The 45,071-nt window shown below is 65.4% G+C and carries 41 protein-coding genes; 22 read left to right on the top strand and 19 right to left on the bottom strand.

Translation table 11 applies throughout. The annotated features are described in order from the left end of the window. Window positions 1-71 precede the first annotated feature (71 nt). The 4 genes from QMX83_RS04560 to QMX83_RS04545 all read right to left on the bottom strand — a co-directional run bounded on the left by QMX83_RS04560 (window position 72) and on the right by QMX83_RS04545 (window position 2,732). Window positions 72-1,328, bottom strand: a complete 1,257-nt coding sequence (locus QMX83_RS04560; protein ID WP_282295473.1) for a sigma-70 family RNA polymerase sigma factor — start codon at window positions 1,326-1,328, stop codon at window positions 72-74. Between the two features lie 17 nt (window positions 1,329-1,345). Further along, window positions 1,346-1,762, bottom strand: coding sequence for a VOC family protein (locus QMX83_RS04555; protein WP_282295472.1), 417 nt, complete (start codon window positions 1,760-1,762; stop codon window positions 1,346-1,348). A 75-nt stretch (window positions 1,763-1,837) separates the two neighbouring features. Next, window positions 1,838-2,266 carry a VOC family protein gene (locus QMX83_RS04550; protein ID WP_282295471.1) on the bottom strand — a complete coding sequence of 143 codons (429 nt, stop codon included), beginning with the start codon at window positions 2,264-2,266 and terminating at the stop codon, window positions 1,838-1,840. A 46-nt stretch (window positions 2,267-2,312) separates the two neighbouring features. Then, complete coding sequence (locus QMX83_RS04545; protein WP_282295470.1) at window positions 2,313-2,732, bottom strand: YciI family protein; 420 nt, start codon at window positions 2,730-2,732, stop codon at window positions 2,313-2,315. Between the two features lie 211 nt (window positions 2,733-2,943). Here QMX83_RS04545 and QMX83_RS04540 point away from each other — a divergent pair, with 211 nt between their 5' ends. After that, window positions 2,944-3,324: a YciI family protein gene (locus QMX83_RS04540; protein ID WP_282295469.1), complete on the top strand. Its 381-nt coding sequence runs from the start codon at window positions 2,944-2,946 to the stop codon at window positions 3,322-3,324. Between the two features lie 19 nt (window positions 3,325-3,343). Here the strand turns inward: QMX83_RS04540 and QMX83_RS04535 are convergent, their stop codons facing one another. Continuing rightward, window positions 3,344-5,431, bottom strand: a complete 2,088-nt coding sequence (locus QMX83_RS04535) for a gluconolaconase (protein ID WP_282295468.1) — start codon at window positions 5,429-5,431, stop codon at window positions 3,344-3,346. A gap of 128 nt (window positions 5,432-5,559) precedes the next feature. Between QMX83_RS04535 and QMX83_RS04530 the strand changes: the two genes are divergently transcribed. Continuing rightward, on the top strand, window positions 5,560-7,077 hold the full coding sequence (locus QMX83_RS04530; RefSeq protein WP_282295467.1) for a hypothetical protein: 1,518 nt from the start codon (window positions 5,560-5,562) through the stop codon (window positions 7,075-7,077). A gap of 9 nt (window positions 7,078-7,086) precedes the next feature. Here QMX83_RS04530 and QMX83_RS04525 read toward each other — a convergent pair whose 3' ends face one another. Then, entirely contained in the window at window positions 7,087-7,860 is a 774-nt protein-coding gene (locus tag QMX83_RS04525) for a lytic transglycosylase domain-containing protein (RefSeq protein WP_282295466.1), read from the bottom strand. A gap of 214 nt (window positions 7,861-8,074) precedes the next feature. Here QMX83_RS04525 and QMX83_RS04520 point away from each other — a divergent pair, with 214 nt between their 5' ends. Together QMX83_RS04520 and QMX83_RS04515 are read left to right on the top strand one after the other, a co-directional pair. After that, entirely contained in the window at window positions 8,075-9,670 is a 1,596-nt protein-coding gene (locus QMX83_RS04520) for an EAL domain-containing protein (protein WP_282295465.1), read from the top strand. A 167-nt stretch (window positions 9,671-9,837) separates the two neighbouring features. Continuing rightward, window positions 9,838-11,469 (top strand): ATP-binding cassette domain-containing protein, encoded by a 1,632-nt coding sequence (locus tag QMX83_RS04515; RefSeq protein WP_282295464.1) that lies wholly within the window; start codon window positions 9,838-9,840, stop codon window positions 11,467-11,469. A gap of 103 nt (window positions 11,470-11,572) precedes the next feature. Here QMX83_RS04515 and QMX83_RS04510 read toward each other — a convergent pair whose 3' ends face one another. After that, window positions 11,573-12,907: a GTP-binding protein gene (locus QMX83_RS04510; protein ID WP_282295463.1), complete on the bottom strand. Its 1,335-nt coding sequence runs from the start codon at window positions 12,905-12,907 to the stop codon at window positions 11,573-11,575. 68 nt (window positions 12,908-12,975) lie between these two features. Here QMX83_RS04510 and QMX83_RS04505 point away from each other — a divergent pair, with 68 nt between their 5' ends. Further along, a complete protein-coding gene (locus QMX83_RS04505) occupies window positions 12,976-13,350 on the top strand; it encodes a MerC domain-containing protein (protein WP_282295462.1) in 375 nt (124 codons plus the stop codon). A 1,214-nt stretch (window positions 13,351-14,564) separates the two neighbouring features. On the opposite strand, the gene QMX83_RS04500 is transcribed toward QMX83_RS04505, so the two are convergent. Next, the gene (locus QMX83_RS04500) at window positions 14,565-14,840 is read right to left on the bottom strand and encodes a metal/formaldehyde-sensitive transcriptional repressor (protein ID WP_282295461.1); all 276 of its coding nucleotides are present in this window, start codon (window positions 14,838-14,840) and stop codon (window positions 14,565-14,567) included. 76 nt (window positions 14,841-14,916) lie between these two features. On the opposite strand from QMX83_RS04500, the gene dmeF reads away from it, so the two are divergent. Further along, window positions 14,917-15,921: a CDF family Co(II)/Ni(II) efflux transporter DmeF gene (gene dmeF / locus QMX83_RS04495; RefSeq protein WP_282295460.1), complete on the top strand. Its 1,005-nt coding sequence runs from the start codon at window positions 14,917-14,919 to the stop codon at window positions 15,919-15,921. An 80-nt stretch (window positions 15,922-16,001) separates the two neighbouring features. On the opposite strand, the gene QMX83_RS04490 is transcribed toward dmeF, so the two are convergent. Continuing rightward, entirely contained in the window at window positions 16,002-16,679 is a 678-nt protein-coding gene (locus QMX83_RS04490; protein WP_282295459.1) for a hypothetical protein, read from the bottom strand. A 256-nt stretch (window positions 16,680-16,935) separates the two neighbouring features. Further along, the gene (locus QMX83_RS04485) at window positions 16,936-17,271 is read right to left on the bottom strand and encodes a hypothetical protein (RefSeq protein WP_282295458.1); all 336 of its coding nucleotides are present in this window, start codon (window positions 17,269-17,271) and stop codon (window positions 16,936-16,938) included. Between the two features lie 112 nt (window positions 17,272-17,383). On the opposite strand from QMX83_RS04485, the gene QMX83_RS04480 reads away from it, so the two are divergent. After that, entirely contained in the window at window positions 17,384-17,806 is a 423-nt protein-coding gene (locus QMX83_RS04480; RefSeq protein WP_282295457.1) for a hypothetical protein, read from the top strand. 108 nt (window positions 17,807-17,914) lie between these two features. On the opposite strand, the gene QMX83_RS04475 is transcribed toward QMX83_RS04480, so the two are convergent. Next, complete coding sequence (locus QMX83_RS04475) at window positions 17,915-18,400, bottom strand: transposase (RefSeq protein ID WP_282295456.1); 486 nt, start codon at window positions 18,398-18,400, stop codon at window positions 17,915-17,917. Window positions 18,401-18,536: 136 nt separating this feature from the next. On the opposite strand from QMX83_RS04475, the gene QMX83_RS04470 reads away from it, so the two are divergent. The 5 genes from QMX83_RS04470 to QMX83_RS04450 all read left to right on the top strand — a co-directional run bounded on the left by QMX83_RS04470 (window position 18,537) and on the right by QMX83_RS04450 (window position 25,101). Further along, window positions 18,537-19,379, top strand: coding sequence for an MnmC family methyltransferase (locus QMX83_RS04470; protein ID WP_282295455.1), 843 nt, complete (start codon window positions 18,537-18,539; stop codon window positions 19,377-19,379). A 168-nt stretch (window positions 19,380-19,547) separates the two neighbouring features. Continuing rightward, window positions 19,548-20,309, top strand: coding sequence for a hypothetical protein (locus tag QMX83_RS04465; RefSeq protein WP_282295454.1), 762 nt, complete (start codon window positions 19,548-19,550; stop codon window positions 20,307-20,309). A gap of 18 nt (window positions 20,310-20,327) precedes the next feature. Next, window positions 20,328-23,627, top strand: a complete 3,300-nt coding sequence (locus QMX83_RS04460) for a winged helix-turn-helix domain-containing protein (protein ID WP_282295453.1) — start codon at window positions 20,328-20,330, stop codon at window positions 23,625-23,627. 37 nt (window positions 23,628-23,664) lie between these two features. Beyond that, window positions 23,665-24,036 carry a hypothetical protein gene (locus tag QMX83_RS04455; protein WP_282295452.1) on the top strand — a complete coding sequence of 124 codons (372 nt, stop codon included), beginning with the start codon at window positions 23,665-23,667 and terminating at the stop codon, window positions 24,034-24,036. A 135-nt stretch (window positions 24,037-24,171) separates the two neighbouring features. Further along, window positions 24,172-25,101, top strand: a complete 930-nt coding sequence (locus QMX83_RS04450) for a GAF domain-containing protein (RefSeq protein WP_282295451.1) — start codon at window positions 24,172-24,174, stop codon at window positions 25,099-25,101. 7 nt (window positions 25,102-25,108) lie between these two features. Here the strand turns inward: QMX83_RS04450 and QMX83_RS04445 are convergent, their stop codons facing one another. Further along, window positions 25,109-25,282 carry a hypothetical protein gene (locus QMX83_RS04445; protein WP_282295450.1) on the bottom strand — a complete coding sequence of 58 codons (174 nt, stop codon included), beginning with the start codon at window positions 25,280-25,282 and terminating at the stop codon, window positions 25,109-25,111. An 83-nt stretch (window positions 25,283-25,365) separates the two neighbouring features. Here QMX83_RS04445 and QMX83_RS04440 point away from each other — a divergent pair, with 83 nt between their 5' ends. After that, a complete protein-coding gene (locus QMX83_RS04440) occupies window positions 25,366-26,355 on the top strand; it encodes a winged helix-turn-helix transcriptional regulator (protein WP_282295449.1) in 990 nt (329 codons plus the stop codon). Between the two features lie 119 nt (window positions 26,356-26,474). On the opposite strand, the gene QMX83_RS04435 is transcribed toward QMX83_RS04440, so the two are convergent. Both QMX83_RS04435 and QMX83_RS04430 read right to left on the bottom strand, forming a co-directional pair. Continuing rightward, on the bottom strand, window positions 26,475-27,851 hold the full coding sequence (locus QMX83_RS04435; RefSeq protein ID WP_282295448.1) for an XVIPCD domain-containing protein: 1,377 nt from the start codon (window positions 27,849-27,851) through the stop codon (window positions 26,475-26,477). A 43-nt stretch (window positions 27,852-27,894) separates the two neighbouring features. Next, complete coding sequence (locus QMX83_RS04430; RefSeq protein ID WP_282295447.1) at window positions 27,895-28,281, bottom strand: hypothetical protein; 387 nt, start codon at window positions 28,279-28,281, stop codon at window positions 27,895-27,897. 385 nt (window positions 28,282-28,666) lie between these two features. Between QMX83_RS04430 and QMX83_RS04425 the strand changes: the two genes are divergently transcribed. From QMX83_RS04425 to QMX83_RS04415, 3 genes are read left to right on the top strand one after another with little or no spacing between them, the layout of a single operon-like run. Continuing rightward, complete coding sequence (locus tag QMX83_RS04425) at window positions 28,667-29,068, top strand: BlaI/MecI/CopY family transcriptional regulator (RefSeq protein ID WP_282295446.1); 402 nt, start codon at window positions 28,667-28,669, stop codon at window positions 29,066-29,068. Then, a complete protein-coding gene (locus QMX83_RS04420; protein ID WP_282295445.1) occupies window positions 29,065-30,615 on the top strand; it encodes a M56 family metallopeptidase in 1,551 nt (516 codons plus the stop codon). The genes QMX83_RS04425 and QMX83_RS04420 overlap by 4 nt, the downstream gene beginning before the upstream one ends. Window positions 30,616-30,642: 27 nt before the next feature. Continuing rightward, window positions 30,643-32,172, top strand: a complete 1,530-nt coding sequence (locus QMX83_RS04415) for a serine hydrolase domain-containing protein (RefSeq protein ID WP_282295444.1) — start codon at window positions 30,643-30,645, stop codon at window positions 32,170-32,172. A gap of 54 nt (window positions 32,173-32,226) precedes the next feature. Here the strand turns inward: QMX83_RS04415 and QMX83_RS04410 are convergent, their stop codons facing one another. Further along, window positions 32,227-33,369, bottom strand: a complete 1,143-nt coding sequence (locus tag QMX83_RS04410) for a YncE family protein (protein ID WP_282295443.1) — start codon at window positions 33,367-33,369, stop codon at window positions 32,227-32,229. A gap of 202 nt (window positions 33,370-33,571) precedes the next feature. On the opposite strand from QMX83_RS04410, the gene QMX83_RS04405 reads away from it, so the two are divergent. From QMX83_RS04405 to QMX83_RS04395, 3 genes are read left to right on the top strand one after another with little or no spacing between them, the layout of a single operon-like run. Continuing rightward, window positions 33,572-34,438 (top strand): hypothetical protein, encoded by an 867-nt coding sequence (locus QMX83_RS04405; RefSeq protein ID WP_282295442.1) that lies wholly within the window; start codon window positions 33,572-33,574, stop codon window positions 34,436-34,438. Window positions 34,439-34,463: 25 nt separating this feature from the next. Then, entirely contained in the window at window positions 34,464-35,789 is a 1,326-nt protein-coding gene (locus QMX83_RS04400) for an XVIPCD domain-containing protein (protein ID WP_282295441.1), read from the top strand. Window positions 35,790-35,820: 31 nt separating this feature from the next. After that, window positions 35,821-36,687, top strand: coding sequence for a hypothetical protein (locus QMX83_RS04395; RefSeq protein WP_282295440.1), 867 nt, complete (start codon window positions 35,821-35,823; stop codon window positions 36,685-36,687). Window positions 36,688-36,918: 231 nt separating this feature from the next. Here QMX83_RS04395 and QMX83_RS04390 read toward each other — a convergent pair whose 3' ends face one another. Next, complete coding sequence (locus tag QMX83_RS04390) at window positions 36,919-37,905, bottom strand: DUF4928 family protein (RefSeq protein ID WP_282295439.1); 987 nt, start codon at window positions 37,903-37,905, stop codon at window positions 36,919-36,921. After that, window positions 37,902-39,257, bottom strand: coding sequence for a DNA cytosine methyltransferase (locus tag QMX83_RS04385; RefSeq protein ID WP_282295438.1), 1,356 nt, complete (start codon window positions 39,255-39,257; stop codon window positions 37,902-37,904). The genes QMX83_RS04390 and QMX83_RS04385 overlap by 4 nt, the downstream gene beginning before the upstream one ends. Window positions 39,258-39,502: 245 nt before the next feature. Between QMX83_RS04385 and QMX83_RS04380 the strand changes: the two genes are divergently transcribed. Together QMX83_RS04380 and QMX83_RS04375 are read left to right on the top strand one after the other, a co-directional pair. Continuing rightward, window positions 39,503-39,997: a hypothetical protein gene (locus tag QMX83_RS04380; protein ID WP_282295437.1), complete on the top strand. Its 495-nt coding sequence runs from the start codon at window positions 39,503-39,505 to the stop codon at window positions 39,995-39,997. A gap of 182 nt (window positions 39,998-40,179) precedes the next feature. After that, a complete protein-coding gene (locus QMX83_RS04375; protein WP_282295436.1) occupies window positions 40,180-42,930 on the top strand; it encodes an XVIPCD domain-containing protein in 2,751 nt (916 codons plus the stop codon). Between the two features lie 154 nt (window positions 42,931-43,084). Here QMX83_RS04375 and QMX83_RS04370 read toward each other — a convergent pair whose 3' ends face one another. Continuing rightward, window positions 43,085-43,519, bottom strand: coding sequence for a hypothetical protein (locus QMX83_RS04370; RefSeq protein WP_282295435.1), 435 nt, complete (start codon window positions 43,517-43,519; stop codon window positions 43,085-43,087). Window positions 43,520-43,786: 267 nt separating this feature from the next. Then, window positions 43,787-44,164 (bottom strand): XVIPCD domain-containing protein, encoded by a 378-nt coding sequence (locus QMX83_RS04365; RefSeq protein ID WP_282295434.1) that lies wholly within the window; start codon window positions 44,162-44,164, stop codon window positions 43,787-43,789. Window positions 44,165-44,516: 352 nt separating this feature from the next. Between QMX83_RS04365 and QMX83_RS04360 the strand changes: the two genes are divergently transcribed. Continuing rightward, window positions 44,517-45,020, top strand: coding sequence for a hypothetical protein (locus QMX83_RS04360; RefSeq protein WP_282295433.1), 504 nt, complete (start codon window positions 44,517-44,519; stop codon window positions 45,018-45,020). The last annotated feature ends 51 nt before the right edge of the window (window positions 45,021-45,071 follow it).

Here is a 45,071-nt window from a genome sequence, read left to right as displayed (position 1 = left end):
ACGCAGGGCGTGGCTCTACGGCAGTCCCGGATTCCGTAGAGCCACGCCCTGCGTGGCTGCTCGGCGCTGGGTCAGGCGGGATGCCGGGCCTTGGCCAGCAGCAAGGCCTTTTCGCGCACATTGGTAGCCAACTCAGCCGCCCGCGCGAACGCCTCCGCCGCCTCGTCCAGACGCCCCAGCTGCGACAACAGGTCGCCCTGCACCGCCGCCAGCGGCGCGTACTGCTGCAACCGGGCATCCGCCGCCAGCGACTCCACCAGCGGCCAAGCGGCGGCTGCGCCTTCGGCCCGCGACACCGCCACCGCGCGGTTGAGCTCGACCACCGGCGAGGGATTCACCTGTGCCAGCCGGGCATACAACGCGGCCATGCGCGCCCAGTCGGTGTCGTCCACATGGCGCGCGCGGGCATGGCAATCGGCAATCGACGCCTGCAGCACATACGGATCGTCCGCCCCGCCCAGTTCCAGTGCGCGGCGCAACGCCGCCTGCCCCCGCGCCACCTGCAGGTGGTCCCAGCGGCTGCGGTCCTGGTCCGGCAGCAGGATCGGATTGCCTTCGTCATCCACCCGTGCCCGTGCCCGCGAGGCCTGCAGTTCCATCAGCGCCAGCAGGCCGTGCACCTGCGGCCACACCGGCAGGCGCTGCTGCAGGATCCGGCCCAGGCGCAGCGCCTCCTCGCACAGCGCCGGGCGCATCCAGTCGTCGCCGCTGCTGGCCGCATAGCCTTCGTTGAACACCAGGTAGACCACTTCCAGCACCGAGGCCAGCCGCTCCGGCAGCGCCGCCTGGCGCGGCACCTCGAACGGCACCTGCTTGCTGGCCAGGGTGCGCTTGGCCCGCACGATGCGCTGGGCGATGGTCGGCTCCGGCTGCAGGAAGGCGCGCGCGATCTCCTCGGTGGTCAGCCCGCCGAGCAGGCGCAGGGTCAGCGCGACGCGTGCATCCGCGCCCAGCACCGGGTGGCAGGCCACAAAGATCAGCCGCAGCAGGTCATCGCCGATATCGTCGGCCAGCGCCTCGCTGTCGTCGGGCAACGGCAACGGCTGCGGTTCCAGTTCGCTGCCCCATTGTGCATGCTGCCCCGCCACCCGCTGGTGCTGGCGCAGCACGTCGATGGCGCGGTTGCGCGCGGTGGTCATCAGCCACGCTCCGGGATTGTCCGGTACGCCCTGCTCGGGCCAGCGCTCCAGCGCGGCCAACCAGGTGTCCTGGACCAGTTCTTCGGCCCGCCCCACGTCGCCGCCCAGCATGCGTGCCAGGCGTGCGATCAGAGCCGGCGCTTCCATGCGCCAGAGAGTATCCAGTCGGTGTGTCAGCGTGGCATCCATGCCGGGAATGAAACCACTCAGCCCGGCGCGGCGTCCATATCCATGTGGGCCACTTCCCACAGGTGCCCGTCCGGATCCTGGAAGCTGCGCTGGTACATGAAGCCGTAGTCACGCGGTGGCTGCGGCTCGGTGCCGCCGGCTTTCAGCGCCTTCTCCAGCTGTTGGTCCACCGCGTCCCGGCTGGTCGCCGACAGTGCGTTGATCACCGCCGCCGTGGCCTCGGTGTCCGCGATCGGTTTGCTGATGAAGGTCTCGAAGAACGGCTTGCGCAGCACCATGACGAAGATGTGCTCGCTGATCACGATGCACGCGCCGTCGTCGTTGGAGAAGGTCGGGTTGAGGGTGTAGCCGAGCGCGGTGTAGAAGGCTTTGCTGCGGTCGAGGTCCTTGACTGGCAGGTTGACGAAGATCATCTGTTCGTTGGTCAGTTTCATCGAACGTTCCAGGTGTGCGAGGGCCGGCCAACGGCCGGCGCTACCAGTGAGTTTCCGTGGCGGAATGGAATGGCGTTACGGGAACGACTTCATGAAGTTGACCATCCACGGCTTGCCGTACTTGTCTTCGAGCATGCCCCAGCGGTGCGCCCAGAAGGTTTCGCCGATGGCCATGGTGACCTTGCCGCCTTCAGACAATTCCTTGAACACGCGTTCGGCTTCTTCAATGCTGTCCACGTCGATGTTGATGGTGGTGGTGCCGGCACCGTCGGACGGCGGGCCGTCGGCGGCCATCAGGATCGCCTCGCCCACTTCCAGCTGGCTGTGCGCGACCAGGTTCGGGTCCAGCGGACCGGGGGCATCGCCGCAGCCGTCCATGTTGTCGCTGGGGGGCATGTCGCCGTACTTCGTCTCCGAAGTGACGTTGCCGCGCAGCACCTTGGCGTAGAACGCCATGGCTTCGTGGGTCTGGCCATTGAAGCCCAGGAAGGGAATCAGTTTCATCAGCGGTCTCCAGGTAGTGACACGCCATGCGTGTCATCGAAAATGTTCAGTCGTTCTTTTCAATCTGATCGCGCAGACGCTGTTCCTGCGCACGTAATTCCGGGGTGAAGGCTTCACCGAAGTCCTCCATGTCATACAGCGCGCGCAGCTCGACCACGTCGTTGGGGGCAAACGGCGCGCGCTTGGCCCACTCCAGCGCCTCGTCCATCGAGCGCACCTGCCACAGCCAGAACCCGGCGATCAGTTCGCGGGTCTCGGCAAACGGGCCATCCAGCACCCTCGGAGCGGACCCGCCGTAGACCACCCGGTGGCCGCGATGACTGGGCTGCAGGCCTTCGCCGGCCAGCATGATCCCGGCCTTGACCAGTTCTTCGTTGAAGTTGCCCATCGCGGCCAGCTCGGCCTCGGTGGGCAACACCCCGGCTTCGGTCTCCGGGCTGGCTTTGACGATCACCATCACTTTCATTGCCGTGTCCTGTTCACGGGCCCGGTCGGTGGGCCCTTCATGACATACGACGTGCCAGTGGAGCGCGGATCGACATCCCCGGCAAAAATTTTTGCGATCCCGTCATGTCTTGACGGTTTCAGCCTGAACAGGAGGAATTTGGCGCACTGCAACACCCCCGTAGCGCGGGCTGCGGCATGATGGCCGCCTTCCCCCTGCCGGTGGACCGACCATGCAATTCCTGCTGCTGATCAACATCGACCCGAACCTCATCCAGGCGCTGCCGCCCGAGGAGTACGACGCCCACATGCGCGGCTGCCTCGCCCACGCTGACGAACTGCAGGCCCAGGGTACCCTGGTGATGTCGCAGCAGCTGCAGCCGGTGCAGCAGGCCCGCACCCTGCGCGTGCGTCAGGCGCAGGAGCGCATCACCGACGGTCCGTTTGCCGAGACGCGTGAGTTCCTGGCCGGGTTCAATCTGATCAATGCGCGTGATGCGGATGACGCGATGCGGATCGCGCGCGAGTTCCCATGGTCGCGTTACGGCAGCATTGAAGTGCGGCCGGTGGCGGATATGCAGGCCGAGCGCGTGCGGGTGAGCGCCGCCGCGTAAAGCCGGGCAGAGCCCGGCTCTACGGGACTACTGTGATCTTCAAATCACGCGGCCCCACCGCCTCATTGCCGCTGTAATCACGCGCACTGGCGCGGATGATGTACTCCCCCGCCGGTAGCGCCTCAGGCGACCAGCGCCCTGTCTCCACGAGACCATCGCGCACCGTGTTGGTCACCAGGTAGCGGAACCGGGTCACCGCGCTGCCATGCACGGTGATGCCGCTGTCCGGCGCATACGCCACCACGGTGGCGCTGCGCTCGCGCGGCATGCGGTTGAACACGATGTTGAAGCGCGGCTGCTCATAGCCCTGCAGCGGTTGTCCGGCCGCATCCAGGATCTGGTAACCCACCTGATACAGGCCCAGGCGGCGGCGCGGCAGGTTTCGGTCCACCTGGTCCCACGCTTCCACCACGATCTGCACGCCCGGTCCCGTCTGCGATACCGGCACACGCCCCTCTGGACCGGCCTTGATCGGCTGGTCGGCATCATCCAGCACTTCAACACCGGTGATGCGCGGCGCATAGGCATCGGCGTATCCGGTGAAGCCCAGCGCCACCGCGTTGCGTTCGAAACCGCTGGCACCCACGCTCAGATGCACATGCGCCATGCGGTTGATGCTGCCCAGCGGGTCGCCGGCGGCGAAGCGGGTGCCGCGGCGTACGCGCACACGCTCCAGCTTGCCGTCCTCGTCCAGCAGCTGCGGCCAGCGCGCGTCAAAGGCACGCCCCTGTGCATCGCGACCCACCTTCATATGGATGTAGCGGATGCGATCCAGCGACAGCCCTTCGGCCTGGTCGCCCACCGACCACGCGGCGAACGGCGTGCTTACCTTGCCGTCGGCCACCGCCCGGACGGTCTGGCCCACGTCACCTCGGATATCGAAGCCATCGTGCAGGTGATGCCGGCTCTCGCCCTTGAAGCTGCCGCGCACCTCGCCCAGCGTGCCCACCACCTCGTGCCAGCCCAGCTGCGGGTCGAGCGGCCAGCGGCCGCCGGTGGCCGGCAGCGGCGCATCCGGGGCGGGGCCGATCAACGCCGGAGGCGGGGTAGGCGCGTCCGCTTGCGCGGGATGCAGGTGGTGCACGCGGTAGGACGCGGCATCGGCGAGGTACAGCCCGCCGTCTGCGTCCAGCGCCACGCCGGTGGGCCGCGAGAAGCGCGGCTGTGGCGGCACGCCGACCAGCGCCACTGCATGGCCGTGCGCGGACACCTGCACCAGCTTGCCGTTGATGTCGCTGACATACAGCACGTCATCGTGGGTGACCGCGATCGCCATCGGCCCGCTGATCAGCCCGCCGTCGGCCACCAGCGTGTCCACCGTGCCGTCCGCTGCCAGCCGACGCACCGCATTGTTGTAGAGATCGGCCACCAGCAGGTTGCCGTGTGCATCCAGCGCCAGCGAGACCGGGGTATCGAAGCGCGCGCCGACGCCGGCACCGTCCACGTTGCCCGGCGCGTCGCCACCGGCCAGCGTGCGCACCTGACCGTCGGGCTCAATCACACGGATGCGGTCATTCCAGGTATCGGCCACATACACGCGCCCCTGCGCGTCCACCGCCACGCCCATCGGCCCGTTGAAGCGCGCCTGTGCAGCGATCCCGTCGGCAAAGCCGGGCTGGCCATCGCCGGCCAGCGTGCTCACCGTCCCGTCTGTGCCGATACGGCGGATCACGTGGTTGCCGGTGTCGGCCACGTACACCGTGCCGGCCGCATCGACGGCGAGCTGCGACGGGGTATTGAACTGCGCCTGTGCGGCCGGGCCGTCGGTCCAGCCTTCGCCATGCCCGGCCAGGGTCTCCACGCGGCCATCCGGCCACAGCCGGCGGATGCGGTTGTTGTCGCCCGCATCGGCGACGTAGACCACGCCATCGGCACCCACCGCCACGCCATACGGGTCGGCAAACCGCGCCTGGGCACCCGCGCCCTCCTGCAGCCCACCGACGCCATCGCCCGCGCGCAGGTCGATCTGCGGGGTCCAGCCCAGCACCGTCGGGGCCGGGCCGGGATCCGGCTGGGGTAACGGGTCAGGCCGCAGGAAGGTCCAGGCCAGAGCGCCCAGGACCAGTACCACCACGCCTCCCACCAGCGTCCATTGCGTGCGCGTCATCTGCAACTTTGTCCTGATCCGCCCTCGACGATAACGGCTTCGCCAGCGCCTGCCCAGCCGGCGCCGCGCTTGTGCCATTGCCCGGTTCCGGTTTCAATCGGGGCATGACATACGCAAGGAAGCTCTGCATGCCCGTCTGTTCCCGCCACGCGCTGGCACTGCTGCTGGCCGTACTCGGCACGTCGACTCTGCCGCTGCAGGCCACAGCGGCCGGCACTGTCCAGGTCGCAAAACCCGCGCTCGCCGGCGACCCCGCCTTGCTGGATGCACTGAAGTCCGCTGCCGAACAAGCCATGGAGGGTGACACGCTGGGCGCGGGCATCGCCTACGACCGCCTGCTGCCGGACCCGCGCATGGCCAGCCTCGACGTGCGCGTGCGCAGTGCCGCATGGTTGATGGGGGCCCAGGTGGCCGCGCGCCAGGGCAAAGAAAAGGTGGCCCTGCAGCGCCTGGACACTGCCCTGCAGGTCGACCCGCACAACGGTGCCGCGCGCCTGGTGCTGGGCCAGCACCAGATCTTCAAGGACGAGATCGACGCGGGCACCGACAATCTGATCCAGGGCATCGTCGACACCGACGGGGCTCCGGAGCTCGACGCCAACTTCGTGCATCACCTGCACCTGCGTCTGAAGCAGGAGCCGGTCCGCCGGCTGGCCTTGCTGCAGGCGCTGTTCGACCACCAGTGGAAGATCGAGGGCGTCGAGCCCATGGAGTTGTGGACCGTGCTGGCCACGCTGCAGGTCGAGGCCAACCAGGGTGACAAGGTCGTTGCCACACTGGAGCGGATTGATGCGCCGCTGACCCTGGTGACCCTGCGCAGTGACAAGCGCTTCGATGCCTATCTGCGTCGCGATGACCCGCGCCATGACCCGGTGGCCGCCGCGCGCCGACGCATCGACCAGCTGCGCGTGGATACCATGCTGTCGCCGGGTGTGAACCAGATGGCCACGGAGCTGAGCCACGCATTGCTGGTGGCAGGCGAACTGGAGGATGTGGTGGGCATGACCCAGCCACTGGAAGACATTGCCAGCAAGCTGAGCGCCAGTCCGGGCGAGGAAGGCCAGCACATTGCCTGGCTGCTGGACCATCGCGCCATCGCGCTGCGGCGGCTGGGTCGCTTCGACGAGGCCGTTGCCACGCGCGAGCTGGCCGCGCGCATGGCCGACCCCGCGCAGGATTCGGTCAGCCAGGCCTTGAACCTGGGCACCCTCTACGTCGGCCTGCACCGCCCGGCGCTGGCCCGACAGGCGGTCAAGGACCTGACCCACCTCAGCAGCTACGGCGACGGCATACTGCAGCTGGTCAACCTGCGCGCCGCTCTGCAGCTCAATGACACCGCCGCCGCCGAGCAGGCCCGTCAGGCCTTGCTGGCACAGCGCGACGTCAATCCCGTGCTCTATCGCGAAGGTCTGCTGATCGACAACCGCATGGACGACGCGGCGGCTTCGCTGATCAGCCAGCTGCAAGACCCGATGGAGCGCGGCAGCGCCCTGCGCGACCTGCAGGAACTGCGCGAAGGCCCGCCGCTACCCGCCAACGCCACCCTCCACGCCCGCCACCGGGCGCTGGCGCAGCGCGCGGATGTACAGGCCACGGTGAACCGCGTGGGTCGCATCGAGACGTATCCGCTGTTCGACGGCAGCTGAGCGCAGCGCCTACCGCGCCGGGGTCTGCGGGGCACCGCCCATCGCGTCGCGGTAGCGCACATACAGCGCGCTGACCTTTTCCACATAGGCCAGGGTTTCCGCATACGGCGGGACGCCCTTGTAGCGGGTCACCGCGCCGATGCCGGCGTTGTAGGCCGCCGCTGCCAGCGTGCGGTCGCCCTTGTAGCGCTTCAGCAGCGCCTGCAGATAGCGCGCCCCGCCGGTGATGGACTGGTCGGCCGAGAACGGGTCGGTTACGCCGAGTTCGGTGGCGGTGTCGGGCATCAGCTGCATCACGCCCTGCGCGCCCTTGGGGGATACCGCGCCCGCATCGAAGTTGCTTTCGGCATGCGCGATCGCCCGCAGCCAGGCGTCTTCGACTCCGGTGGCACGCGCGGCCGCCTTGAACTGCTTCGCATGCCGGTTCAACTGCGGCGGTCCGACCTTCCCCAGGCCCGGATGCGCCGGTTCGCCCGGGGGTGTGTTCACGGTGAACTTCAGGAACACCCGCGACCCCGGCAGGTTGCGGGTGGAGTACACCAGCCGCCCGTCCTGTTCGCGCTCGTACAGGGTGCCGCTGAACACCCCCATGTTGCCCCACAGATTGGGGGTCTGTACCGCGTTGTCGTCTAGTTCCTGCGCGGTGCACTTGGAACCCGGCTCCGGCGCGGTGGCCAGGCTGACGGTGTTGTTCTGCACGCACCGGTAGACCGTCCGCGCCGCCGCCGGCGCACACGCCAGCAGCGAAACAAGGGCCATCACGACAACCGGCGGACGCTTCATCGGCTCTGGGCCCGCAGGGGCCACACACAGGGTGGCGCGATGATCCTGCCGGCCCCATGAGGGTCGGGTGACGGCTTCACCCCGCTCTTGCGGCCCGATACCGACACTGGGCAAATTCCGACAGCCATCTACGGGAAGTCCTGTTCCAAAAGCCGGCCGCGGGTGGTGTCATAGCGCTGCCCTGCATCCCCATACCCCTTCGACCGAGGTCAGCTTGAAGCGCGCCAGGACCATCGCCGCCATCGTGCTTGGTGCCCTCATCGGCGCCGCGCTGCCCGTGATCACGGTGGCGTACTTCAGCTGGCTCCGCCAACAGGAGGTTGAGCAAAGCACCCTGGCGTCCACGGCCGAACGCACCCTGCTGCGCGCGCACCGTGCCTACGAGGGCGGGTTGCAGGCACTGCGCAAGCTCAACCAGACCCGGGTGCCGCCCTGCTCACCCGAGCATGTGCAACTGATGCGCAACCTCGCCGTCAGCACCCGCACGGCCGAACAGGTGGGCTATTTCGAGCGCGGCAAGCTGCGCTGCACCTCCTGGGGCATGACCGAATCCGACATTCCCGAGCCTATCGCGGACCACACCACCGCCGACGGGGCCGCGCTGACCTTCGGGGTGCGCCCCCAGGCCGGCGACGGCAGCCCGATGCTCGCGATGCAGCTGGGCAAGCACGACCTGCTCATCGACCCGAGCCGCTTCGTCGATGTCATTGCCGACCCCACCGTGCGCCTGGCCGTGGCCACGCCGGACGGACGGCTGGTGGCACAGCAGGCCCTGCCCGACCAGGAGCTGCTGTCCCGGCTGCTGCGCACACCCGCCACCGGGCACACCACGCACAGCTGGTATGCCACCGCCCAGGACCATGAGTGGCTGGCCATTGCGGTGTCCCCTCGCACCGGTTTCGTCGACAGCCTCGGCCGCCAGCCCTGGGCGCTGCTGCCGCTGGCGGTGATCGGTGCCCTGCTGGGCGCGCTCGGCGCGCTGTGGCTGTCACGCCGACGCCACAGCCTGCGCAATGAGCTGGCCAGCGCCGTGCGCCGGCGTGAGTTGAGCATGCAGTACCAGCCCATCATCGAACTGGACACGGGCGTCTGCGTCGGCGCTGAATCGCTGGTGCGGTGGTGCCGCGCCGATGGCACCCAGGTGAAGCCGGATCTGTTCATACCGGTGGCCGAAGAGACCGGACTGATCGACGCGCTCACCGACCATGTCATCGACCTGGTCATCAACGACATGCGTGATCTGCTGGTACGTGATCGCAGCGCCCACATCGCCATCAACCTGTCGGCAGGCGACGTGGGCAGCGGGCGCGCGCTCAAGGTGCTGTCGGCCAAACTGCAGGGCACCGGCATCCACCCGCAGCAGATATGGCTGGAGGCTACCGAGCGCGGCTTCATCGACATCGAAGGCGCGCGCAGTTCGCTGGCGGCGGCCCGTCGCGCCGGCCATTGCGTGGCCATCGACGACTTCGGCGTCGGCTACTCCAGCCTGCAATACCTGCAGACCCTGCCGCTGGATGCGTTGAAGATCGACAAGTCGTTCATCGAGGCCATTGGCACGCACAGCGCCACCAGCCCGGTCACATCGCACATCATCGACATGGCCAAAACACTGGGCCTGTTCACCGTGGCAGAAGGCGTGGAAACCTCCGCCCAGCTCGCCTATCTGCAGGCGCGGCAGGTGGAGTTCGGCCAGGGCTGGCTGTTCTCGCGCCCGCTGTCCTCCAGCGAGTTCATCACCTACCACGAGAAGCGGCTCAAGCAGTACGGCAAGGCCAAGGAAAACATGCAGAACCCCAACAGCGCGATGTGACACCGGGCGCTACGGGGTTACAATGGCCCCGCGGCAGCCAGCCGCCCTGTGCTGAGGTATGCCCGCATGCGCCATTGATGCCGCCGTCGCAATGACGGCCTGACTCCCTTCCGCCCTGCCCGTGCAGGTGGCGGTTCGCTGGGATTTACGGCATCCATGGAGGTCGCATGACCGCATTTTCTCTCACGCTCGACCGCGTGACGTTCACCCTGCCCGAAGGTCGGGTGCTCTTTTCAGATCTTTCCACGTCCTTCGACGCCACGCCCACCGGTCTGGTGGGGCGCAACGGCGTTGGCAAAAGCGTGCTCGGCCGCCTGCTCGCCGGCCAGCTCACGCCCACCGGCGGCCAGATCCAGCGCCAGGGGCGCGTGCATCTGCTGGCGCAGCACAGCGGCACGCCAGCCGGACGCATTGCCGATCTGGCCGGGGTGGCTCCGGTGCTGGATGCATTGGCGCGCATCGAAGCGGGCAGCGTGGACCCGGACGATTTCGCCTGCGTCGGCGAGCGCTGGTCCCTGCGTGCGCAGTTGCAGGCGCTGTGGCAGCAGCTCGGTTTGCCGGCACTGGACCCCAACGCCCCCGCGCGCCAACTGAGTGGCGGCCAGGCCATGCAGGTCGCCGTGGCCGGTGCGCTGCTGTCCGACGCCGACGCCCTCGTGCTGGATGAGCCCAGCAACCATCTGGACAGCGCGCACCGTCAACGCCTGCTCGAGGCACTGGGGCAGTGGCGTGGTGGCTTGATCGTCATCAGCCACGACCGCACCCTGCTGCGCCAGATGCAGCGCATCGTCGAGCTCACGCCGCACGGGCTGCACAGTCATGGCGGCAACTACGACCTCTACCTGCAGCAGAAACAGCAGGCACAGCGCGCCGCCGAATCCGAGCTCGCCCTGCGCAAACACGAACGCCGTCAGCAGCAGCAGGCCGAGCGCGAACAGCGCGAACGGCAGGCCCATCGACAGGCGCGGGCCACGCGCGACGCCCGCACCGCCAACCAGGCTCCCATCCTGCTGGGCGGCATGAAGCAGCGCAGCGAACACAGTGCCGGTCGGCTGCAGGCGCAGCTGTTGCGTCGCCGCGCTGACAGTGATGAGCGGGTGCGCGCGGCCGCCGCGCAGGTCGAGGCGGATGTGCAGGTGGCGCTGCTGACACCCGCGCTGGAGCGGATGCGTCCGCAGGTCGCGGTGGAGTTGCGCGACGTGCGGCTTCCGTTGCTGGCACCACCGTTGGACAGGATCGACCTGCGCATTCCGGGCGGTGCGAGGGTGGCGGTGTGTGGCGGTAATGGGAGCGGAAAGTCGACATTGCTGCGGGTCATGGCCGGGCGTTTGCCGCCGCTTTCCGGGGAGGTGCGACGCGCGGTGGATTGTGCGTTGCTGGAGCAGAGCGTGTTTGAGGAGGGTGGGGCGGTTGTTGCCGAAGGCAGCGGGGCAGAGCCCCGCTCTACCTTGGCGTTGTTGCAGCGGGCGAATCCGATGGAGAGCGAGGGCGTGCTTCGGACACGGCTGGCGTTGCTGGGGCTGGACGCCGAACGCATTCTTCGCCCCCTGCACACCCTGAGCGGCGGCGAGCGGATGAAGGCAGCGCTGGCGGCGGTGCTGTATGCCGAGCAGCCGCCGCCGCTGCTGCTATTGGACGAGCCCGGCAATCACCTCGACCTGCCGTCGCTGGCCGCACTGGAGACAATGCTGCGCAGCTACACCGGCACCCTGGTGATGGTGTCGCACGATGACGCCCTCCTGGAGGCGGTAGGCATCACCCATCGCCTGGAGGCCACCGCCGCAGGTTGGAAGCCGTAGAGCCGGGTCTTGCCCGGCTGCTTTTCGCGCCGGAAAACGCCCCAGCCACGCATGGCGTGGCTCTACGGCACAGGTCGTTCCCCTAGCCACGCAAGGCGTGGCTCTACGCCCCCCGCGCCCACACCGGGAACGCATCCGGCAGCACCTGCCACACCATCGGCCCCGCGCGCATCTCTTCATCATTCAGCAGACACGCATCCAGTTCCGCCCGCACCGCACGCTCGTCCATCGCCACCCCGATCACCGCCAGTTCCTGGCGGCGATCCCCCCACAGCGGGTGCCACATCCGCCGCATCGCGGCGTACTCGCCCGGGTCGCTCACTTCATGCGCGGCCGGCAGGGCCGCGGTCCAGCAGGACGTCTGCTGCCGCACCCAGCCGGCATCGGTGTAGGGAATCTGCGGCGGCGGCAGCAGCGGCACGGTGTCCTCCAGTCCCGCATCCACACGCTCACGGGCCGCATACCAGAACCCGGCCGCCTGGGTGCGGGTGGACGCCCCCACGCTCGACAGCTCGCCCACCCAGTCCATGCGGTTGGCCAACCAGAAGAAGCCCTTGCTGCGGATCACGCTGTTCAATCCCGTTTCCAGCGCGCGTGCGAAACGCTGCGGATGGAACGGGCGACGTGCGCGGTAGACGAAGCTGCTGATGTCGTACTCCTCCGTCTCCGGTGTGTGCTCGCCGCGCAGCGCCTGCATCCAGCCCGGGGCCAGCTGCGCGCGCACGAAATCGAAACGAAGCGTGTTGAACACTTCATGCATCGGCACATCACCGTGCCGTGACAGCACCAGGCGCGCATCGCGATTCATCGCGCGCAGCACCGCCAGGGTCTGCTGCAGTGTGTCGTCGTCGATCAGGTCGCACTTGCTGACCACGATCACGTTGGCGAATTCGATCTGCTCGGCCAGCAGGTCCACCACCCCACGCGCATCGTCCTCGCCGGCCTGTTGCCCGCGGTCGGCCAAGCGGTCGCTGCCGGCGAAGTCGTGCAGGAAGTTCTGCCCGTCCACCACCGTCACCAGCGTATCCAGCCGCGCGATGTCGCCAAGGCTGAAGCCCTGCGCATCGCGCACCTGGAACGTGGCGGCCACCGGCATCGGCTCGGCAATGCCGGTCGATTCAATCAGCAGGTAGTCGTAGCGCCCGGCCGACGCCAGCTGCTTCACTTCCTGCAGCAGGTCGTCACGCAGCGTGCAGCAGATGCAGCCATTGCTGAACTCCACCAGGGTCTCTTCGGTGCGGCTCAGGGCCGCACCGCCGTCGCGGACCAACTGGGCGTCCACGTTGATCTCGCTCATGTCGTTGACGATCACCGCCACCCGCAGACCATCGCGGTTGCGCAGCAGTTGATTGAGCAGGGTGGTCTTGCCCGCGCCCAGGAAGCCGGACAACACGGTCACCGGCAGGCGCGGATCGGAAGCAGCAGAAGAAGCGTTCATGGCAGGGTCGGCTGGAAAGGAGAATAAATGTTACTGTATAACACTCGAAAGCCAAGGGTCCCCCACCCATGAAGCACCCCAACGCCTCCCTGCTGGACGCAGGAGCCATTGCCCTGTCTGCGCTGTGCCTGCTGCACTGCCTGGCCCTGCCACTGCTGGCTGCCGCCCTGCCACTGCTGGGGGTCTGGGCCGAAGCCGAGTGGGTCCACGTGCTGTTCGTGGCGATCGCCGCGCCCACGACCGGCATTGCGCTGTGGCGGGCCCATCTGCGTTATCCGGTGCCGCTATGGGCGGGCGCGGTGGCAGTTGCTGGGCTGTTGTTTCTCTTGGCCGGCGCAGCGGAGTGGCCCAGCCATGACACGGAGACGCCGATGACGGTGATCGGCAGCCTGCTGCTGGCCGGCACGCACGTGTGGAACGGATGGCGGCGGCATCGGCATTGAGGCCATCGGCCTTCTGATGCGAGGACCCCGCCGACGACATACGCCTGGCGGGGCCTTGCCTATGCGATTTCAATTCCCATCCAGTTTGGCCGCTAACTACGCGGGCCTAGCTGAGTTGGAGAAATCTTGCGCGATCGACTAACGGATAGAAATGGTGCCCGTCGCATGTCCACATTGCCTGGGGACACAAGCCTCCATTCTGGAGTTGATGAAGCGAGGCTGTCCCACGTAACAATTCACCCATACCTGCCTATCGTCATTGAACGCACCGCCGTAGTTCCAAGTCTGTGAGAAGCTGCACCGCCCATTATCGGCGGAGGCAGTCGCGGATAGAGGTCCAGCGACGCTACTTGTTGCACGTGCTCGCCCATGCACCAGCAAATTGCCTACAGGAAACGAACCGGAAGGAGCTATGGCGAAGACATAGTCGGTGGACTTTTCGGATGCCCCGCTTTGCAGACCGGATGTTTCATCGTGCGACTCTCGTTGAGCACGCGGTCGCTGGCATCCCCACCCACTAACTGCACCAGAGATCACGGATTCTCCGTCAAGCGACGGCTCCAAACCATGCTCCGCACAAAACTCCTCGTGATACTTCGTGGTTGCCTCAGTCTGAATGCTTGGATCGTAAACGTAGGTTTTTTCATCCACTTGATCCAACCGCTGCTCCACCTTCCTAGTGCCACCGTTGGGGTCCGGCACTGAACTAGTCCGAACGACAATCGTGTTTCCCGAAGAATCCACTTCTATTCGATCAGAGTAGGGCTGCTCTTCGCTAGCTGCTGCTACGAATGAAGTAGCGATCAGGAAATACGCCAATGACTTCATGGGCTTGCGCCTCCTTGGTTGGGAGCGGCGAGTCTTCATCTCTGAAATCATCAAAAGTGTGAACTGCGTCGAAGAATTGAAACGCGATCAAGACGCGCGTTTCTCGGCCAAGCGTCTTGGCTCGCAACGCCTTGTGTACCAACGCCAGAGGCAGCTTCCACGATCAATAGATCGCAAAGCCAGATGCAGCCGATCGCGTCATCTGGCTGCGCATCCTTGTCGGCAATGGCACGCTCTGCGAGATGTTTGCACCGCTGAATGACCACCGCACCTATGCGCCGCGTTGGCACCTGCGTGATTCACACCCATGCCGTTTCGGATCCTCAGCTACCGCATCGCGATCGGCATGACCCAGACGTAGCTGGCAAGCAAGCCAAACCTTCTGATCAGCGCCCGTAAGACCGCAGCAGCTTCACCAGCACCTGTGCTTCTTCCGCACGCTCCGCCGGATCGTCGGACGACACCACGTGCGCCTGCAGGTGCTCATCCAGCAGCGCCATCAGCAACCCGTGCGCGGCACCGCGTACGGCCGAGGCCTGCACCAGCACGTCGCTGCAATCGGCGTCTTCGTTCTGCAGGGCGGTTTCCAGTGCAGCCACCTGCCCGGCCATCCGACGGACCCGGGACAGAAGTGCTTTTCGGTGTTGGTTGACGTGTGCCATGGGCCGGAGCATACACTGGACGCATACCCCCATGGGGTATACATTGCACACCCTCGCCCGCCCTCCGTGCCCCGCCATGTCCCTCGCCGCTGCCGCCGACGCCCGCCGCCACAGCCATCACTTTGACGACGGCAATCCGTTGGCCGAACGCCGGACCCGCCGCGCGCTTTACCTGACGGCGGTGATGATGGTCGTGGAGATCGTGGGCGGCTGGTGGTTCAACTCCATGGCGGTGCTGGCCGATGGCTGGCACATGAGTTCGCACGCGCTGGCGCTGGGCATGGCCGCATTCGCCTATGCCTGCGCCCGCCGCTACGCCCATGACGGTCGCTTCGCCTTCGGTACCTGGAAGATCGAGATCCTGGGCGGCTACACCAGCGCCATCGCCCTGCTCGGTGTGGCCCTGCTCATGGCGGTGCAGTCGGTGGAGCGCCTGTTCGTACCCAGCAGCATCCACTACAACCAGGCCATTGCCATCGCCGTGGTCGGGCTTGTGGTCAACCTGATCTGCGCCTGGTGGCTGCATGACAGCCCGGGGCATTCGCATGGTCACGGTCATTCGCATGGTCACGGTCATTCGCACGGCCATGGCCACGCACATCACGACCACGGGCATCACGATCACCACGACCACGCCGGCCACGCACACGGCCACCATCAGGACCTCAATCTGCGCTCGGCGTATCTGCACGTGTTGGCCGATGCCGCGACCTCGGTGCTGGCGATCGTGGCCCTGATCGGCGGCAAGCTGTGGGGCGCGGCGTGGTTGGACCCGGTGATGGGCATCGTCGGCGCGGTCTTGGTCACCGTGTGGGCCATCGGCCTGCTGCGCGATACCGGCCGCATCCTGCTGGACGCGCAGATGGACGCGCCCGTGGTGGCCGAAGTACGCGAGGTGATCGAACAGGGGCCGTGGTCGGCGAAGCTGGCCGACCTGCACGTCTGGCAGGTCGGCCGCGGCAAGTTCGCCGTCGTTGCCAGTGTGGTCAGCACCGACGCGGTGTCCGCCGACACCCTGCGCGATGCCCTGGCCATCCACGAAGAACTGGTGCACATCACCGTCGAAGTGCACCAGATGTAGAGCCGGGCTCGCCCGGCTGCGTGACGTACGGGCCCGGTGAAATTCAGCCGGGCAGAGCCCGGCTCCACGTAGACGGATGATCAACGCACCGTCATTTCCCCGTTGCTCGCCGTGCATCGCTTGGGAATACAGGCTTCGGTCCGCGTAGAGATGACACGGGGACGATCCACATAACAGTTCACCCACACCTGCTGGGCGTCGTTGAACGCACCAGAGTACGACCAGCTCTTCGACATCCGGCAGCGCCCGCCGTCCGCCGTGACGCTGGTTGCAAGCCTCCCAGCTTGACTGCTCTTGGCTGTCACGTACCCATAGGCAATGAAGTTTCCGACCGCGACGACACCGTTGGGTGCCCGGGCGCTGACGAAATCGGGGGCTTCGCTCAGGATGGATGCGTCCGAAGGTGCCCCGGGTTCCAGATGATCCTTTGGCCCCTGTGTGGGTCGACATCCCCACCCGCTGACCGCACCGGACAGCACGGTTTCGCCATCAAGCGATGGGACGCCTCCATGCTGTGCGCAGAACGCCTCGTGATATCGGTTGGTGGCTTCACTCTGGATGCTGGGATCGTAGATGAACGTCGTTTCGTCCACCGGATCCAGCCGCTGCTCCACGTACCGGACGACACCGTTTGAATCGACGGCAGCACTCGTACGCACTACCACGCGATTTCCAGCGGCGTCCGTCTCATAGCGGTCTGTGTAGGAGTCGGAATTGCTGGCACTTGCCGTGAACGAACTTGCCAGTAGCAGGTACATCAAACACTTCATGCGCTTTGCCCTTGTTGGTTGGGAGCGCGAAGTGTTGTTCCGTCATTCGGTCGAAAGTGAGCACCGCGTCATGAAAGCGACTGGCGGTGCTACTGATGTGACTCGCGAATCATCGACATCCCACCGAACCCCACTGTTATCAATGACTTGATCGCGGTTGGGGGACATCCGTGGGCGCTCTGGCATTTGGCCATTTCGACCTCTGCCTGTTTCTTCTTTGTCGCGATCGGCTGCGAGAGCCTGGCTACAGCTTGAAGATCATCCCCAGCAGAAACAGTCCCAGCGGCAACGAACTGAACACTGCACCGGCCGTTCCCAACCACGGCCAGCGTTCGCCTCGCACGCGCGAACCCAGGCCGACAATCACGCCGACGATCGAAGCCCCCAATACCCCCAGCGAGATGCCTGCATTGCCCAGCAGCCAGCGCCCCACCTCGGGCGAGGCCTGGCCCACCGCGTAGGCCACCGCGAACATGGCCGGGGCCACCAGGAAGCTGCCGATCCCCAGCAGGGGCGCACGGTTACCCGGCATACGGGACGGGGCAGAGGAAGAGGCAGGCGAAGGCGTGGGGTCTGACATGGGGGTATGGGTGAACGGGTCAGCTCCCACCGTACACCATCGCCCGGTCTGCACACCGCTCAGGCGCAGGGTGCGGCACTATGACGCAACATCTGCCGTCAGGAGAACCGCCGTGCGCGCCTTGCCCTGTCTGCTCCTGCTCCCCCTACTTCTGCTCACCGGCTGCGGCAAGCGCAATGCCGGCGACGCGGTGTACTCCGCCGACCCCATGCTGGGCTGCTACAGCACTCACCCCCGCAAAGCCGCGGACTTCCGCATTGAACAGGAACAGGGGCGGTACTACGTGTCCTTCAACCGCGACGACCAATGGCAACGCGAGGCCGCACCGCTTCAGGAAGCCCGCCGCGACGAAGTGGCCAGCTACTTTCCCAGCGACGCCGATCAGATCGACCGCGCCCTGGTCCGCAACAGCGGCGGCTTCGGCTTGTTCCACCTCAAGCCCGGGGCATCGCTACGAGGAAAAGCCAAGGACAGTGACTACATGACGCTGGTGCTGATCGGTGCCGGCCCGGTGTTTAGAACAGGCTGCGACTGATACAGGCACCTCCACCCGAGGTGCAGCGCAGCGGCGAACCGCGGATATGCAGCTGACGCCAGCGCGACGAGCGCGCCCAACGGTGATGCCATCCCCTGTAAACCACGTTCATTCCACCCCCGCCCCATGGCGGCGACGGCGGTGGATGGAGCTGTACGGCCACTGCGCGGGCTCGCGCACGTGCCCCTGCTGCACCGGGCAGTGGTGCACCCATGCGATGTGCTGCTGCAGGGCCGCCGCATCCACGATGCGCTGCTGCGGGAAGTCGGCCTGCCACAACGGCCGCGCGCAGCGGTCGCGACGCAGCAGCGCGCGCGGTGGCTGGCCGGGCAGCTGGCGGTCGAACACCGCCTGGATCTGCCGCCAGCGGGACTCGCCTTCTTCATCGCCCGGTGGCAGGGTCCACACGCCGTGCAGCTGGCTCGGCAGCACGACGATGGCGTGCAGCACGAACGGACGGGTGTGGCGCGCAATGCGGAAGGCCCGACGCAGCACGTCCGGCTGCTCCACCAGCAGGCGGCTGCGCGGGTCGCGCAGGTAGGCACTGAAGCCCCAGGTGTTGTCGAACGCCGGATACGGGTTGGGCATCTCCATGCAGCCAGTGTGCGAACCGCCTCCGCCGCCCGCGATCAGCGCAGCCCACCCGCTCGGGTCGTCCGGCGACGCGTTGGCCGGTAGGAAATCACCGGCTCGGGTACCCTACCCACCCCGCTAGCCTGCCCGACTGCCCGTGCCCCACTACACCGGTCCCCTGCTTACCCGTTCCTCCGCCGATGCCCTGGCGCGTGCCCGCGACAGCGGGGCCGGCGAATGGACCGGCTCGCTCGACCTCGGCCGCAGCACCGGCACCGCCACCCTGGCCGCCGACCACTGGCAGTGGCAGGGCCAGCGCTACGACTACCCGGGCAAGACCAAGGACCGCACCTTGTATTACTGGGACGGCGAGGAGTTCCTGCCGGTCTCGCGGTTCGGCTCGGCGCTGATCAAGCTGGTACCCACCGAATGGGACGCCCCCACCTTCGAGATCGACGGGATCAAGATGCTGCCCAGCGCGCAGGTCTCGCCGTTCGAGGACGCGCGCCGCAAGGTGGCCCTGGTGGCCCCGGCGGGTAAGACCGTGCTCGATACGTGCGGCGGCCTTGGCTACTTCGCGGCCTGCTGCCTGGAGGCCGGGGTCACCCGCATCCAGTCGTTCGAGAAGAATCCCGACGTGCTGTGGCTGCGCACCCTCAACCCGTGGTCGCCCGACCCGGACGCGGCCAGCAGCGGCGGTCGGCTGTCGCTGACCCAGGGCGATGTCTCCGAGCAGATCCAGACACTGGAGAACCGGTCGGTCGACGCCATCCTGCATGACCCGCCCCGCTTCGGCATTGCCGGCGAACTATACTCGCAGGTGTTCTATGACCAGCTGGCGCGGGTGATCCGCCCGGGCGGCCGGATGTTCCATTACACCGGGGCCCCGAACAAGCTCACCAGCGGCCGCGATGTGCCGCGCGAGGTCGCCAAGCGGCTGGAGAAGGCCGGCTTCAAGCCCGAGCTGGCGCTGGACGGGGTGTTCGCCGTCAAGCGCTGAAGCACTTTTCACTTTCCTTATAAATCAACACGTTGAGCTTCCGGAAGGTTTCCGGCAAGCATCTCCAGGCCCCTTTGAGCAGCATCGGACCCCGTACTCCGACCGCATCAACGAGGCCCGTCATGCACATCCTCCCGGTTGCCGAACACCTCCACGAGGGTGCCCGCCATGTGCAGCCCTGACGCCCGCGAGCCGCTGTTCCGGCGCTCGCTGCCGGACGAAAGCGGTCAGCCGCGCTGGGACCGGGCACCGGACTTCCCGCACCTGCCGTCGGTGAACAACCAGGTGTTCGTGCGCTGCGCCAATGGCAGCGGCAGCGACGTCCCCGGCCAGCTGTTCGTGGCCATCGGCCACCCGCCGCTGCCGTGCTGGCCCGACCTACTGCAGCCGCTGGCCCCGCAGCCGCGGCTGCCGGCCCCGCCGGTCATCATGCGCAACGTGCGCGACCTGCAGAGCTTCTTCGAACACCATCCCGGTCATGCCCAGCGCAGCGTCGCCTACGGCATGGCCGACCGCTATACCTTCCAGGCCCGCTACGAGCAGCGCGACGCCAGTGCCGCCATGCAGCTGGAGCTGCGCGCGCACGCCTGCCCGCCGGCCTGGACCTTTTCGGTGCTGGGCAACGACGCCAACGGGCCGTTGCAGATCGCACCGTTCGTGCTGGGCCGTGCCAATGGCTGGGTGAGCTGCCTGGCAACCGTGCCCGCCGGCTATGAAGACACCCTGACCCTGCACATCGACACCCACGGCCATATGCCCGGCGAGGAAGCCCGGGTGGACCTGGTGCTCTCGGTGCAACTGCCTGTGCAGGGTTCGACTGGGCGTGAGCAACCCACGCTGTTCCGGCTGGGTTGCCACTCCTGGCGCGCGCAGCCGCCAGCCATGGATACGGCCTGGCCTGCGCGCGGGGTGGCCTGCGACCTGCTTTGAAGCACGACGGTCTTCACATTGCCTTACTATCTGCGCATCAGCCGCCGGTTGTGTGCGCTGACGGCCAAAAAGGGCAGTGCGTTGAACGAACCTACTCCGCAGGTCCCCGCTGTCGAGCACTTCCGCGTCGGCGACTGGATCGTGTATCCGAAGGAAAACGCCCTGGCCAGCGACGCCGGCCGGGTGAGCGTTGAGCCGCGCGCGATGGAAACCCTGGAGTTCCTGGCCTACAACGCCGGCACCGTGGTTACCCCCGAGCGCCTGCTGGTGGAGTGCGGTGCCGACCTCAGCCTGGGCGACAACCCGGTGCAGAAGGCCATCGCCCAGCTACGCAAGGCATTGGGCGACAGCGCCGTCGCCCCGCGCTACATCGAAACCATCCGCAAGCGCGGCTACCGGCTGATCGCCCCGGTGACCCTGCCCGCCGGCTATCGCGGCCCGGTCGCGCAAGCCGCCGCGCCCGCTACGCCGGGCAGTCCGTTCCGTGGCCTGGACGCTTTCGACAGCGACGACGCCGCCGTGTTCTTCGGCCGCAGCGCTGCGGTCGAGACCCTGGTGCAGGCGCTGGAAGCGCAGTGGCAGCAGCAGTGCGCGTTCGTGCTGCTGGTCGGAGCCAGCGGCAGCGGCAAGAGTTCGCTGCTCAACGCCGGTCTGATTCCGCGCCTGGCACCGCCCGGTGTCGGCGCACTCGACGTGGTCGCCATCGCCCGTGTGCCGGGCCGCGGCCCGGGTACCCGCACACTCGCTGCCGCCGTTGCCGACGCATTGGTGACCACCCTGCAGCCGGCGCTGCTGGAAGGCCATGACGTCGACACCTGGCAGCAGTCGCTGGAGCACACCCCCGAGCGCGCGTTGCAGCAGCTGGCCGACCGCATCCGCAGTGCCCAGGGTGCACGCCAGGGCGATCGCGCACCTGCGCTGGTGCTGGTGATCGACCAGCTGGACGACTTCTTCGCCGAGGACGGCGACCCTGCGCAGGCCGCTCAGGATGCGGCACTGCTCGAACAACTGGCACGCAGCGGCCACATCGCGGTGGTCGCGGCCTGCCGCAGCAGCGCCTACCCCGCCCTGGCCAGCGTGCCCGGACTGCTGGCACTGAAACAGCCCAGCGGCCACGTCGACCTGGCCCCGCCCGGTCCGGCCGAGATTGCCGAGATCATCCGCCGCCCGGCGCAGTTGGCCGCGCTCTCGTTTGAAGAAGGTCCGGACGGACGCCTCGATGACGTGCTGCGCGACTCCGCCGTGGCCCAGCGCCATGGCCTGCCGCTGCTGCAGCACACCCTGCAGCTGCTGTACGAACACCGCCAGGACGGTGGCCGGCTGGGCTTTGCCGCCTACACCGCCATCGGCGGGCTGGAAGGCGCGCTGCGCCAGCACGCAGAAAAGGTAATGGCGGCCGTTTCGCCCGCCGCGCGCAACAGCCTGCCCAACGTGCTGGTACAGCTGGTGCGTTACTCCGCCGACGGCGAGCAGATCAGCTGCGTGGCGGCACCGCTGCAGGCGTTCGCGCCCGGGCCCGAGCGCGAGCTGGTGGATGCGCTGCTCCGCAACCGTCTACTGGCAGGTACCGCCGAAGACAACGCCCCTTCCGTGCAGATCGCCCACGAAACCCTGCTGCGCGCCTGGCCGCGCGCCGCCCAATGGGTGGCCGACAACCGCGACGACCTGCACCTGCGCGAGCGCCTGCACCTGGCCGCCCAGCGCTGGCAGCAGGAAGATCAACGCCGCGACCTGCTGCTTCCCGGCGGCCGCCTGCTGGACGAAGCGCGCGAGCTGCTGCGGCGTCGCCCGCAGCTGCTGGACAGTCCCTGCCATGCGCTGGTGGCCGCGTCGGCACACCGCGAGCAGCGCCAGCGCTGGATCAAGCGCGGTGCGATCGGCACGGTTTCCGCGCTGGCGGTGGTGGCCATGGCCGGTTTCGGCATCGCCCACCATGCCCGCTTGCAGGCCGAACAGGACCGCGAGCGCGCCGCCGGCCTGGTGGAATACATGCTCGGCGACCTCACCGACCGGCTCGAGCAGGTCGGCCGGTTGGACCTGCTGGATGAAGTGGGCACCCGCATTCAACACGACCTGGCCGGTGCCGACGCACGCAGCCACGACACCCGCCTGGAACGCTCACGCGTGCTGCGCCAGCTGGCGCGCATTCGTGTGGCGCGTGGTGTGCTGGATGACGCCGCGCCGCTGGCCACCGAGTCGCTCGCCCTGGCGGAGCAGGTGGCCCAGGAGCAACCGAAGTCGGCCGACGCGCAGTTGAACCTCGGTGAGTCGCACTACTGGAACGGCTACCTCGCCTTCCTGCGCAACGACACCGCCGGCGCACTCCAGCACTGGAATGCGTACCGCGTCGCCACCGAACGCGCCACCGTGCTGCAGCCGGATAATTCCAAGGCCTGGCTGGAAGCGTCGTACGCGCTCAACAACCTGGGCACGCTGGCCCGCAGTGCAGAGCAGAACGCGCAGTCGCTGCAGCTGTTCCAGCAGTCGCTGCAGCACAAGCGTCGCGCCCAGGCACTCAACCCCGACGACGTGCGCCTGCGCGCGGACCTCGCCGACAGCCTTTCGTGGGTGGCGAGCGCACACGACCGCCTGGGCCAGTGGCCGCAGGCACGCATCGCCTACGACGAAGCGGTGAGCGTGATCACCCAGGTGCGCGAACGCGCGCCGCAGGATGCCGAATGGAAACACCGTGAAGCCGTGCTGCACACCCTGCGCGGGCAGATTCTCTCCAGCCTGGGCGAACGCGAAGCGGCACACACCGAGCTGGTCGCCGCCACCCGCCTGCTCGACCAGATTGGCGAAGCACAGCCCGATCGCAGCGACTGGGCCCGCGACCGCAGCGTGACCCACCGCACCGCCGGCGAACTCGCGCTGGACGTGGGCAACCTGCCCGATGCCACCGCACACTTCGTCATTGCCGACCGCCTGCTCGGCGCGCTGCTGGAAAGTGGTGCCGAGGTGCGTGAGCTACCCCGGCTGAAGATCCGCTCCGCACTCGGTGCCGCGCGCCTGGCGCATGCGGCCGGGCAGACCGGCACCGCCACGCAGCGTCTGGCGCAGGCCCAGGGCTATCTGGACGAAATGCCGCCGACCGAAAAACCCTCGCGCCGCGAACGCCTGCTGCGTGCGGAAACCAGCGTACTGCGCGCCGAGCTGGATGCCGCCCATCTGAGTGCACACACCGAGCAGCTGCGCCAGGCCGCGCTGTGGCTGGGCAACGAAGAGCAGCGTGCCACGGATCGCGAAGCCCGCGACCTGTGGCAGCGGCTGGCTCCGCTGCTGGCCCAGCTGCAGCCGGCACCGCCATTGATTCATTGATTCCGTGCCAGCTGGCACATCACAGGGGGATGTAAGCATGTACGCAGTTCCGACAGATACGTTTGATCTCACCGTCATGTACGTTGGCGAGGGCGGCAACACCGACGACGGCAAGTACTTCTACAAGTTCTCTCCGGAGATTCTGCTGACCCACAAGGCCGGGAACATCAACATTGTCCTGACCCCGAAGAGTACGAAGGGCATCCGGATCTTCACCGTTGTCGACAACGGAGGTGGGGAGATGGGACTGCCTGAGGTTGCTCCCGACGGACGTTCGGCGACGGTGTACGACAGCGTGTCCAGGCCCGCCCTGATCAACGTGGCCGTGGTGGTTACCGATGGCGAGAGCGAGCCCGGCGAACGCAAGTACATCGTCTGCGACCCGCAGGTGATCAACGTTCCGGACTGATCCCGCGGCTCCATGCGGCAGCGCACGGTGTGCGCAGCTGAATCGCCGGTTCACCGCCTCCACCTGGGCTTAACCCGGCGCGCACCGCTCCTGACCTACGCTATGGCCTGAGCCATACGTAGGTCAGGAAACTGCATGTCCTTGAGCACTACCCCCCGCCTTGACGAAGCCGAGCGCCAGCGCGCGCTGGATGCCCTGCACATCGTAGGCAGCCTGCCCGAACCGGCCTACGACGACATCGTCAAAGTTGCCGCCGCCGTGTGCGGCACGCCGATGGCGCTGGTCACCCTGATAGACCGCGACACCCAGTGGTTCAAAGCCCGGACCGGCCTGGACGGACACCAGACCGAACGCAATGTGGCCGTTTGCGACCATGCGATCCGCCAGCCCGGCCAGTTGATGGAAATTGGCGACCTGATGCAGGACAGCCGCTTCGCCGACAACCCCGTACTCAACGAGATCGGCGCACGCTTCTATGCCGGCATGCCGCTGGTCACGGACACCGGTGCCGCCGTGGGCAGCGTGTGCGTGGTCGACCTCAATCCACGTGAGCTCAGCCAGACCCAGCGCGAAGCGTTGGAAGCACTCGCGCGGCTGACCATGAACCTGATGGAAAGTCGCAGCCGCGAGCGCGAGCAGCAGGTCGCCACCATCCTCGAGCAGGCCGTGACCGTCGAGGATGCGCCCGCTCCGACCAGTGGCGGTGACTACAGCGTGGTGATTCTCGAACTCCAGAATCTGGACGAGGTCGCCCGCCGCGTCGGCGAGCGCACTCTGGACCGCCAGCTCACCCAGCTCGACCAGGCATTGGAGCAGTGCCTGCAGCTGGAGCGCGGCGACAGCATCAACCGCGTCACCGGCAGTGGTGAGTTCATTGCCGTGCTGGGCACGGATGATCCGGCGGATACGCTGGCGCGGATTCAACTGGCTGCCGAGCCGATCACCGCTGCACTGGGCACGCGCCTGCTGCTCGGTGCCGCTTCCACCAGCACGGGCGAATCCAACAACGTGCTGTTCCTGCGCGCCGACCAGGCGCTGAGCCAGGCCAAGGACGCGGCGCGCTGACGCGCCGCTAGTCCCCGCGCGGCAGCTTGGCCGCCCACATGTTGTCGACCAGATTGGGATAGGCGCGCCCGTTTTCTTCGGCGCGCTGTTTTGCTGCGTCCTTCTGCGCCGCAGAGAGCGGCTGCCCCTTGCGGGTTTTGGGGTTGGGCTTTTTCCAGGGGGGCGTGGTGGTTTTCTTCATGGGGTCCGCGCGCTTACGTAACACGTTTTTGCACCGTATCAGGTTCGATGTTACAGTTGAATCAATGGTTACGGAGCCACGCCATGTCCCTTCTGATCGATGGAGCACAGCGCTATCTGGCCGATCTGTTGCCCGGCGATGTCTCGGACGTGCGCGCCTTGAAATTGCCGACCCTGCCCTACTTTCTGCAGGACGCGTTTGAACTGGGTCAGCTTCGGGTTCATGGCCACGAGGTGGTGCTGGCGGCCGCCAAGACAGCGCAGTCGCAGCAGACCCTGCACCGCATGCTGTCCAGGCTGCGTGACGCGGCCCAAAGCCGGGTGCTGTATGTAGCCGGGCACCTCACGTCGTACGAACGCAAGCGGCTGCTGAGCGAGCGCGTGGAATTCGTCGTGCCCGACAGCCAACTCCACGCGCCGAGCCTGGCGCTGGACCTGCGCGAGCGGCCTACAACATCGGCACCTCGTTCCGAGGTGCTCAGCCTGGGACCGGCAACGCAGGCGGTTCTGCTCACCCTGCTCCTCAACGACGGCGGCGACATGACGACGCGTGCCATAGCGCGAAAGCTTGGCTACTCGCCAATGACGGCCAGCCGTGCCAATCGCGAACTTGAAGCAGCGGGTCTGGTGCGTGTGTACAAGCAGGGCTCCAGCTCCATGCTGGCGTTGGCCGGCTCGCGCTCTGAAATGTGGGCACATGCCAAGCCACTCATGCGCAGCCCGGTGACCAAGGAATTGCACCTCGCAGGCCCCGTGCCCGAGCGCACCGGCCTGAAGTTGGCTGGCGAGAGCGCGTTGGCCGAGCTCACGCTGCTGTCGCCGCCTGCAGAACCGGTATTTGCCATCGGTCCAAGCGACTGGCGCACGTACGGGTCGGAATTCAATCTGCGCGAACAAGCCGAATCCGACACCTTCAAACTTCAGATATGGAGCTACAACCCGTGGCTTTGGGAAAACCGGGCCACCGTAGATCCCCTTTCTCTTACGCTCAGCCTTCAGGACGTTTTTGACGACCGTGTGCAGATTGCACTGGACGAACTGGAGAGCAGTGCGTGGGAGAGATCAAGCGCATAGTTGCCGCAGACGCCTCCACAAAGTCTCCGCAATCCCCGTAGAGCCGGGCTTTGCCCGGCTGAACCCACCCGAATCCCCCAACGAGCCGTAGTGACACGCCATGCGTGTCCTCGACCAACTCACCCCATCTGGTGCGGCTGCTGCGCCTGCTGCACCAACTGCTCGTTCTGCTCCCGCTGCTGACTCTGCGTCTGGGCCTGCGCCGGCGCATCCACACCCTGCAACCGCTGCAGCGACTGTTCCAGCGGCGCATTCAACGCCTGCTCAGTCGGCATGTGCGCGCGGCGGTGCGCCGGATTGGCCGGGTCGCCCTGCACCACGAAGAAGGTTTCACCCTGCCGCTTGGTCTCGGTGGCGTTGCTCAGGAGCACATGGTCCACGCGCGAGAGACCGCTGTCCTTGGCCAGGCAGGCGGCGCTGGCCGCCATGCGCTCGCTGTTGTGGTCGAATTCGCGGCCCAAGGTGGTTTCGAGGCGCTGCATGGCGTCGCGCGACTGGGCCAGAAGCGGGTTCTGCGCTGCGGCGGAGCTGACGTCTGCCTGCCCTTGAAGCGGGACGTAAGGGGGCTGTTGGTCAGGCATGCGCGGATTAACCTCGGGCGGAAACATGGGTGGAGCGATGGTCCGCATCGTAGCAGGATCCAAGTCACCCGTTGGTGTAAGGCCGTTCGCCTCTTGGAACTTGATGACTGCGCGCTGCATGGAGAGGCGGTAGACACCATCCTCAGCGAGTGGCTGGCCGTCTGCTCCCACATGGCCGTGTGCGTTCAGAACGCGCTGAGCAACCAGCACCTCAGGAGATGACTCACCGATGCGAATCACGCCATCATTGGCGAATGGCCGGGGTTCAATACCTGAACTGCGCCGATCAGGGTCAATGGCGAGACGTCCACTTGCAAGGTCTTCCATGTAGTTCTCGAAGTGCTGATAGCTTCGCGTATCAACCTCAATGTGGACGTGCTTGCCCGCGCGCTCCAGCCCTTGGTTGCTCTGCACCCCCAGCGCCTGTCCGTACGCGACATCATCTCCGACAGAAACATGGATCGGATTCATGTGCAGGATCCGTGCCCTCAGCTCTCCGCCTGCACGATCATAAATATCGACTGTGCCCATCGCGGCCGATACCCGGCCCACGTACCCTTCAACCGGTGAGGGCACATCGACCTCACGTACACCGCGTCCACCGGATGGAATCCGACTGTCTTCCAGTATGAAGTCCTTGGTGAGCAGTATCTGGTCTTCCCCAAGGGCACTGGCCGTACCACCGTCGGTACGACGCGTTTCAAGCTCTTGGATCTCACCCCCGACTACGCCATAGGATCGGCGACGGGCATCTTCGACACCAACAGGTACGCCGTCCTCGATTCGTGCCCGGGCGTTTGCCCCGGGGTGGTGTGTCACCAACCCATCCAGGTCTTGAACTGCCTGATTCCCAAGTCGCGGACTATGAAGCTGGATGAGCCGGTAGTGCGGCAAAGACGGTTCTTGTTGCGTCATGACGGACCCCCTACTCGAACTACTAGTATTAGCGGACGCGGCATCAGCGACACCTACGGTAGGCTCGAACTGACTCACCGTCCGTGATCGTCAGATGATCACCTTTCAGGACATAGATTTCGTCTACGACGATCCCTGGCGCGATGTTGGATTCTGTTGATACCCGCCAGGCGGCCGGCTCGTTCGAAATCCGGGAGATCTTTCTTAGCTTGTCTGTGTTCTCGTAGCCAAGCAGGCGATTGCTCTGGATTTCGATTGGCGCATCAGAATCTGGATTTACCGGAAGCTTGCACGCCGCCGGACCCAGGTCCCACGTGCCGATCGCCTCCTTCGGAAACTTTGCCGCGCCGGATGCGCCTGCTGGGTACACACACGCCAGGGCCATGACGCCGATGCCCACTGCTAGACGAATCGATGCTCCAACACTCATGACCGCATCCCCTTTGCCATCCCGATTGGGAAACCATGGCCATTCTGCCCGCGTCGGTGGATGGGGGGTATCGGATTAGTCCTATGCGGCACGCGCGAGCTTGGGAAGCGCTGGACCTGCTTGGTCCATGCGTTAAAGAGCCGATCGTTGTTATCGGCGGACGTCTTTCGACCGTCCCTACCAAAGCGGGTATCGCGCGGTGTAGCCATCCGAAGGTGCCCCAAGGGAACCCCCAGGGTGCCCAAAGCGTTGCAGCAGACAGCGTCTGCCCGGTCAGGGTTCCGCCCCAACAGGGCTCTGCGCCCCCATTACTAATTACATAGTTGACACCCTGCCGGGCGAGGCGCAGGATCTGCCCATCAACTAACGAACCAGTAGATAGCCCATGGCACGCCCTCCGTCTCCCACCCTTACCGATTCCGAACGCCGCATCCTGGAGGTGCTATGGAAGAAGAAGGAGGCGTCGGTGCGCGAGGTCACCGATGAGCTGTCCAGGAAGAAGCCCGTGGCCTACACCACGGTGCTGACCATGTTCAAAGTGCTGGACAAGAAAGGTCTGGTCACGCACCGCGCTGAAGGCCGCGCTTTCATTTACAGCGCGGCCATTACCCGTGTCGAAGCCCGGCAGCAGGCGCTGCAGAACCTGCTGAAGTCGTTCTTCAATGGCTCGCCCAGCGTACTGGCGCAGCATCTGATTGAAGCGCATGACCTTGATACCGATGAACTGAAAACCCTGCAGGACCGCATTGCCGACGCTGAAACGCCCCGCAAGAGGAAACCAGAATGACCATGCATTGGACGCACCTGTTGTTCACCTTCGCCCTCCAGCACCTGTGGCACAGCGCGCTGTTGTTCCTGATTGCGGTTGTGGTGGTAACCCCTCGTCTATTCAGTGCAGAGGCGCGTTCCTGGTTGCTCGCCGGCACCCTCGTATTGGCGGCCGCATCGCCCTTGATGGTGTTGCTGCCCGGCACAGCCATTGCCCCCACCTCAACCGTCACCGCTCCCAGCGAGTCGGTACAAAGTGTCGCTCGTTCCACTGGCGTGCCCACTAACTCGAGTGTCGCTCCGTCCTCCGAGCGCCCGGCCGTTCCCGTCGACATGCTGCAACTGCTCGCCGCGCTTTGGCTGACGGGTACGCTTTTCGTGCTGGCGCGTTTGCTGGTCGGTATGCAGCAGGCGCGAAGACTGCACCGCACTGGCCAGGCCGATGCGACGCTGCGTGCGTTGTTGGGCCCCGCCTGCCCTGCGCGGGCAGATGTCGCGGTTTCCGAGCATGTCCACGGCCCGATGGTCGTCGGCCTGTTGCGACCGCGCATTCTGGTGCCGCGGACGCTCCTCGACGCGCTGCCTGCCGAAGCGCTGCGTCATCTGCTGCTGCATGAAGCTGCTCACATCGAGCGACGCGACCTGTGGGCCAGCGCGGCCCAGCGCGCGGTCCTGGCCCTGTTCTGGTGGAGTCCCTTCATGCACCTGATCGGGCGACGCCTGGATGCGGCGCGTGAGTCCGCCTGCGATGCACGCGCCGCTGTACAGGCCGGATCCGGTCGACGCTATGCCGAATCACTGCTCAACGGCGTCTCCGCACTGATCCAGCAACGTGAGCACCACAACGCGTTGGCAGTGGGCATGTCGGTCAACCGCAGCGGACTCACCGAGCGCATCGACCAACTGCTCGCGCTGGAGCCGGGCCATGTGCGCCGCGGCATGCGCTGGAGTGCGCTGGGCCTGTGCGTGTTGGCGCTTGGTATCCATGCGAGCGTGGCGTTGGCGGTCACCCCGCGATTGGGCACCTCCGTCGCCCACGTTCCGCGCCCCGCTGTCCGTCCAGCAGAGTCCCCGGATGCCCGCGATCTTGTGGATGCGGCCGCCGACGGCGACGTCGCCCGCATGCGGCGGCTTGTGGACGAAGGCGTGCCAGTAAATGCATCGGTGTTTGGAGATGGCACCGCGCTGATCAGCGCTGCGCGTAACGGGCAGCTTGCCGCCCTGGACGCCTTGCTGGAGATGGGCGCGCAACCCGACCTGGCAGCGGCTGGCGAAGGCAATCCGCTCATTGTCGCTGCTGCCCCCGGTCACCTGGCCGTGGTTGAGCGGCTGGTGGCCGCCGGAGCGGACGTGAACCGTCATGTGATGTTTGACGAAACGCCGCTGATCAACGCCGCGCGTTCCGGTGACCTTGCCACTGTCGCCTTCCTCATTGAGCACGGTGCCGACGTCAATCTCGGCGTGATGGCCGACGGTCGCCGCTGGCGCTCGCCCTACAACCAGTCGCGCAATGCGGTTGTGCGCGACTACCTGGTACAGCACGGTGCAGTTGCCGCGCGCCGCTGACCCATCCCGCTCCTTCCCGAGGTCATCATGAAGCATCGAACTGTCTGCCTGCGCGGCGGGATGCCGCTGCGTGTTGCAACGATTGTGTTTGCACTGTTGGCCTTGCCGGCCGCTGCTGCGGACCTGCACGACGTCGCCGTTGACGCCGCCTTGGATGCGGGCCTGCGTCCGGGCATTCTGGAACCCGGCGCTTCGCAGCCGCGCTGGTCGCTGCAGCAGCGCATGAGCGAGCATCACGTACCCGGTGTAGCCATTGCGGTGTTGCGCGACGGAAAGCTCGTCCACGCAGCGGGCTATGGCGTACGGGCAGCTGGCTCGGCCGATCCGGTAAACGCCGACACGCTGTTCTCGGTGGGCTCGGTCAGCAAGGTCGTCACCGCCGCCACAACGCTGCGGCTGGTGGCCGACCATCGTCTCGACCTCGACCAGAACATCCAGCAGTACCTTACCGACTGGCGGGTACCGGGCACTGCAGCGACCCCGCATCCGTACATCACCCTGCGCATGTTGCTTTCACACACAAGCGGTCTGGGCGTGCACGGATTCGCCGACTACCTTCCCGGCGAAGCGCTGCCAACGCTGTTGCAGACGCTGGACGGTGTGCCACCTGCCAAGAACCAACCGATTCGCCTCGTCCACGCGCCGGGTGAGCGGGGCGACTATTCCGGCGGCGGCGTGATGGTTGAGCAGCATGTCCTCGAAAGCGTGAGTGGACAGCGCCTGGATGCGCTTGCCCGTGCGCAGGTATTCACCCCGGTCGGCATGTCCCGCAGCCGGTTCGACGGACCGCCGGAAGACATCGACAACATCGCGAAAGCGCATGACGGCAAGGGGGCGGTGACCGCCCTGCCGCGCGGCTGGCAATCATTCCCCGAGGCCGGTGCCTCTGGCCTGTGGACCAGCGCGGCGGACCTTGGCCGCTTCGTTGCTGCGTTGACGACCAGTTACCAGGGCAAGAACACGTTCCTGCCGCGCCCATTGGCTACCGACATGATGACGGCGGTGAGCCCGAGTTGGCATGGGCTGGGACCGCGCCTGGACGGCGACGGCATGCAGCGCATTTTCCACCATGGCGGATCCAATGACAGCTATCGCGCCTTGATCGAGGGGTATCTGGAAACCGGCGACGGCTTCGTCATTTTGACCAATGGCGAGAACGGTGCGGCGCTGGCGGCGGAGATCCGCAATGCGTTGTCCGATGTGATTGGTCGCGGGGTCAACCCCGTGGTGCGGAGCATCGCGCTGGATCCGCAGTCTGCGGTCGTGGCCAGTATTGCGGGGCGCTACCAGCGCAGTGACGCGGTGCCCATGGCGTTGCAGGGCGCGCTTGCCGATGTGTTCGACATACCCGCTGTTGAGGTCACCGTGGGCGAGAATGGCGTGCGGATGGGTGTGGCAGGCACGCGTCGAAGCGGACAGCTGCTGCCGGTGTCGCCGAATCGGTTCGTATCCCCTGACATCGATGGTTTGCAGGTCGAGTTCCAGCGCGATGCGTGGGGGGAGGTGTCAGGGGTGGTTCTGATGCTGGGTGACGCGCGGGCGTATTACGTGCAGTGAAAGCGTATGGGTTTGCACCCCGCCGGAAATTTTTCTCCGGCGGGGTACAACGCATTACAGCGCGATACGCGCCACCGATTCCTCGCTGCCCTTCTCGTCCTTTTCGCCATTCTTGATGGTCACGTACAGGACGTTGTTCTTGGCATCCAGCGCCAGGCTGTTCGGGTGGGTCGGCACCGCGTAGGTGGCGAGCTGCTTGTAGCTGTTGCTGTCATACGCGGTGACCGTGCCGGCTTCGCGGTTGGTCACGTACAGGCGATGACGCGGGGCGTCCAGCAGCAGGCCCAGCGGGCCGGCGTCGGTCGGGATGCTCGCCAGTTCCTTGCCGGTCTTCGGGTCCAGCACCAGCACGCGCTGGCCCGGGTGCTTGGACACAAAGCCCGGGATGCTGTTGCCCTGGTACTTGCGGATCATCTCCAGGCCCTGGTCGGTCACGAACAGGCGCTTGCCGGTGGGGTCCAGGGCCAGGTTCATCGGCTGCTCGGCGGTGACCTTGAAGCGCTGTTCCACCTTCGCGCTTTCGGTGCCCACGGTGACCACTTCACCCAGCAGGTTGGAGGTCAGCACGCGCTTGTTGGCGGCGTCGAACACCAGGCCCGGAGCCTTCGCATTGCCCAGGCCCGGAATGGTGTTGATCAGCTTCAGGCTCTGCGTGTCCACCACGAACAGCACGCTGCCTTCGCCGGAGTGACCGGTGACGTACAGGCGGTTGTTGGCCGGATCCACCACCAGCTCGCGCAAGTCGTGGGTATAGGCGGCCTTGCCGTCCTTGCCAACCTTCTTTTCCATCAGCTGCACGATGCCGACGGCCTTGTTCTGCGCGGTGTCCACCACGGTGACCGAGGTGTCCACGGTGTTGCCCACGTACAGGCGGTTGTGCGCGTCATCGAGCACCACGCCGAACGCCTTGCGCTCCAGCGGAATGGCCTTTTCCACCGCCAGCGTTTCCGGATTCAGGCGCAGCACCTGCGAGGGGCCTGCGGCATCGCCGAAGCCGCCCGAGGAAGCCACGAACACTGCGTTCTGGGTCGGGCTGAAGGCCAACTCGTACAGGCCCTGGGCGATCGGCTTGCGCTCGACCTTCGTGGCAGCGGCGGCGGTTGCGGCCTTTTCAGCGGCAAATGCCGACGGCGCGCCAAGGGTGAACGACACGGCCAGCGCCAGTGCGGCAGAACGGAACAGGGTACGGGGGTGCATGCGAGCGTCCTTCGAAAGAGGCGGAGGAGATTGGCTCGCGCGGCCGCGGGAGGGCGGCCGACCACACAACAAGAGCGCTGTGGGCAGGCTGGCTGAGGGCGATATGGTAGCAGAGCTGGATCGAGCGGGTTGCGACAGGGTTCCTGTGCCGTTCCGGGGCCGCTGCCTATACTGGCCGCACTCAATGCAATGGAATGGCCCTATGCGCGTGAAGTCATCCGGCCGGTGCGTGATGCTGGCACTTGCGGCTGCGGTCTGCACCAGTGCGTGCGCCAAGGCCCCACCTACGGAACCAGAAAGGAGTTCGACCATGTCCGAAGCCACCCAGACCGGCCGCACCATCAACGGCCACACCTATACCGATGCCCCCGTGGACGTGAAGCTGGGGCCGAATACGTTCCGGATTCCGGCGAACTACCTGGACAGCCAGATCGCGCCGTGGCCGGGTGAGGGGGTGAGTCTGGTGATCGAGTGGCCGGAGATGGGGCCGAGTGCGCCGGGGGCGCGGGCGAATCCGAGGACGAATGATTTCCGGAAGGAGATCAAGGCCTTGATCAACTACATCGATCGTGCGCCGATTGAGACCTCACTCGAACGCTACTCGTCCAATCAGGCCACTACGCCGCCGGACTCTGTTGAACGAGGCGATCCGAGGGATCGTCTGGATATGCGAGTTGCGCAGCCCGAGGTGATGGGACTGACGCCCTACGCCGTCGACGAGTCCAAGATGGCGCTGTTCTCCCAGGCATACGAGGCTAAGTATGGAAAAGCGCCGCCGCGTAGCCGACTCACGGAGCAGGACTGGTATGTGGCGCGTGCTGCAGATGGTCGACTTACCTCGTTCATCAAGTGCGGCAGCAAGGCCTACGTCAAGGATGGAATGAGGCTTGAGGGCGACCAGATCATCGACGTCCCGGATGAGACCCCTGTCGCAGGATGTGTGCACTACATCACCGACATCGAGAACAGTCTCTCAATCAGCATTAACTATAGCCGCGTGTTCCTCAAAGACTGGAAGCAGATGGAGGATGCCATCCGCGGCGTTCTCGCCCGCTCCAAGGTCAACTGATCCGCAACGATTGAAGGAGCTCTAGATGAATGGACTGACAGATTCTAACTTGCGCATCTTGGCCAGTTACGCCAATTCTGGAAATCGCGAACTGTACTGGAACTATCTATCTCAGCTTCCTGGCGCTGACGGATACGGCACCTTGGCGCTAGGCGTTGTTCGTAACGACAACCTGCCGGGTCAAGTTGCGAACACCTATGCTCAGGGATACGCGAGTACCCAGCATGATCGCGGCTCTCGTTTTGAAAACAAGGAACCGACTGAGCGCGGCTGGGAAGAGTTTGGTCAGACGCTTCTGCTTGAGGACCTGGAACGGCGCAGGTACTGGATCCGCGAAGGCCGCCCCGAGCTTGCCCTAAATCTACCGGGCGAGGATGTGATGCTGGCCCATGACAAGGCCTTCGAACTACACAAGCTGGACCCTAACTGCTGGACACCTCGCGTGCTGCTCCAAGCCGCACAAGAAAACTCTGGTCCGCAGAAGATGGAGGAGATCTGGCGGAACATGCTTGTCAACGACAACTTGGGCGTGAACCGTATGTGGAATACCGGAATTGACTCTTTTGTCGAAAAGGGGGCATGGCAGGGCGGTTCCTACTTGGTCAAGCTTGGGGTCATGGAGGCGGGCCAGCTTACGAATAGTCGAAACAGCGTCGACCCAAACGTGATTGGCAGCCACAACAAGTACTCACGCTACTTCGAGGAAACCGGCACCTGGGTGAACTACAGGACCGCCGGCCGCGATGTGTTCCAGGAGCAAGAGAAGGATCCCGCACGCATCGCAGAGCTGAACGACGCCCGCGCCGTACGCCTTGAGCGCCAGGAGATGTCGACTCAGTTTCATGAAGAAGACAACTTCCGAACCATTACGCCAAGTCCGAAGACTGGCTCCATTGATGATGTTCCAGGCAAGGATCAGCCGATCACGCGTTTGGCCGACATCGGCCCGGGCCACCCCGAGTACCAGCTGATGCAGCAGGTCCGCGAACAAGTAGCCGCATTGGATGCAAAGCAAGGTCGCTCGTTTGATGAGTTCAGCGAACGAATGACCGCCAGCGTGATGGCGCTCGCTCGCGAGAACAATCTAGATCGCGCTGATCATGTGGTGCTGAGTGTCGCCACCGCAGAGCATGGTCCTGGGCGCAATGTGTTCGTCGTGCAGGGGGATTTGAATGACCCCGCGCACCGTCGTGCGGTGATGCCTACCCAGGATGCGGTGCAGACGCCGGTCGAACAGTCATTGCAGCGATTGGAAGTGGCGAGCGCGGATCGGCAGCAGGCGTTGGCGCAGAGCCAGCAGCAGGAAGTTGATCAGCAGGCGCGGGAGAATCCGGCGATTAGGATGGGGTAGCAGGGGGAAGTCAATGCAAAGGAATGAACCTATGAGCATGTATTCAGCTGGCCGGTGCGTGCTGCTCGCATCTGCAATTACGGTCTGCATGAGTGCGTGCGCCCTAGCCCCTGTTGCGGAGCCACAAGGGAGTTCGAACGCGTCAAAAGCTGCCCAGATCGGCCGCACGATGGGACGCTTTACCTATACCGACACGCCTGTCGACGTGAAGCTGGGGCCGAGCATCTTCCGGATTCCGGCCAACTATCTGGACAGCCAGATCGCGCCGTGGCCAGGTGAGGGCGTGAGCCTGGTGATCGAGTGGCCGGATATGGTTGCGACTGCGCCAGGTGCGCGCGCCCATCCCCGTACCAATGATTTCCGCAGGGAGATCAGAATCTCTGTTGATTACATCGACAGGGTCCCGATAGAGAAGTTGCTTGAGCGACGCGCCAGCAATGAGTCCATCACCGAGCCGGGCTCACTTGAGCGAAATGACCCGCGGGATCGATTGGACCTGCGGTTGGCGCAACCCGAGGTCATGGGTCTAACGCCCTACGCCGTTGACGAGGGCAAAATGCCGCAGTTCGTCGATTTGTACACGGCAAAGTTCGGCAGACCTCCGCCGCGCAGCCGGCTTTCAGAAAACGACTGGTACGTCGCGCGCTCGCCGGATGGCCGCATAGCTACGTTCATCAAGTGCGACAGCGTGGCCTATGTCAAAGATGGCGTTAGACTCGAGGGCAGGGACATCGTCAACGTTCCGGATGAGATTCCAATTGCTGGGTGTAATCACTACATCGTAGACATCGAAAACAGTCTTGCCATCACCCTGAGTTACTACCGGGTGTTCCTCAAGGATTGGAAGCGCATGGAAGTAGCTACCAGGGAGCTTCTAGAGCGATCGAAGGCCGGCTGATCCCGGCGTTTCGTTGGTCGGTTCCATGCGTCAATGCGCCGATCGGGCGTTATCGGCCGTCGTCTTGCGACCGACGCTACCAGCCCGACATTCCGGAAATGTTGATGCCGTGCCATCGCGGCGATGGCGATGGCGATGCTGCGGTAGGGTCGCTCGATAGACGACCGCCGATAACGCTGTAACGCCCGGGAACGCATGACCCCGGATCGGAATCACCACATCCCCACGCGATTATTTCCCGCCGCTCATCTCAATGCGCAGGCTCGGGTCGGTCTCGTGGTTGTCTACCACGTCGTTGTACGCATCCACGATCTGCTGAAATGCCTCGCGCCGGCCATCCACACTGAACCGCCCAAACTGCATGACGTTGGTGGCCAGGAACTGCTCGAACTCGACCACGTCCACACGATCGTGATTGCCGACGTTCTCCAGCAGGCCTTCCGCAGTGAGCAGGCCACGGCGCGTGGTGACGATCACTGGGCGCTTGCCCTTGCCCAGGTTTTCGCCGCACTTGCGGATCAGGCTTTCCGACGGCGCGGTGCTCACATGCACCGCCACATCGCCGAGGTCAAAGTCACCGTGGCGATCCGGCTTCTGGTCGCTCTGGTTGGAGCCGTGGTGTACCACCAGTACCTTGTCGGCCTCCGGCAGCACCACCTGCAGGGTGGCTCCCACCAGGTGCTGCATCATCGTGCCCAGATACATGGTGCCGCCGGCTTCCTTTTGGCGGGCTTCGGCCTGTGCGGTGAGGTGGCGCACAGCCGTGCGCAGGCTCCAGGCAGCGTCCAGCTTCATGCTGAAGGGCTTGCCGGCGAAGAACGCTTCCACGCGGCTGATCCAGAAGCGCTCGGCGGCGGCCAGATCCAGCTCACCGCGCAGCGCACGCTGCTCGTTCAAGAACGCCACGTAGCCGCGCATAAAGCCGATGCTGCCGCGACTGGTGCGGCCGCCCTCCTCCGCCAGCACGCGGGTGATGCCGTGCTGGGCCAGGATGGCCTGCACCGCTGCGCGGCCCAGACCCAACACCTGCCCGCCCTGCTCCGTAAGCAGATCGTCGGCACTCAATGCGCTGCCAGTGCCCGCCGCACGGCGCGCGTGGTCGTTCACCACCAGCATCACCGCCAACGCGCCCTTGCCCTTTACCTTGGCCTGCTGGCTGTAGGTCGCCAGCGCCTGCAGGAAGTCCGCGTCTGTCGCTTGCTCAGCAAACAAACTCACGCCGCCACCTCGGCCCGCTGCGCATGCTGCAGCAGCGGCTCGAAGATGTGCTCGGCGAGGTGCCGCACCACCGGTACCGCCACGCCGTCGCCGGCGATGTGGTACGCGTCGTTGTAGTTCGGCGGCAGGCGGTAGGAGTCCGGCAGGCCCATCAGACGGGCGGCCTCGCGGGGGGAGAGCAGGCGCGAGCGGATCTTGCGGCCTTCCACCACCAGAATGCTCTGTCGGCTGGAACCACCGGAGGGCGTGCGCAGGCAACCGGCAATATCGTCGAAGCGCACTTCGGCGCGCTGCACCTTGTTGCCTTCTTCATCCAGACGGGTGCGCTTGTACACGCCACCGACCATGCGCCGGCCGGCCTTCTGCGCCTCACGCACCTTCTTGCGGTTGGCCTCACTCATCATGCCCAGCAGTTTCTGGGTGCGCTCGGCGGTATCCCACTTCACACCGGTGGGCGCATCTTCAATCACGTCCACGAAGTGCAGCGCGCGCGCCGGTGGCGTGGGCAGGTTCCACCACAGCCAGTGCTTCCGGGCAACCTTGCTCAGCCCTGCCACCGCTTCGAGCATGCGCGGCGGATGCCAGGTGGGATGCGCTTCGCTGCCCAACAGGGATGCCGGCACTTCCACGTCATCGCGCACGCCCACAATGAACACCCGCGGGCGTGACTGCGGCACGAAGTGGCGTGCATCCACCATCAATGCACCGAAGCGGTAGCCGGCGCTGGAAAACGCATTGCCAATGGCGGCGAAGTCGCGACCCTCGTTGGAGGTGAGCACGCCGTACACGTTCTCCAGCACGACGATGCGCGGCGCGCGGCCTTCCTTCTGCAGCGACTGCATCAACCGCCAGAACACCCAGAAGGTGCCCGAGCGCGTCTGCTGCTTGTCCTGCCAGTGGCCAATGCCCTTGTACGCACCGGCCAGCGAAAGGTCCTGGCAGGGGAACGACGCCCAGGCCAGATCCGCCTCGTGCACCAGTTGTGCCGGGGTGACGTTGTTGATGTCGTCCACCAGCAGGTCGTGGCCACCGTTCCAGTTTTCCCGGTAGGCGCGGCCCTTCATCGGCTCGAAGTCGTTGGCGAACAGGCACTGCCAGTCCGGCCCCAGGCCCGCCCGGGCCATGCCGCCGCCGGCGAAGAATTCGTAGAAGCGATGCCCACCTTGGCCGGACGCGACACCCGGCTCATCGGCCACACCGGTGTCGCGGGCGATCTTGTCCTCGATCGCCCGTGCGATCCAGCTGCTCATCGGCACCTTGCCGCCGTCCTGGTGGCACAGGCGCTCAATGGCTTCGTGCTGCTCGGCCGACAGGCGCAGGCTGGTGCGACGCTCAGGGGCGGGGGCTTTCATGTGGTGCGGAGCGTCCAGGACAGGTTGGCGCCAAATTTTGGCTCCCTGTGATGATACGGGATCGCGGTCTCAGGGCAAGAGATTGAGGGGCTGGTCTGGGGCCTGTGGTTTGCTGGACGGGTGGGTCGGGTTGTCCCTGTCATCGGGATGGGGGACGATGGGGGGCCGGCCAGGGATGAGGGGGCGCATCCGGCATCATGCCTGGGCCCAGACTGGTCACCTCAACTTAGGGACGAATAGTTCTGATGGATCCGAACTCCGAGAGTAAGACACCGTTCTACGAAGCGAATGGAATTTCCATCGGTCAGCCACGTATGCAGGCCGATGTCGCATCCGGGGACTCGAGAGAAGTGGAGTATCAGTACTCATTCCGCCAGTCCGGACAGATGCTCACCGGATTGGGCGTCGGAGGGGCTGAGTACTTCCTTAATCGCCCTGGTTATCACGAACGCCTGTATACGATTGACCTCAGCACGCGTCCTGCGTTGGAAGCGGCTCTGCGGGTCAAGCCAATTCTTGGCAGTTCGGACGATGATTTCACCTATCTTCGTGAGCTGGCTCAAGGACTTCTTGATGGCTTCAAGGGGGAGCCCGATGGCTTGGTCAACAAGCGATATCTGGTCTTCACACGGGTTGAAGCGCTATCCCAGCAGCCCATTCGCGTGCCCGCTGGCGTCGTGCCCAGCGCGGATGGAACGATCACCCTCGCTGAGGCATTTGTTCCGTCAGATGCTGGTTAAGGAGAACCGCGATGACAAGCTTTATCTTTGATGACTTCGCACGAACAACGCTGGCACCCGCGACCAACATTGATAATAGCCCTATCAGGCCCGAACAGATTGATCAGGTGATTCAATACCTGAAGTCTCCTGGATCAGGGCCCGACAGCGTCAGCAGTTACGCCGACTTCATCGAAGCCAAGATGAGGCAATTTCCGCCGGACCTGCCTTCAGGTCTGGAGTACGTTGGGTTCTCCGGTACGGACAGCCATGGGGCGTACAACTACGATAACGCCGCAGCGTATGTGTCGGACACTAATGGTCGGGCAGGGATCATCGGCAACACACCGTGGGGTGAGTACGTCGATGATGTTACGAAGAATCCGTCCCAGCATCCTGACTTCTCGCGTGTCATGGACAAGTTCAAGAGCCACATGGCTGCAGAAGGCTTGGTCCCCATGGGAGGCCCTGGCGGTGCGCTCAGCGACATGATGTGGAACGCCGGCAGCCCCCGCTACTTCGAAAACGCCATCGCCACCGGCAAGCCGCTCGTCGCTTTCGTGGAAAATGCCAAGGCCAACCGCGGCTTCAGCAACTTTGAGCTCACCACGGCGCTGGAACATCCCAACACCCGGATCAATGGCTACCCGGTGAGCGCATTCGGTCCCGATCCGCTGACGTTTGTCAGCCGGTCCGCCGCCGAGTACCAAGCGCTGGAGCGCACCCTCGCGCAGCACGCTACCGCCAACGGCCCTGAAGCGGTGACCGTCACCAAGCTGCGCGCCGATCTCATGCCGATTGAAGGCTACGACGCATTGGGAAAGACCCTGTATGCGCGTCCGCTGGACGACTTCAAGAGCCTCAGCCTCGCCGAGATGACCACCACTCGCGTGGAATGGGCGTCAGCGCGCGGAATTGTTCTTGAAGAACCGCGACTCCAGGCCGAGCCTCCCGAACCTCCCCACCGCACTCCAAGCCAGCCCGGCGCACCGCGCGGTCCACCGAGCGCCGCCACTGCAGCCGAGGTCGTCGCTGAGGCTACGCCGCATCGCGTGCCTGGTGGCGTTGGCCCTGGCATGAAAGTCGCTGGCGTTGCCGGCCTTGCACTCATGGCGCATGACTTTGGCACCACGGGTCATAAATGGGTGCAGCTGCACGCGCAAGGCAACGAAGCCGCCGCCGACTCCACTGCAGCGCACTTCGTGGGCCGCAACGTAGGCGGTGCGTTAGGTGGCTTCATCGCCGGCGCAGGCGTGGGCCTGACCACCGGTTCGTGGACTGGTCCAGGAGCAATCATTACCGGCATTGGCGGCGGTGCCTTCGGTGCCTATCTGGGCGACAACTGGGCCAAGCAGAAAGATATCGACCGCGTCTACACGCAGGAGGATTCGCTCGGACGCACATGGCAGCGCGATCCTGCTGATCCGGAGGGGAGGTGGTATCGCGGTTCACACCAGCAGCAGGTGCAGAGCGGTGATCTTGGCACCGGTGTCGAGGTGCGTCCGGTGCAGGATGCGCTGGGTAACGACGTCACCTTCCGCTCCCGCTACGTCGCCGTTGGCACGCTGGAGCGCCAGCTCAACCACAAGGCCGCAACGGCTTCCTACGAGCTCGGTCTGGACCACCTGCCCCCAGCTCGCGACCCGTACCGCATCAACGCCAGTGCGGAAACCCATCCTCCGCGCGCGCCATTTGAAACCGGCCGCGACTACGTGCGCGACGCGCGCAGTGGCGAGTGGATGCTGGAAATCCAGCAGACGGTCGACGGCCGCGTGCCGACCAGTCACCGTGAGGCGGTTAATCCCGAGCGCCTGCCGATGCTGGACGAGCAGTCACGCACCATCATTGCGCAGAATGCCGCCAACTCCCCGGCCTCGCTCGCCGCGCGCTACATGGTGGCGCACGAGCAGCAACGCTGGGATGACTTCGCGACCCGCGAGGGCTCCGCTATTCCGTCTGCGATCCAGAATGCCCGCGACAACCCGGACACCTTGAAGGCCAGTAACGGCCAGACCTACACGCGCCAGGCGGATGGGCAGTGGCTGCACGATGGCGTGCTGTTCGACAGCACCGCCAATCTGAATCTGCGTGACGAGTTGGAGCTCACCTGGAAGAGCCAGGAGGCTGGCGTCCAGGGGCTGAGCCAGATGGCCGACCAGATCTGGGAGAACCGGCAGCTTGAGCCTGAGGGCGTGCGTGGTCAGCTGGAAGACCTGTATGCGAAACACGGCATCGAGCGCACGCCCGAGCAGCTGGATGCCACCGCTGCCGCCGTCCAGCAGAACCTCGCACAGTCGGGCAAGCCGGAGTACGTCACGCTGGAGCTGATGGCAGACCCGCGTACCCACGGGCCCAGTGCCGACAGCGCGATCGCTGCCTTCAGCGATGACGGCGGCAATCGCATGGTGCTGCAGAGCACGACCACGATGGAGGACGTGGCGCGGCATCAGGCACAGCTGGCGGCTGCACCTGCGCCGGCGCAGAGCAGCGACCCGGCCATGCTGGATGCGGTCACCGTCACCGCGCCGAGGGTGGAACACCCGACGCCTGCGCCCGCCCCTGCGCTGTTGCCGAACCATCCGGATCACCCTGACCATCCGGCCTACGAGAAGATTCATACGTGGGTGCAGGGGACGGGCAACTGGAATGAAGAGCAGAGCCACAACGTGGCCGCTTCGCTGTACCGGAAGCAGGCCGAGAACCCGGCCTTCCAGCGCGTGGACCGGGTGACCGGTGCATTGGGTCCGAATGGCGAGCACAACGTCGTGGCGGTGTATGCACCGCATGGCGACAAGCCACCGTTCTTCAACGCCGTGGTGGATGGCCGGGAGGCGATGCTTCAGCCCGCGCAGCAGAACCTCGAGCAGGCTGAAGTCACGCGGCAGGAGCAGGTGCGACAACAGGGGCGCGAGCAGGAGCAGCAGCGGCAGGCACCACCGCCCATGTCGATGTAGAGCCACGCCATGCGTGGCTGCGGGGTGTCAGAGTTGGTCGAAGCCACGCATGGCGTGGCTCTACCGAGACAAAAAACCCGCCTATTTGAGCGTGGTGCGCAGGAGCGCAACAGAGGCGTGGCGGGTGTATTGCGGTTAGATTAGTTCAGGCCGTTCATTCGCACAACTGCTGGTTGTTCGCCAACGCCAACGCCGCCGCAATAACATTGTTCGGCTCCAGCTCCAGCAGGTCCTGCGGGCACAGGCCGTCGAGCAACGGATTGCGGGTGCCGAACCACACTGCCATGCCCCAGCAGTCTCGGTGCGGGGCCAAAATCTTGGTCACCATGGTCAACGCCAGCAATGGCCGGAAGCCGTCTGCGTGGTCCAGGCCGTAGCCGGGGAAGTACTCGGTTCCACCGCGCTGGATGGCGAAGATGATGCCCTTCTTCTTCCACACATCCGGCTGCACGCGTAGCGGGTAGTCGCTCATCTCGGCCAGCGTGATGATTTGTTCGGCGGTGAGCCAGTCGCCGGATTCCCAGACCGAGCGACGCGCTTTTTCTTCATCGGCCGGGTGGCTGTTGACGGGGTGTTTGATTGCATTCATTGCACGCTGCTCCATGCGCTTTCGGGGGAACCGATTGCTGTCCTTGCGGATGACACCAGTCGGTGTGCTGCGTGAAGGATAGGCGCGTGTGAAGATGCGAAGTAGAGGCGATTGCGTCGTTGTGGTGACGCGTGTAGTACCTCGCATACGAAAACACCCGCCAGGTGCGCGTGTCGGGAGGTTGGCGACAGAGGCGTGGCGGGTGCAGGTGTGGAGCTTATGCGGGCGCGTGGTTGCGTTGAAGAGGCAAATGCGTCGCGCGCAGTCTTAGTTGTCTTCGTCTTCTTCGCCGGGCGGCGTTACCGCCACCAGGGTTTCCATGCTGGCGCGGCGGTGACCGGGATTGTCCAAGTCGCCTTCGACCACAAACACGTTGTGTGCGGTGGGGTACTCGTCGGTGGGGTTGCTCAGAACCACGTGGTCCACGCGGCTCAGGCGATGGGCCTTGGCCAGGGCAAGCAGGCTGGTGGCAAGACGCTCGCTCACGTCGTCGAAGGTGCGGCCGTGCTGCTTGTCCAGCTGGGTCACGTGCTTGCGGATCTGCTTGTACATCGCGTGGTCCGGGTGCTGCGGCAGCGCCGGGCTCATCGGCTCCAGCGGCAGGTCATCGGGCGACGGTGGTGCGGACTTGGGGTGCTTGGACACTACGCGGGTTCCTTCCTTGCTGCCGGATCAGTGGTGCTTGGGCATTGTGGTGTGAAACGAGCGGGAATGCGACTGGGGTCGGAGAGGCGCTTCTGCGTTGGTGGTCAGTCGTTACCGTGCTGATCACCCTTATCGGCGGTCGACTTGCGTCCGACCCTACCATTGAGCGTTACGTGGTGGTGTGATCCACGGGATCGCCCCGGCACCGTAGCGACGCGCCATGCGCGTCGAGATGGTCGGTGCGTTCGGCAACGGAAGCCGGGCAGAGCCCGGCTCTACGTAGGAGAAATCCTATTTCTGCGTCATGTTTTTGGGGATACGCTTTTCCGAACGCCTATTGGAACCAGACGCGATGGAAGAAGAGAGCCCGTACACTGCCAGCAAGGTTGCGCCCGACCTTCGCCAGAACAGCTGGGTCGTTGAGATTCCCAACGACATCACCCGCCCGATCAAACACCTGTGGATTCTTCTGTGCATCCAGACCGTGCTTGCGCTGGGTTGGGGTGCCGTGCAGATGTTCAGATTCCCCAACAGCGGCACGATGTTTCTGCTCATGTTCGGCATCACAGCGGCGATCAACGCGGCGTTCGCAGTTGGGGTCTACAACCGCTTTCAGTTGGCGGCCACGGTGCTGGCAGCGCTCAGCGGACTCAGCCTGCTGATGGAATTGTTCAATGCGGTCAAGGGTAACGTCTCTCTGATTTCCCTTGGTGCGTCCGCGATCACCCTCACCTTTGCCATTCGCGGTGCGATAGCGATCAATCAGTACCGTGCGTTCGTGGCGAATGCCCGCCGCCGCCCGCCGGGGCCGCGGTTGAGTGATGACCCGGCGTTTGCGGAGAAGCCGGAGGCGTAGAGCCGGGCTCTGCCCGGCTGACGTGTTACGGGTGTTTCAGCCGGGCAGAGC

The sequence above is a fragment of the Stenotrophomonas sp. PS02289 genome, from assembly GCF_029960115.1.
In the GTDB taxonomy this organism is placed as follows: Bacteria; Pseudomonadota; Gammaproteobacteria; order Xanthomonadales; family Xanthomonadaceae; genus Stenotrophomonas.
Note: the sequence above shows the minus strand (reverse complement) of the source record. Positions and strands in the feature narration are given on the sequence as shown.

Excerpts from the sequence above, each read along its gene's own strand:
- QMX83_RS04385 (WP_282295438.1), bottom strand. The coding sequence starts at position 39,257 with ATGAAAGCCCCCGCCCCTGAGCGTCGCACCAGCCTGCGCCTGTCGGCC.
- QMX83_RS04360 (WP_282295433.1), top strand. The coding sequence starts at position 44,517 with ATGGAAGAAGAGAGCCCGTACACTGCCAGCAAGGTTGCGCCCGACCTT.
- QMX83_RS04515 (WP_282295464.1), top strand. The coding sequence starts at position 9,838 with ATGACCGCATTTTCTCTCACGCTCGACCGCGTGACGTTCACCCTGCCC.
- QMX83_RS04410 (WP_282295443.1), bottom strand. The coding sequence starts at position 33,369 with ATGCACCCCCGTACCCTGTTCCGTTCTGCCGCACTGGCGCTGGCCGTG.
- QMX83_RS04490 (WP_282295459.1), bottom strand. The coding sequence starts at position 16,679 with ATGTACCTGCTACTGGCAAGTTCGTTCACGGCAAGTGCCAGCAATTCC.
- QMX83_RS04380 (WP_282295437.1), top strand. The coding sequence starts at position 39,503 with ATGGATCCGAACTCCGAGAGTAAGACACCGTTCTACGAAGCGAATGGA.
- QMX83_RS04400 (WP_282295441.1), top strand. The coding sequence starts at position 34,464 with ATGAATGGACTGACAGATTCTAACTTGCGCATCTTGGCCAGTTACGCC.
- QMX83_RS04395 (WP_282295440.1), top strand. The coding sequence starts at position 35,821 with ATGAGCATGTATTCAGCTGGCCGGTGCGTGCTGCTCGCATCTGCAATT.
- QMX83_RS04530 (WP_282295467.1), top strand. The coding sequence starts at position 5,560 with ATGCCCGTCTGTTCCCGCCACGCGCTGGCACTGCTGCTGGCCGTACTC.
- QMX83_RS04505 (WP_282295462.1), top strand. The coding sequence starts at position 12,976 with ATGAAGCACCCCAACGCCTCCCTGCTGGACGCAGGAGCCATTGCCCTG.
- QMX83_RS04550 (WP_282295471.1), bottom strand. The coding sequence starts at position 2,266 with ATGAAACTGATTCCCTTCCTGGGCTTCAATGGCCAGACCCACGAAGCC.
- QMX83_RS04435 (WP_282295448.1), bottom strand. The coding sequence starts at position 27,851 with ATGACGCAACAAGAACCGTCTTTGCCGCACTACCGGCTCATCCAGCTT.
- QMX83_RS04445 (WP_282295450.1), bottom strand. The coding sequence starts at position 25,282 with ATGAAGAAAACCACCACGCCCCCCTGGAAAAAGCCCAACCCCAAAACC.
- QMX83_RS04545 (WP_282295470.1), bottom strand. The coding sequence starts at position 2,732 with ATGAAAGTGATGGTGATCGTCAAAGCCAGCCCGGAGACCGAAGCCGGG.
- dmeF (WP_282295460.1), top strand. The coding sequence starts at position 14,917 with ATGTCCCTCGCCGCTGCCGCCGACGCCCGCCGCCACAGCCATCACTTT.
- QMX83_RS04415 (WP_282295444.1), top strand. The coding sequence starts at position 30,643 with ATGAAGCATCGAACTGTCTGCCTGCGCGGCGGGATGCCGCTGCGTGTT.
- QMX83_RS04370 (WP_282295435.1), bottom strand. The coding sequence starts at position 43,519 with ATGAATGCAATCAAACACCCCGTCAACAGCCACCCGGCCGATGAAGAA.
- QMX83_RS04440 (WP_282295449.1), top strand. The coding sequence starts at position 25,366 with ATGTCCCTTCTGATCGATGGAGCACAGCGCTATCTGGCCGATCTGTTG.
- QMX83_RS04430 (WP_282295447.1), bottom strand. The coding sequence starts at position 28,281 with ATGAGTGTTGGAGCATCGATTCGTCTAGCAGTGGGCATCGGCGTCATG.
- QMX83_RS04500 (WP_282295461.1), bottom strand. The coding sequence starts at position 14,840 with ATGGCACACGTCAACCAACACCGAAAAGCACTTCTGTCCCGGGTCCGT.
- QMX83_RS04510 (WP_282295463.1), bottom strand. The coding sequence starts at position 12,907 with ATGAACGCTTCTTCTGCTGCTTCCGATCCGCGCCTGCCGGTGACCGTG.
- QMX83_RS04535 (WP_282295468.1), bottom strand. The coding sequence starts at position 5,431 with ATGACGCGCACGCAATGGACGCTGGTGGGAGGCGTGGTGGTACTGGTC.
- QMX83_RS04420 (WP_282295445.1), top strand. The coding sequence starts at position 29,065 with ATGACCATGCATTGGACGCACCTGTTGTTCACCTTCGCCCTCCAGCAC.
- QMX83_RS04425 (WP_282295446.1), top strand. The coding sequence starts at position 28,667 with ATGGCACGCCCTCCGTCTCCCACCCTTACCGATTCCGAACGCCGCATC.
- QMX83_RS04405 (WP_282295442.1), top strand. The coding sequence starts at position 33,572 with ATGCGCGTGAAGTCATCCGGCCGGTGCGTGATGCTGGCACTTGCGGCT.
- QMX83_RS04485 (WP_282295458.1), bottom strand. The coding sequence starts at position 17,271 with ATGTCAGACCCCACGCCTTCGCCTGCCTCTTCCTCTGCCCCGTCCCGT.
- QMX83_RS04540 (WP_282295469.1), top strand. The coding sequence starts at position 2,944 with ATGCAATTCCTGCTGCTGATCAACATCGACCCGAACCTCATCCAGGCG.
- QMX83_RS04455 (WP_282295452.1), top strand. The coding sequence starts at position 23,665 with ATGTACGCAGTTCCGACAGATACGTTTGATCTCACCGTCATGTACGTT.
- QMX83_RS04465 (WP_282295454.1), top strand. The coding sequence starts at position 19,548 with ATGTGCAGCCCTGACGCCCGCGAGCCGCTGTTCCGGCGCTCGCTGCCG.
- QMX83_RS04375 (WP_282295436.1), top strand. The coding sequence starts at position 40,180 with ATGAGGCAATTTCCGCCGGACCTGCCTTCAGGTCTGGAGTACGTTGGG.
- QMX83_RS04475 (WP_282295456.1), bottom strand. The coding sequence starts at position 18,400 with ATGGAGATGCCCAACCCGTATCCGGCGTTCGACAACACCTGGGGCTTC.
- QMX83_RS04560 (WP_282295473.1), bottom strand. The coding sequence starts at position 1,328 with ATGGATGCCACGCTGACACACCGACTGGATACTCTCTGGCGCATGGAA.
- QMX83_RS04555 (WP_282295472.1), bottom strand. The coding sequence starts at position 1,762 with ATGAAACTGACCAACGAACAGATGATCTTCGTCAACCTGCCAGTCAAG.
- QMX83_RS04450 (WP_282295451.1), top strand. The coding sequence starts at position 24,172 with ATGTCCTTGAGCACTACCCCCCGCCTTGACGAAGCCGAGCGCCAGCGC.
- QMX83_RS04525 (WP_282295466.1), bottom strand. The coding sequence starts at position 7,860 with ATGAAGCGTCCGCCGGTTGTCGTGATGGCCCTTGTTTCGCTGCTGGCG.